Origin of the sequence: Pseudolabrys sp. Root1462 (assembly GCF_001426945.1) — a bacterium.
Taxonomy (GTDB): Bacteria; Pseudomonadota; Alphaproteobacteria; order Rhizobiales; family Xanthobacteraceae; genus Pseudolabrys.
In genome coordinates, this window is record NZ_LMFS01000001.1 from 314,220 (window position 1) to 369,961 (window position 55,742).

The window sequence follows — 55,742 nt, forward strand, 5'->3', positions numbered from 1 at the left end:
CCGACACCCAAGCGCTCGTGATGTCGAACACCGCGGTGAACGGCGAGTATTTCCATTTGACGCTCGCCGCCGCCGGGCTGGCCATGAATGCGAAGGCCGGGCAGTTCTTCAATATCGCGTGCCCGGCGACAGACAAGGATCTGCCCTATTTACGTCGGCCGATGAGCGTGTACCGCGTGGTGCCGAGCAAGGGCGAGATCGAGTTCCTGTACAAGGTCACGGGGGCCGGCACGCGCGGGCTTGCGACATTGCGCGCGGGCGACAGCACGGCGGTCCTTGGACCGCTCGGCAACGGTTTCGAGCTCAATCCGCGCTGGAAAAACATCGTCGTCGTCGGCCGCGGCGTCGGCCTTGCGACGTTGGCGCCGCTAGCGGAGATGGCCGCCGAGCGCGGGATCAAGGTGACCGCAATTCTCAGCGCGCGTTCGCGCGGGCTGGTGATGTCGGTTGAACGCTTTGCTGCATCCGGTGCTCGGGTCGAGGTCGTGACCGACGAGGACGGCTCGAGCGATCCCGACAATGTCGAACGTATGCTGCTCAGGCTGATCGAAAAGGAGGGCGCCGACGCCTTCTTCACCTGCGGATCCAACCGGCTGATGCTGCTGCTCAAGCGGGTCGGCGCGACGTTCCAGATACAAGGGCAGGTGGCCATGGAACAGCAGATGGCCTGTGGTCTGGGGATGTGTTTCTGCTGCGTGCGCAATTTCAGTGCGCCGAATGGGACTGAACAGCGGAGGGTTTGCGTCGACGGACCCGTGTTTCCGCTTTCGGAGGCGCTGTCATGGTAGATCTTCGCGTCAAGATCGGGCGAATGACGTTGCGTAACCCGGTGATGCCGGCGTCCGGCACCTTCTCGGAAGGGCTGGCGCGCGTGTTCTCGTTCGACCACCTCGGTGCTGTCGTAACCAAGACGATCACGGCGGAACGGCGCGGCGGCAATCCGACGCCCCGCGTCGCAGAAGTCGGGCAGGGCATGCTGAATTCCATCGGCATTCCGTCCAAGGGCGTCATTAATTTTATCGACCACATCATGCCGGAATACGCCGCTTGTTCGGCGCCGCTGGTGGTCAGTGTTTCGGCGCCGACAGCCGAAGCGTTCGCCGACATCGTTCGCCAACTCAACGTTCCCGGCATTGCCGCCATCGAGGCGAATATTTCTTGTCCGAATATTGAGGAGGATGGAAAGGCATTCGCGATGCGCGCGAAATCGACGGCCGTGGTGGTCGACCAGCTTCGTAAAGCGACGACGTTGCCGCTCTGGGTCAAGCTCACGCCGAACACCGGTGATGTCGGCGCCGTCGCCCAGGCCGCGCAGGACAACGGCGCCGATGCGTTGGTCGTCGCCAACACGATCCTCGCGATGTCGATCGATACCGAGACGTTCCGACCGCGCCTGGGCAGCATCATGGGCGGCTATTCGGGCCCGGCAATCAAGCCGATCGTGCTGCGCATGGTCTATCAGTGCGCGCAGGCCGTCGATATTCCGATCATCGGATGCGGCGGCATCGCCGCCACCGAGGACGCCGTGGAGTACATGCTGGCCGGCGCCGCGGCAGTGCAGGTCGGCACCGCCACCTTCGTCAAACCCAATGCCATGCTCGATGTCGTCGACGGGCTAACCCGGTTCTGCCAGCGCAAGGGCATCGCCAAGGTGAGCGACCTGACGGGCGCGGTGCTGGATCGCGGTATGACGGTCGATCAACTGGAGGCGTTGCCGTGAACGCGCCCGTGGCCGTTCGCCGTGAGACGAGCGCCGCGGAGTGGCGCGCGCTAGCCAGTAAGCTTTTCGATGAACTCGCCGCGCGAACGCGCTCGACGGCTAATGGTGAACGCGGCATCACCCGGGAGTGCTATGCGGAAGGTGAAGAAGCGGCGCTGGCTCTCGTGCGCGAGGTCGCGCAGGAGCATGGCCTGACCTCCACCGTCGATCGCGCGGCAAACCTGATCGTGTCGCTGCCTGGCGACGATCTGACGAAGCCCGCGCTCATTCTCGGTTCGCATGTGGATTCGGTGCCGCAGGGCGGCAATTTCGACGGCGGCGCCGGCGTCATCGCCGGGCTGCTGTGCCTTGTGCGGCTCGCCGGCGAACAGCGTCCGCCTGGCCGCCCGGTGCGGCTGTTGGCGCTGCGCGGCGAGGAAAGCGCCTATTACGGCCGCGCCAATATCGGATCGCGCGCGTTGTTCGGCCTGCTGACGCCGGCCGATCTCGATGCGCGCCGCCGTGGCACGGGCCGCACCTTGCGCGAAGCCTTTGCCACCACGGACGCTGATGTGAAGGCGATCGAACAGGGCGTGCCTTTGATGCCTCGCGGTTTCGCTGACGCTTATCTTGAACTGCACATTGAGCAGGGGCCGGTGATGATCGCCCGCGACCTGCCAACCGCGATCGTCACCGGCATCAGGGGCAATCTGCGCCATCGACGTCTGGTCTGCCGCGGCGAGGCCGGCCATTCGGGCACGGTGCCCCGCTGGCTGCGCAAGGACGCCGTATTCGCGGTGTCCGATCTGTTGATGCGGCTCGACGAACATTGGAATCGTTTGCTCGAGCGCGGCATCGATCTGGTGATGACGACCGGCATCTGCAACACGGACGGCGATCACCAGGCGATCAGCCGCATTCCGGGCGAGGTGTATTTCAGCTTCGAGGTGCGCAGCCAGAGCTACGACACGCTGGAAGGCGTCTATGAGCTGTTCCGTTCGGAGTGCCGGGCGGTGTCCGATCTGCGCCGCGTCAAGTTCGAGTTCGACGAACGCGTCTACGCCGAGCCGGCGAAGATGGACGAGGCGATCATTGCTCGTTTAAGCAGGCTGTCGCAGCAACTCGGCTATCCTACCGAATTGATCCCGAGCGGTGCCGGACACGACGCGGCGGTGTTCGCCAATGCCGGCATTCCGTCCGCCATGATCTTCGTCCGCAACCGCAACGGTTCGCACAACCCGGACGAGGACATGACGATCGACGATTTCATGCGTGGCGTAGAACTGATGTACGCCTACGCCTCGGCGGGCGGCGGCGCGTGACCGCCGGCCGCCCTTGCGCCCGGCCATGGCGCGTCGATAGGCGGTGATTATATGAGCGCTGGTTCGGTTCCGTCGTTACGACGGTATTCGAGGTCTGGCCGCGCGCCCGGGGCGCGCCGGGAGCTAGAAAGTCACGTTGAAAAAGCAGGGGAAATCTATCCGCCGTGTTGCGGCGATAAACTTGACTGGTCAGGGGCTTGACGCCATAAACGTTCGATCGCTGGAAAACTCAGTAGTTCCCTGCGGGCACCTCTGCCCTGCAGTGTTTTGGCGCGCGGTGTCCATCGCCGGTTCGATAAGGAGAGATCATGAGCAGTTTTTCTTCCTCGACGGCCGATAAAAAAGCTATTGCCCGTCAAACGGCAAAAATGATGCTGGAGATCAAGGCGATCCACTTCAATGCGGACTCGCCTTTTTTCTTTACCTCGGGCTGGGCAAGCCCGGTCTACGTCGATTGCCGCAAGATCATCTCCTATCCCCGGCTTCGGTCCGGCCTGATGGATTTCTCCTCTTCGGTCATCCTGTCGGAAATCGGATACGAGTCGATCGACAACATTGCCGGCGGCGAGACCGCGGGCATTCCGTTCGCGGCATGGATCGCCGACAAGCTGATGCTGCCGATGCAGTACATCCGCAAGAAGGCCAAGGGCTTCGGCCGCAACGCGCAGATTGAAGGCGATCTGCTGGAAGGCGCGCGAACCTTGCTGGTTGAGGATCTGGCGACCGACGGCCGCAGCAAGATCAACTTCTGCAACGCGTTGCGCACAGCAGGCGCCAAGGTCGATCACTGCTTCGTGCTGTTCTATTATGACATCTTCCCGGAGAGCAAAGGTCACCTCAACGACCTGAACGTGAAGCTGCATCACCTCGCGACCTGGTGGGACGTTCTCGAAGTCGCGGAAGAAAGCGGTCACTTCGACGCCGGTGTCTTGCGCGAAGTGCGCAGCTTCCTGAACAAGCCGTCCGAGTGGTCGGCGGCGCATGGCGGCATCGCCGACTTCGACTCGGCGCCGAAAACCGGCAACGCGGCGGCCTGAAGCCTCGGCAGGCAGCGACGTTCTCCGTGACTTGGAGCGCGCGTCGCCCAAAGGGCGACGCTGTCCGCATCGGAGCCGCCGCGGTGATAATGCCGGCGAGGAATTCACCGTCGTCGCTCAGTGAGCGACAATGGAGGCCGTAGAATTACAAGACGCCCTTAAAGCGGAGCGATGTCGGCGCGACCTCTCGGCTCTGCTTCATTGCCGAGGCCGGAAATCGAAGATTATCCTCGGGCGAGGGGCTGGGTTCGGTCGAGGCTTCCTGCCCCCGGGGAAGGCCAACATCGCACCCAGTATAGCGAGCCCTTACCCCTGATCTAATCGTCAGCCATCTTCGTAAGGAGTCCATGCCTTCATTCCGAGGATCTGGGACATGGCTATATACGGGCTCGCCTACCTATTCGTTTTAATCGCCTTTGTTGTATTAGATGGCATCTGGCTGTCGCAGATGGGCGTAAGGCTCTATCGGCCGATCTTGGGTGACATCCTGGCTGATAAGGTGCGACTCGCGCCGGCTGTCGTCTTCTATCTGGCTTATCCGTTGGGCATTGAGCTTTTCGCAGTCCTTCCGGCCTTGCGCGCGAGTTCGCTGTCACACGCCGTCGTCTATGGCGCTTTGTTCGGCCTGTTTGCCTATGCGACTTACGATCTGACCAATCACGCGACCCTACGCAATTGGACGTCGGTCATCACCGTAACCGATTTGGCTTGGGGAACCTTCGCAACCGGCCTAGCGGCCGCAATGGCCTTTCTCGCCAGTCGCGCAGTCATGTCGCATTTCGACATCAAACTATAATCAGGCGGGTCTCAGCCTATAGTGGCTGACGCCCCAGACATTGCCATTGTCGTAGCCGAACAGGCCTTCGGTTGCCAGGAAGAACAGGCGCCACCGGCGGTGCCACACAGCGGCATCCTTGCCGTAGACATCCGTCATGATAGTGCGGATTGCGCCGCCGTTTTCATCGAAGTTCTTCAGCCACAGCGTCGCGGTGTCGCGATAATGTGTGCCGCTCCAGCGCCAGCGTTGTTCGACAACCAAAACGTCCGCAAACTCACCGATGAAATCGTGGCTCGGCATGATGCCGCCAGTGAAGAAATTCTGGGCGATCCAGTCGGTCTTGTCGTGATGATCGAAACGATAGGGCGCGCGGCTGTGCGTGAAGACGTGCATGAAAAAACGGCCATCTTCATTTAGCCAGGCGCGCACGCGCTCAAGCAGCAGCCGCCAGTTGACCATGTGCTCGAACATTTCGACCGAGACGATGCGGTCGAAGCGCTGATCCGGGGAGAACCCGTTCATGTCGGCAGTCACTACGGTTAGATTGGCGAGGCCTTCAGCTCTTGCACTGGATTCAATGAAAGCGCGTTGCGAGAGAGAATTGGAGACGGCGACAATCCGCGATGCCGGATAGTGCCGGGCCATCCAGAGCGACAGCGAGCCCCAGCCGCAGCCCAGTTCGAGGATGGATTGGCCATCGGCAAGCTCGGCATGTGCCGCGGTTTCGGCCAGCGCGTTATCCTCGGCGGCTGCGAGGTCGTCACCGGGGCTGCTGAACAGGCAGCACGAATACTTGCGCTGTGGGCCGAGCACAAGTTCGAAGAACGCCGCCGGCACCTCGTAGTGCTGCGCGTTGGCGTCATCGACATGCTCAGCGATCGGCAACGTCGCCGTTGCTAGAGCGAAGCTGCGATTGGCCACTGCGCTCTGACGGCTCAGCTTACGATGTGTGCGGCCACACAGCGTCGCGATGCCGAGCCGCACCAGGGGATCCGGGACCGGCATCGACTCGATGAACCTGGTCGCGAGCGTGACGGCGCCCATGCTCACCTCCCTGGCGGCATTGGAAAGAAGGCGCTGGTGCGCGCCTGATAGTCGCGAAAGGCCTGACCGCGCGAGCGCAGCATGTGCTCTTCGAGCGGCGGGATGCCGGAGACGTAGACCAGAAGCCAATACATGCAGGCCGGCGCGAGCAGCGACAGCCAGCCCCATCCATATGAGCCGGTCAGGTCGATGGCGAGCAGCGGATAAGCGAGCCAGCCTAGCCATTCGAAGAAGTAGTTCGGATGCCGCGACAGCGACCACAGGCCTGCGTCGCAGACGCGGCCTTTGTTGGCCGGGTCGGCCTTGAAAGTCCGCAATTGATGATCGGAGAGGCCTTCGCCGACGATGGCGGCGGTCATCAGGAGGAGAGCTGCGATGTCCTGGGTGCGAAACGGCGAGGCAGGGTGATGCGCGGCAAGAAACACCGCCAGCGCCAGTGGGACCGTGACCCAGGCCTGTTTCTGTAGCAGCCAGAACATCTGCCGCGGCGCGTCGCTACCCCATTGCCGCGCCATTTCGACATAGCGCGGATCGTCGGTAATGCTCGAGCTGCGCTGGGCGATGTGCAGGCCGAGCCGGGCCGTCCAGAGGGCGATTATCATGGCGACGATGATCTGGCGCGATCCGAGTGCATCAAATGGCGCCAGTGCGCCCGCGACTCCCACCGCGCCAAGACCGAAGGTCCAGATCGTATCGACCCAGCCGGAATTACCGGTCCGCTGCTGGACGAGCCAGGCGACGGCCATGATCGCGGACAAAGCGACGGCGATCGCCATTAATGCGAAGAAGGCCTGCGCCACCGTCATGATTGTCGCGCTCCGCGAGGATTGCGCGCAAAGACCGTAACGTCGCTCAAGACCGGGGCGAGAAAGCGTAGCATCGGCGAGAAGGCACCGATCAGGCTGAGGTGACCAATCCGCGGATAGTGTCGTTCCGTCACGACACCGCTCAGGCTGCGGATGTGTGCAGCCAGGCGGGTGGTATTGCCGGGACTGACGAACTTATCGGCGCGGGGCGCGATCAACAAACTCGGCGGCGCGCCATGTCCGACATAGCGGATTGGCTGCGTGTCGATGCGGTCGGAGCCGCCGAAAATGTCCTGAAGGACCGGATCGACGATTGGCAGGAAATCGTAGGGTCCGGCGAGGCCGACGAGGCCGGCGATGTGGTCCACCGGATCGAGGCCGGCGCCCCTGAGCCACCTTTTGTCGAAAGCCAGCATGGCGGCGATATAGGCGCCGGCCGAATGACCCATCACTACGAGGTGCTCCGGCGCACCGTTCCAGCGTCTGGCATTGTCGCGTGCGAAGCGCACCGCCTTGGCGGCGTCCTCAAGAAAGTCCGGATAGCGTTTTTGCGGATATACGCCGTAGTCTGGGACGAATGTGACAATGCCCCGTTGTGCGAGTGATGCGCCGACAAAGCGATAGAGGTCGCGTGAGCCACTTTGCCAGCTTCCGCCGTAGAAGAATACGACGATCGGTGCCGGCGCGCTCGCCTGGATAGCCGGCGTATAGACGTCGAGCATGCCGCGCGCGCCGCTGCGATAAGGAATGTCGGCCTGAAGCTGCCAGCCTTGCTGCGTTTGCAGCGCGTTAAGGGCGTCGGCAATAGAGAAACCGCGCGCGGCCCAGCGCTGAAACAGCCCGGTGCGCGGCATCATCGATGCCGAGGCCGTATCGATGAAGGGCATGCCCAAGACATCCTCTCACAACCGAACGAAAGGATTGAGTAAAGCGCCGATGAAGCCGCTGAGCTTGAGCTGGCCTTCTAGCGCCACCAAGCAGATGCAGGCCGCCTCCTTGCCGACGGTTGGGCGATGCTCGACATTGTCGTCGGCTTCCTCGAAGTCGCCGGCTAAAAAGTCGCCGCCCTCGTGATGGTAAGAACCGCTCAAAATCGAGGTCAGCTCGGTGCCTTCGTGTGAGTGCTGCGGCAACCGGATGCCGGGCGCGCCTTTGAGAAGGAAGACGCGCAGTTTGTCCGTCTCCGGCAAAATAATCGGCCGCATCTGCACGCCCGGACCGACCCAGCGCCAGCGGCCCATTTCGTAGGGCCTGAGGCAGGCTGGCAAAGCTGGTTCGTCAGAAGCCGGTAATATCGGCGTCGCCTCCGCTTGAGCAGGGGGCTCGCGGTCGATACGCGCAAGGGTGCGCGCCAAGGCGTCCGACGACATCGGCGCCGGCAATAGATCCTCAAGCATGACGCCCGCGACCTTCTCGAGACCGCGTACGAACCCGCGACAGGCCGGACAACGTTCGACGTGACTGGCAACGACTATTTGCCGGCCGAGATCGAGTGTTCCGGACGCGTAAGCAGTAAGCGTTTCGGTAGAGGGATGATGCCGGATCGTCATGACAGGTCGCCCACGAGGTCACGTAATTTCGTCATGGCGATTCTTATGCGGGATTTCACGGTGCCCAGAGGAATTCCTAGCGTGCGCGCGATCTCGGCATGCGGCTGGTCCTCGAAGAAAGACAGTTCGATCACTTTTACCTGCTCGGGCGGCAATAGCCGCAATGCATCTCTGACGCGCTCGCCTCGCTCGGCATCCGACAGGCTTTCATCGGGCGCCATGGCTTGGTCGATCGTATCGGGCAGGTCGTCGCCGACCGGTACGTGCCGCCACTCCTTTCGGAAACGATCGGTCCGCAGATTCCGCGCGATCGTAAAAATCCAGGTGGCGGCTGTTGCGCGGGCACCGTCGAACGTGTCGGCCTTTCGCCAGACGGCCAGCAGGGCCTCCTGCGCCAGTTCGTCTGCCAGCGCCTCTCCTGCGCCCGCCCGCATCAGGTAGGCCTTGATGCGTGGGGCGAAATGATCGAACAACGCGCTGAATGCGCCGCGATCTCGGTGTTTCGCTACCGCGGCGATCAACTGTGCATAATCCAGGGCTGCCAACGGTTTACCGTCCATAGCCGCATTTGTTAGCCGCGCTGGCACCGGCCGCAAGGGTAGCGCCAGAGGTCGGAGAGACCGGGCCGAGGAGGAGGCAAGCCGAAGCGCGCGCATGCCTACCGATACGGCGGGCTTCTGAGTTTGGATCACGCCCGGGCAGTGATCCAAATCCCCTTTTAACGCGTACTTCCATAATACGCAGCCGGAGTTCCCGCAGCGGCAGAGCGAGGATGGGGAAAGTCATGTCCGGTGGGCCTCGATTGAAGATCGCCGTGATCGGAACCGGCATTTCCGGTATGTCGGCTGCCTGGCTGCTGCAGCAGCGCCATGAGGTCACCGTGTTCGAGCGGGCGCCTCGGCTCGGCGGGCATTCCAACACGATTGACGTGCCGGCGGAAGGCGGCGTCATTCCGGTCGATACCGGGTTTATTGTCTATAACCCCGTCAACTATCCTAACCTCACGGCCCTGTTTGACCACTTAGGGGTGCCAACCAAGGCCTCCGACATGTCGTTCGGCGCCTCCCTCGACGGTGGCGCTCTTGAATATTCGGGGAGAGATCTCGCCGGCCTATTTGCGCAGAAGCGCAATTGTTTGCGTCCGCGCTTCCTCTCGATGCTACGCGACCTCCTGCGCTTCTACCGCGATGCGCCGACGGCGGCCGCTACGCTGGCCGATCCCACCATTACGCTAGGCGCTTATTTGCGCGCGGGCGGTTACGGCGAGGCCTTTTGCCGCGATCATCTGCTGCCGATGGCTTCCGCGATCTGGTCGGCGCCGCCGCGCCAGATGCTCGACTATCCCGCCGCCGCGTTTATCCGATTCCATGCCAATCACGGCCTGTTGCAGATCGCCGACCGCCCGGAATGGCGGACCGTGGATGGCGGCAGCAAGGTCTATGTCGCGAAGCTCACGGAAGGCTTTTCCGATCGCCTCCGGCTCAATTGCGGCGCCGTTTCGGTGCGTCGCACCGCCGATGGCGTGGTCGTGCGTGACGGCAACAGCAATGCCGAACGCTTCGATCATGTGGTGCTGGCGGCACATGCCGATCAATCGCTGGCGCTGCTCGAGGATGCGGATGCCGCCGAGCGCAGCATCCTCGGCGCTTTCCGCTATAGCCGCAATCTGGCGGTTCTACATACCGACGCGCGCTTTATGCCGAAGCGGCGCGCGGCTTGGTCGAGCTGGAACTTCATCGGCAATCGCGACAGCGATGCCGCTGTCTGTGTGACCTACTGGATGAACCGACTGCAATCGATCCCCGGCGCCCAAGACATGTTTGTCACCCTCAATCCGCCGGAGCCACCCCATGCCGGCACGCTCCTGCATAGCGAAGTCTACGAGCACCCGATCTTCGACACCGCGGCGCTCCTCGCGCAATCAAAAGTGTGGTCGCTGCAGGGACGTGGCAATACCTGGTTTTGCGGCGCTTATTTCGGCGCCGGCTTCCACGAAGACGGGCTGCAGTCCGGTCTTGCCGTCGCTGAGGCGCTCGGCGGCGTACGGCGGCCCTGGAACGTCGCCAACGAGTCCGGCCGCATTCATCTGCCGCCGCAGAGCGCGGTGAGCGTCGCGGAGATGGCTTGATGACACCCGCTCAGCGCTTGCAATCAGCGCTCTATGTCGGCTCGGTGACGCACCGTCGGCTGTCGCCGCGCCGCCATCGCCTGCGCTATGGCGCATTCTGGATGTTGCTCGATCTCGATGAGACCGACACGCTGGACAAGCGACTTTCGCTATTCTCGCACAATCGGTTCAACTTGTTCGGCTTTCGTGATATCGATCACGGCGACGGCAAATCAGCATCGCTACGTACATACGTCGATCGCACGCTCTTTGAACACAATATCGACTGCCGCGGCGGTCGCATTGCGTTGCTCTGCATGCCTCGAATTCTCGGCTACGTTTTCAACCCGCTCAGCGTCTATTTCTGCCACCGCGCCGACGGCTCGCTCGCCGCCCTGCTGTACGAGGTGCGCAACACCTTCGGTGAGATGCACAGTTATCTTTTGCCAGTCTCGGGCGAAACACCAGTCGTGCATCAGCATTGCGCCAAAGAGTTTTACGTCTCGCCATTTCTCGATATGAACATGACCTATGAATTCCGCGTTGTACCGCCAGACGCGCGCGTTTCGGTGGTCGTCGCAGTCGACGACAAAAGCGGCCCGGTCCTGGTCGCGTCTCTCACCGGCGCAAGGCAGGTGCTAACCGATCGGGCGCTGGCTGCGATTTTCCTCAAGTTGCCGCTGCTGACATTGAAGGTAATGGCTGCGATTCATTGGGAAGCGCTGAAGATCTGGTGGAAGGGCATGAGGTATTATCCGCGTCCGCCGGCGCCGCTCCATAAGGTAACGATGGCTCCTGTCGCGGGAGGCGCGGAAGCACGATGAGTTCTTTCGATACAGTCGATCGCGGGATCGCCGCGCCGCGGCTTGGGCGCCTGATCCGCGCGCTGGTCCCGCAGCCGTGTTTCGGCTCGCTGCGGGTTGTGATGCCGGGTGGCGAACGCGTTGAATTTCGCGGTTCACTGGCCGGGCCGGAGGCAGTGGTGGTGCTGAAGCATTGGCGCGCCCTGTGGCGATTGGCGCGCGGCGGCGAAGTCGGTTTCGCCGAGGCCTTCATCGACGGCGACTGGACGACGCCTGATCTGACACGGCTCCTTGAGTGGGCCTTGCGCAACGAGAAGGTGTCGGGGGCGTATCGCGGGCACGCCGGCGCGCGGCTGATGCGTCGCCTCGCCCATGGCCTTCGCGTCAATACAAAGCGCGGCAGCCGCCGAAATATCGCCGCGCACTACGATCTCGGCAACGACTTTTACCGGCTATGGCTCGATCGTAGCATGAGCTATTCCTCCGCGGTGTTCGCGGGGCCCCATGAAACACTGGACGACGCGCAGCAGCGCAAGCTGGACCGCATCGTCGCGTTGCTCGACAATCCTGAAGGTGCGGATGTGCTCGAGATCGGCTTCGGTTGGGGCGGCGTGCTGGAACGGTTGATCGGCGCGCATCGCTGCCGGATGACCGGTTTGACGTTGTCGACCGAACAGCTCGTTTTTTCACGGGCGCGTCTTGACAGGCTTGGGCTCTCGGAATGGTCGGATTTGCGGTTGCAGGACTATCGCGATGTCGAGGGACAGTTCGATCGCATCGTGTCGATAGAAATGCTGGAAGCGGTCGGCGAACGGTACTGGCCGACGTACTTTGACAAGCTGCGCGCGTGCCTGAAGCCGGGTGGCACCTGCGTGCTGCAGGTCATTACTATCGACGAAGCGCGGTTCGACGATTACCGCTCCAACCCGGATTTCATCCAGGCCTACATCTTTCCGGGCGGCATGCTTCCGACCAAGGCGGTGGTGCACGCGGCGGCGACTGCCGCAGGTTTCACGCTCGGCGCCGAAGAATCGTTCGGTCTGTCCTATGCCAGAACGCTGCGCGAGTGGCGCGAGCGCTTCCTGGCGAAGGCGGCTGAGATCGCGGCGCTCGGCCTCGACGAACGCTTCCGGCGCATGTGGGAATACTACCTGGCTTATTGCGAAGCAGGCTTTCTATGCGGCGCAGTTGATGTCAGCCTTTATCAGCTCCGCGGTTAAGCGCAGATCTCGCAGTTCCTTGAAAAGGATCTGCATCTAGTCAACTCTTTCCGAAATTTCTCGCTCGCTGCGACGTCACCGCGAAATCGCTCGATTGAAAATGCGCCGAGCGGCGTAGGCGTCGTGCCGTCGATGATCATCTCCGACAGACACAAACCGACGCCGGGGCCGATCTGAAAGCCATGTCCGCAGAAACCGAAGGCGTGGATAAGACCGGGCGTCGTCGCGCTCGGCCCGATGATCGGGATCATGTCTGGCAAATAGGCTTCGATGCCCGACCAGACGCGGATGACGTGGGCATGCTGCAGCTTCGGAATCAACGCCGTGAGATGGCGCATTCCGGCGAGCGTCTTGAACGGCGGCACCGGCGCCTTGTTGGCGACCGGATCCGACGCGGTGCGCGGATAACCCGTGAGGATGACGTTGCCGCGCGGGATCTGCCGGGCAATGACGGTGCCGTCGATGGTCTGCACCGATGGCCGCAGGAAATAGGGAAGCGGCTCGGTGACGAATTGCGGCGGCCCGGCCGGGAAGGTCGGTGCGGTTTCGCCGAAGTCCGCCGCGATCTGCGCGCCCCAGGCGCCGGCGGAATTGACCACCTGACCGCAATCGATCGTCAGTTCTGTCTCGGTCCGGAGTTCGAATGAGCCGCCGCGGGCGACGATCTCCTGCACGCGGCAGTTCTCGATGATCGTGGCGCCGAGCGCCTTGGCGGCGCGCGCAACCGCCGGCGACACCAGGCGCGGATTGGCGGTGGCGTCGCGCGGCGAATAGGTTGCGGCCACGGCCTTGCCGCTGATCCACGGAAAGCGCTTCGCCAGGGCGGCGCCGTCGAGTCGCTCGATCGCCAGACCATTGGCCTCGGAAACCTCGGCGTAATGATGCAGCGCCTCGGTCTCCTTGTCGTCATAGGCGCAATAGAGATGGCCAGTCGGATCGAACTCGCATCGATCGCCAATGAGGTTCTCGAGATCCTCCCACAGCGCCTGTGCCCGCATCGACAGCGGATACTGCGCGGGATGCCGGCCCTGCAGGCGCAGATTGCCAAAGTTCACGCCGCTCGATTGCGCGCCGATATAGCCCTTGTCCAGCAGCGCCACCTTGCGGCCGCGCTTCGCCAGAAACAGCGCGGTCCAGGTTCCAATCAGTCCGCCGCCGACGACGGCGGCATCCACGGTCAAGCGAGTCATGGTTCGGAGCCCGCCGCGAGCGCGATGGGCTTGATCGGCGCCTGTCCGCGCAAACGGCCAGCCGCGGTGCCGGAGCAATGCGCCGCCTCGGCGACGATCTCCTGCAGCGCGGGACCGCAGACGCGACCCTGGCATCGCCCCATGCCGCAGCGGGTGATCGCCTTTACCCGGTTGATCTCGACCGGCGCGAACTCGCGGCGCATCGCGGTGCGTACGTCGCCGACCGAGACATCTTCGCAGCGGCAGAGCGTCAGATCGTCCGGCAACTGGCGGATCATGTGTCGTGGCCAAGCGAATGCGCCGGCGAGGCCGCGCTGGAAGGCGCGCAGCCGGGACACCGTGCGACGGAGGCCTTGCATTGTTGAGATCGGGACTGCGATTTGCAGATCAGTCAGCACAGCACAGGCGGCGAGCGCGCCGGATGCTTCAGCAGCATCGGCGCCGCCGATCGCGGCGCCGTCGCCGGCTAGATAGAGATTGTCGGCAGCACGGCCGTCCGCGTCTGTCACCGGCAGCCACAGATTGAACAGCGCGTCGTAAGCGAAACGCGCGCCGGCGAGGTCCGCCAGTTGCGTCTCCGGCTTCAGGCCATAGCCGAGCGCCACCGCGTCACAGGCGATCGTTCGCTCCCGTCCCGATGCTGTCGTGACGCGGACGCCTTCGACACGCGTTGCGCCTTCGATCGCGATCGACGTGACGCCGGACAGAATCGGCGTGCCGCTGGCCAGGGCCTGAGCCTGGTAGGCGATGCCGCGCATCAAGGTGCGCGGCGATTTGGCCAGCGTCGGCAGTTCGCGGATCTTGTTCTTCAGCGGCGTCGTGTCGGCGATTAACGCGATCTCGGCGCCCATCTGCCGGTATTGTTTCGCGGCGAGCGTCAGCAGCGGCGACGAACCGACGAAGGCGACGTGCCGACCGATCAGGCAGCCCTGATCCTTCAGCGCGATCTGCGCGCCGCCCAGCGTGAAGACGCCAGGGAGAGTTGCGCCCGGGAGCGGCGCCACCTTGTCCATGGCGCCGGTCGCGAGGATGAGCTTATCGAAGGTCTGTGTCGAAGGCCGGCCGTCGCTGATAAGATAGAGCATATTGCCGTCGATGGCCCAGACCAGCGTGCGCGGCCGGTAGTCGATCTTGTCGTGCAGCGCGTCGAAGTCGCGATGCAACGCTTCGTATTTTCCGTACTCGCTACCCATCAGCCGCTTGATGTCGAGCGACAGCGCGGGCGGAGGGCGTCGATAGCCTTGTCCGCCCGCCAACCGCGCCTCGTCGATGACAATCGGCCGCAGTCCGTGTTCGACCAGTGTGCAGGCGGCGCGAATGCCGGCGGGACCGGCGCCGACGATGACGACACTGCTCACGCGACGTCACCCTTTTGCCGGACCTGAGAGACGACGGCCATGCCGTCCTCGACCAGCGTCGTGCAGGCGCGCAACCGGCGGCCGTCGGCGAGTTCGACCCAGCAATCCTGGCACGCGCCCATCAGGCAGAAGCCGGCGCGCCGGCCGCCGTCGAATTCGTGCTGCCGCAGCGAACCGCGCGTCGTGAGCAACGCCGCGAGCAGGCTTTCGCCTTCCCGGGTGGCAATGACTTCACCATCGAAGCTGATACTGACCGGGCGTGACGCGTGCTGCGCAACACGGTGAAACTGGACCCGTCCGACGGTGTCTCGCATCTGGCCGCTGCGATGGTCCGGCATGATACCTCGGCTCGATTGCGATTTATCGTATAGCAATAAGATTTATCGAATTGTGCAAGCTCGCTAGAAGCCTTGTCAAGCAGGCGCGATAGCTGACTACGTCCTGGAAATCGCGTGCGCGGTCGCCATGACGAGAGACGAAAATTTCGTCACGACCTCGTCCGGCTCGTAACGCGAACGCGATGTCGCGATGTTGACCGCACCTTCTGGATATCCCTTTGGATCGAGGATCGGCGCCGCGATTGATGCGTCGCTGTGATAAAACTCTTCGAATGCCGTTGCGTAGCCCTGCAACGCCGATTGCTTCAGCTTTCGGATGAGATCGGATTTCTTTGACGTCGTCCCGGGCGCGTACGCCTTGAGTTCGCTCTTGTCGAGAACGGCGATGGCTTCCGCTTCCGGCAAGCGCGACAGGATGGCGACGCCGGGGGCCGTGCAGAACGCTGGCATACGCGTGCCTATGGTGACGTCGGTGTTGAGCATATGCCGGCTGACGAAGCGGGTGACGAACACGATTTCAGTGCCATCCAGCATGGTCAAATTGACGGTTTCCTCGGTCTCCTTACTGAGGTGGAGAAGATAAGGCATCGCCTTATCCACCAGCCGGCTCGCACGCAGGAAGTGATGACCGAGGTCGAGCGATTTCACCGTCAGCTCAAAATGTTTCGTGTCCGGATTCTTATGCAGGTAACCGAGCCTCGTCAGCGTATGCGTGAAGCGTTGGGCGGATGATACATCGAGACCCGCGGCGGCCGCGATCTGCGACAGGCCGAGCGCTTGGTGATGCCGGTCGAAGACAGACAGCACGCGAAACGCCTTCTCGACGGAGGCCACCATCAGCGGGTCCGACGCCTTGCCGTCTGCTTCGCTTGTGACGCCCTTTAATTGCGGCTTCCGCGCTGTCGCCATTCCGGCCTCCGTTATTCAACCCGCGGCCAAAGGAACTGGCCGGAGAATCTGGTTGACAACATAACTGGCATACTCGAACATTCAATAAAACTTATCGCATAGCAATAAATCGTTTTCGGAGGTTGTTTGATGGAAAGCTTCGTCCTTTCCGAGATCCGCGGCCGCGTTGGGGTCATCACGCTCAACCGTCCCGAGGTTCTCAATGCCTGGAACGCCCCGATGCGGGCCCGGCTCGTCGAGGTGTTCGATGAGATGGAAAAGGACGAGGCAGTGCGCGCCATTATCCTGACCGGCGCGGGAGATCGGGCGTTTGGCGCAGGGCAGGACCTCAACGAAACCAAGACCTTCGATCCCGATCGTGCAGAGCTTTGGATTGGAGAATGGGAGAGGCTCTACGATCGCATCCGTTCATTGTCGAAGCCGGTGATCGCGGCGCTCAATGGTGTCGCCGCCGGCTCCGCCTTCCAAGTTTCGCTCCTATGCGATTTCCGCATCGGCCATCCGGGCGTGACGATGGGCCAGCCGGAGATCAATTCAGGCATCGCCAGCACCACCGGCCCCTGGATCATGCGCGAAATTATTGGCCTCGCGCGGACGATCGATTTGACCTTGTCGGGCCGTATGATGGACGCGGAAGAGTGCCTCCGCATCGGCGTGATGAACCGCGTCGTGCCGCAAGATCAGGTGATGACGGCCTCGCTCGCCCTGGCGAGCGAGCTGGCGGACAAGCCGCCGGTCGCGATGCGGCTAAACCGCGCGCGCTTCCGCGAAGTCACCGAAGCGGGATTCCGCGATTGCCTTGCGGCTGGCATCCGCAACCAGCGCGAAGCTTACGCAACCGGCGAGCCGGCGCGAATGATGGAGGCGTTCCTGGCGAAAAGGGCGGCCCGCAAAGGCTGACCCTGAGTCGGCCCTTGGCTGATCCGTTGCCGTTGAAAGTGTGAAACCTGTCCCTGGATGGAGAAGTGAAATGCTTGACAAGAAGATCAGCAGGCGCCGCCTGCTTCAGAGCTCGAGTATCGTCGCCGCTTCCACTCTCGTCGCGCCATCCTTGATCGGGCGCGCCGCGGCTGCCGGCGTGCAATTGACGGTCGCCGATCCCGGCGGTCCGTTCGGTCCGGCATTCCGTGCGGCATTCTACGATCCGTTCGAGAAGGCAACCGGCAACAAGATCGTCAACGTCGCCCGCGAAGCCGAGCCGACCGCACAGTTCAAGGCCATGGTCGATACCAAGTCCTATACTTGGGACGTGTGCACTCTCACGCTGTCGGCGCGCGACATTCTCGCCAAGCAGGGCCTGCTGGAGCCGATCGGCTTCTCGCATGCCGACGCGCCGCAACTAATGCCGCAGGCGATCAATGAATTCTTCATGGGGACCGACGTTTACTCCACTGTTTTTGCCTACCGCACCGACAAGGTGAAAAAGGCGCCCGCGAGCTGGAAGGACTTTTTCGACGTCGAGAATTTCCCTGGCCGTCGCGCGCTGCGCAAGAATCCGATCGACACGGTTGAACAGGCGCTTCTCGCCGACGGTGTGCCGCTCGATAAGTTGTATCCGCTTGATGTCGCGCGCGCCTTCAAGGTGCTCGATAAGATCAAGCCGCACATCGCGGTCTGGTGGACGGGCGGCGCCCAATCCACTCAACTTCTGCAGAGCGGAGAAGTAGACCTGATTCCCGGCTGGAACGCCCGCTTCCAGGCGGCGATTGACGGGGGTACGCCCGCCAAGATCGTGTGGAATCAGGGCCTCTACTCGATCGAAGGTTGGAGCATTCCGAAGGGCTGCCCTAAGGCCGACGCCGCGCGCGCCTTCATCAAGTTCTGCTCGCAGGCGCAACAGCAGGCGATCTACACTGAGAAGCTCGCCTACGGGCCGACGAACCTCGATGCCTACAAGTCGATCCCGGCCGACCGCGCCGCCCATCTGCCGACGTCACCGCAGAATCTGAAGCAGATGGCGATCGCTAACGAAGACTGGTGGAGCGCGAACCGTTCGGCTGTGACCGAGAAGTTCAATAGCTGGCTGCTGGCTTGAGAGCCTCAAAGAACGTGTCTGTCGCAAACGATACGAAGATGAACGGAGCTCGTGCCGATGCCAAGCTGGTCGTAGATCAGCTTGGCAAACGCTACGGCTCCGTCACAGCGCTGGAGCCGACGACGATCAGCGTTCCGCAGGGTGAATTGCTCACCCTGCTGGGACCGTCCGGCTCCGGCAAGACCACCTTGCTGCAATTGATCTGCGGCCTGACCCCGGCCAGTAGCGGCCGAGTAATCATCGACGGCCGCGACCAGTCTGCGACGCCAGTCTATAAGCGTGATATTGGTCTCGTCTTTCAGCATTACGCATTGTTTCCGCACTTAACGGTGTACGAAAACGTGGCGTTTCCGCTGAAGATGCGCGGCCAGCCGGCCGCCGAGATTGTCAGGCGCGTCGGCGAGGCGCTCGACATGGTGCATCTAGGACACCTCGCGGAGCGCTTCCCGCGCGAACTGTCTGGCGGTCAGCAGCAGCGCGTCGCGCTGGCGCGATGCTTTGTCTATCAGCCTTCGGTCATCCTGATGGACGAACCCTTGGGTGCGCTCGACAAGAAGCTACGCGAGCACATGCAGATCGAAATCAAACGGCTGCATCGCGAAAGCGGCGCGACAATTGTCTATGTCACGCACGACCAGGAGGAAGCGCTGGCGCTATCCGATCGGATCTGCCTGATGAACCACGCCAAGGTCGAACAGGTCGGCACGCCTCGGGAAATCTACGAGAGTCCAAAAACCGCTTTCGCCGCGGATTTCATCGGCATTTCAAATATCCTGCGCGGCAAGTTCCTCAACGGTGCTCGGACGACGCTGAACACGGCGTTCGGCAATTTCACCGTACCGGCAGGCTCCGCCTGCGCTGGGGAAAGCGCCGCGCTGGTCGTGCGTCCCGAACATATGCGGCTGGGCGTGCGTGGCGACAATGCCATCAAGGGCGTCGTGACCGAAATCGTCTACGCCGGTTCGGAAACGCGGATCATCGCCAGATTGAACGAGGAGGCGCAACTCACCCTTCGGCTGCCGCAGGGCGAGGCGCCACCAAGGCTTGGACAGCAGATCGACGTCTCGTGGGAGCGCGATCTGGCTGTTTTGGTGCCATGACCACGACGCTTGACACCATGCCCGTGTCACGGATGCGCAGCCGGGCCCTGCACCCGTACTGGCTCGCGGCGCCAGGTATCGTGTTCCTGGCGATTTTTTTCGTCTATCCCGTACTCAAATTGATGGGGCTAAGCGTTGTCGGAGCCGACAACAGCTTCAGCCTGGCGGCGTTCTCGCGGATTGGTCACACGGACGTTTATCTGCGCGTCCTCGCTGTGACCTTCCGCATCTCGCTCGACACGGCGATTTATTCGCTGCTGCTGGGCTACCCGCTGGCCTACTGGTTGGCTGGCCGGCCCGATCGGCAGCGCGGAAAACTACTGATTTTCGTCACGGTCCCATTCTGGACCAGCTATCTGGTCAAGACTTTCGCTTGGATGATCATCCTCGGTCATACAGGCGTCATCAACACGGTAGGCACCCAGCTCGGCCTCTTCGGCCAGCCGCTCGAAATCCTGCATAACCGGACCGGAGTCATGATCGGCATGGTCCATGCCATGGTGCCGCTTGCAGTCATGACTATGCTGCCGGTTATGACGAGCATCGACCGACGGCTCGTCTCCGCAGCGCAGACGCTCGGCGCCACGCCGGTTCGCGCCTTCTGGCTCGTTTATTTCAAGCTGTCACTACCGGGCGTCACGGCCGCGGGCCTTCTAATCTTCATTTCGTCGCTCGGCTTCTTCATCGTTCCAGCCTTCCTGGGTGGACGGCAGGACACCATGCTCGCGCAGCTCATCATCACCCAAGTGCAGGAGATGCTGAACTGGTCCTTTGCCGGCGCACTGTCGGTACTGATGGTTGGTACCGCGCTCGTTGCCTGTCTGGTCTACGACAAGTTCTTCGGGCTCTCGACCATCTCCGGCGGCACCGTGCGGGAGAATAAAAGCTGGCTCCGGCAAGTCGGCCTTGCCATTCTCGGCGGCGTCGCCGCCGCGGTCGATATGATCGCCAAGCCATTCGGTCGGCTACTTGGTGGCAGGCACATTCTATCCATCGTCTCGTGGACAATCATTGCATTCTTGGTGCTGCCGACGCTTCTGGTGATCCCCCTAGGCTTCACCAGCTCGTCGTTTCTGGAGTTTCCGCCGCCGGGTTACTCTTGGCAATGGTTCAGCACTTACTTCAACTCTCCGGTCTGGATTTCAGCGACCGTCCGCTCCTTCGGCGTAGCAGCCGCGACTGCCGTCCTTGCCACCTGCGTCGGCGGGCTTGCCGCCTTAGCGCTTGCCTATGGTCGTGGCCGTTGGAGTGGCCCGATTTTTGCGTTCTTCCTGGCGCCGATGATCGTGCCGCGCATCGTCATCGCTGTCGGCATGTTCTATCTCTTCGCAAACCTCGGCCTGGTGGCCAGTAATATTGGCCTCGTCATCGGCCATACGGTCCTGGCCATTCCGTTCACGATGGTGACCGTCGCCGCGACCCTCAAGACCTACGACACACGGCTCGATCAGGCGGCGGCGACGCTCGGCGCCAACCGGCTCCGGACGCTGTTCGGCGTTACTATGCCGCTGATCAAAGGCGGGCTGGTCGCCGCTCTCCTGATCGCCTTCATCACCTCATTCGACGAACTAACGATTGCGATTTTCGTCAGCGGCGGCATTACCACGACGTTGCCGAAACAGATGTGGGACGACATGATCTTGCAGCTCAATCCGACCCTGGCGGCCGTCTCGGTGACCGTCTTCGTCGTGGTGACCTCGCTGCTCATCATTGCCGAACGCTTTCGTCGCTCGTCGTCACAAAATCTCTAGGAATTCTGATGGTTCTGAACAGCGACGGTTTCGTGGGTCTTTTGCGGACCCGTGCGACTGATGATCCTGACGGTGTTTACGCGCGGTTCAACGGCGAATCCGTGACCTTCTCGGCGCTCGACCGTCAGGCTTCGAGTTTCGCTCGCGAACTGCGGGCGCGCGGCGTCAGGCGCGGCGAACGCGTCGCCGTGATGATGCGCAATGGCATCGAAGCCATTGCAGTTATTTTTGGGCTGGCGAAAGCGGGCGTCGCCTGGATTCCGGTGAATGTGCAGCAGCGCGGGCAAGGGCTTGCTTACCTGCTGTCGCATCCCGAACCCCGCCTGATCGTTGTCGATCATGATCTCGCGGCGGTGGTGAAGGAAACGCTGCCGGAGGCCGATCGCGCGCCGCTCCTCATTCACGGCTCCGCGGGCGAATTATCGGGCATTCTCTCCACGGGGCATGGCTTCGGCGAGGTGACACCGAGTGCGGACGAAGTGTTCGCGATCATGTACACGTCCGGCACAACAGGGCGGCCGAAAGGCGTCATCGTTTCGCACCGGATGATTCGGCTTGCCACCGAGGCTGTGTGCCTCGTCGCAGCGGTAAAGCCGGGCGATGTGTTTTTCGTTTGGGAGCCGCTTTATCACATCGGTGGCGCTCAGCTCCTGCCTCTGCCGCTGCTGCGTGATGTCGTCCTCGCAATGGTCGATCGCTTTAGCGCCAGCCGGTTCTGGGACCAGGTGCGGCAAGAAAAGGCGACGCATATCCATTATCTCGGCGGCATCCTGCAGATGCTGCTCAAGCAGCCGCCGAAAGAGGACGACAAGGAACATCGTGTACGTATTGCCTGGGGTGGCGGCTGTCCGCTCGAGGTGTGGCGGCAGTTTCGCGACCGTTTCGGAGTAGAAATTCGGGAATGTTACGGCATGACCGAAGCCTCCAGCATCACAACATTCAACGATGAAGGTTTAGTCGGCGCGGTGGGGCGCCCGCTGCCCTGGTTCACCGTCGAGCTCATGAATTCGACAGGACGCCCGGCCGCGGCAGGCGAGCGCGGTGAGATCGTAGTCCGCACCGATCTCCCGGGGGCACTGTTCTCCGGCTACCTCAACGATCCGGAATCGACGGCGCGCGCGCTTAGGGACGGTGCGCTTTTCACTGGCGACAGCGGCTCGTTCGACGCTTCCGGTAACCTGATTTTCCACGGCCGCATTACCGATAGCGTCCGGTGCCGCGGCGAGAACGTTTCGGCCTGGGAGGTCGAGCACGTCGCTGCCGAATATGAGGCAGTGGAAGACTGCGCGATGATCGGCGTTGAAGCCGACGTCGGCGAGCAGGATATCAAGCTTTTCGTCAAGCCGAAAGCGGGATGGAAGATCGACCCTGTCGCCCTGTCGCTGTGGCTGCGCGATCGTCTCGCGTCTTATCAAAACCCGCGTTACATCGCCGTCGTGGATGAGTTCGAGCGCACGGCGAGCCAGCGCATCATGAAGCATAAGCTCTCGAAGCGGCGAGACGATTGCTTTGATCGTGCCGCTCTTGTGGAGCGTTGACCGTGACACCCATCGACATTCTGATGAGCGGAACCGGCTCATTTGCCGCCCGTATCGTCTTCGATATCGCGGCCACCGCGAAGCGGTCCGTCCGCGTGCGCATCGCCGGACGCAACCGCGCGCGGCTCGAATGGCTGACCACGGCATCCAATGCGCGCGCGAAAATCTTCGGCACGCCGGCGCGGTTCGATTGCGCGGAAGCCGATCTGCTGTCGGTCGATGCCGCAGGCGAGTTGCTTGCCGCAGCGCGACCTCGCTTGATCGTTCAGGCGGCCTCGGTGCAGACGTCGTCGGTGATTGCGCAGAAAGGAAACGCCTGGTCAGCGCTCGTGGCTGAAGGTGGCCTGAGCGCCACGGCGATTTTCCAGACGGTCATCAGCCGCAACGTCGCCAAAGCGATCAAGGCAACTGGGCAAGACGCAGCTTTGATCAACTGCTCGTTTCCCGACGTCGTCAACGGCGTGCTGGCGGCGATGGGGTACCCGATCCTCTGTGGCACCGGCAACGTCGCGATCCTGTCCAGCGTGTTTGCCGGATCGGCAGCCGTTCCGGACGGCGCGGACCTCAAGGTTCTGTCGCACTATCAGAACCTGATGGCGTATCGCCGACCGGCGAGCGAACGCAGCGGCGACACCGCCCGTGTCTGGATCGACAACCGCGAGGTCGGCGACGTCTTTGCGTGCTTCGCCGGGGTGAAACTCACGCCTGAGCCTGTCATCGACATTTCCGGCGCCAGTGGCGTCCCGTTGATGCTGGCCTATGTCGCCGGCGAACGGTGGCGCGGGCATGTGCCCGGGCCGAATGGGCTGCCCGGGGGCTATCCGGTTGCACTCGAAGCTGGTGAATTGAAGCTAGATCTGCCACCGAACCTGAGCCGCGATGCTGCGATCAGGTGGAACGAGACATTCGAGCGACGCAGCGGTTTGGTCGTCGAAGGTGACCGCGCAGTCTATACCGGCCGTCTGCAGGAGTGTATTCGCGCGCACGATCCGGCATTGGCGAATGGTTTCAAGTTGAGCGATTTCGATCGCGTTATTGAAGAAATGGCGCTGTTCCGTGACAGGCTCAGTATTCCTTAGCCGACATCGAGCTTTGCTGATTCAGGAACAACGCTTGGACCTGAGCATCCGCGCTTCAAGAGTGAAGTTATGCCTCTGATATGATACTGAATCGGGAGTAGCGCCGCGGCGGGCCGCAGAGGCGCATGTCGCCAGCGGCGGCTTCTGAGACTACGCACAATCCAGCCAGAGAACGGACACAACGTGACGCAAATCTCGACCCAAACCGAAGTTCGCAGCATCCTCGATCAGCTCGGCGTGGCGCCGGTGCAGACCCAGGGCGGCACGCTCAATGTCGTCTCGCCGGTGGATGGTGCGGTCGTCGCCTCGGTGCCTGAAACGACCGCGGCCGAAGCGGCCAAGCTGATCGCGCAAGCGCACGAAGCCTATCTCGTCTGGCGCGCCGTGCCGGCGCCGCGGCGCGGCGAGTTCGTCCGCGTGCTCGGCGAGGAGCTGCGCGCCGCCAAGCCGGCGCTCGGCCGGCTGGTCAGCCTTGAGGTCGGCAAGTCGCCGTCCGAAGGTTTGGGCGAAGTGCAGGAGATGATCGACATCTGCGATCTGGCAGTCGGTCAGTCTCGCCAGTTGTACGGCCTTGTCATCCAGTCGGAGCGCGAGGACCATCGCCTGACCGAACAGTGGCATCCGGCTGGCGTTGTCGGCGTCATCTCGGCGTTCAACTTCCCGGTTGCGGTGTGGTCGTGGAACGCGGCACTCGCCTTCATCTGCGGCGACTCCGTCGTGTGGAAGCCGTCGGAGAAGGCGCCGCTGACGGCGCTGGCGGTCGCGGCGATCATGGCGCGAGCCGCCGAAAAATTCGGCGGCGTGCCGAAGGGCCTGCTGACGATGCTGATAGGCGGCCGCGACATCGGCGAAGTGCTGGTGGACGATCCGCGCGTGCCGGTCGTCTCCGCCACTGGCTCCACGCGCATGGGCCGCATCGTCGGCGAGCGCGTAGCGCGCCGCTTCGGCCGCGCCATTCTCGAGCTCGGCGGCAACAATGCTTCGATCGTAACTCCGTCGGCCGATCTCGATCTCACTTTGCGCGCGGTCGCATTCGGCGCCATGGGCACCGCCGGTCAGCGCTGCACTACGATGCGCCGTCTGATCGTCCATGAGGGCGTCTATGACAAGCTCGTGCCGAAGCTGGCCTCGGTTTACAAGTCGATCTCAATCGGCAATCCGATCACTTCGGATGCGCTGGTCGGTCCGCTGATCGACGGCCGCGCATTCGAATCGATGCAGGCAGCGCTGGCGGCGGCGAAGAAGGCCGGCGGCGTAGTGCATGGCGGCGAGCGCGTCGACGTCAACGGGCCGAAGTCGTTCTACGTGCGGCCGGCGCTGGTTGAAATGCCGTCGCAAACCGAGACGGTGTGCGAGGAAACCTTCGCGCCGATCCTCTACGTACTGAAGTACAAGGACCTCGACGAAGCCATCGCGCTGCATAACGGTGTGCCGCAGGGCCTATCGTCTTCCATCTTCGGGACCGACATTCGCGAAATCGAAACCTTTCTGTCGGCGCGCGGCTCCGACTGCGGCATCGCCAACGTCAACATGGGCACCTCGGGCGCAGAAATCGGCGGCGCTTTCGGCGGCGAAAAGGAAACCGGCGGCGGCCGCGAGAGCGGTTCCGACGCGTGGAAAGCCTATATGCGCCGGCAGACCAGCGCGGTGAATTACGGCCGCAAGCTCCCACTCGCGCAGGGCGTCAAGTTCGACATCTGAGGCGAGGGTAGGCGCATGAACATGATGGCGACGAGCGCACCGAAGGCGGCGTTTCACATCGCGCCGCGGCTCGCCGCCATGGGTGTGTCCAAGATCTTGGCAATCACGGACAAGGCGGCCGCGCTCAAGCGAGCTGGCCGGCCAATGATCGTGCTCGGCGCTGGCGAGCCCGACTTCGAGACGCCGCAGCACATCAAGGACGCGGCGATGCGCGCCATCGCCGGCAACCAGACGCGCTACACCGTGCTCGACGGTTCGCCCGAATTGAAGGAAGCGGTGCGCCGCAAGTTTGAGCGCGAGAACGGCCTCGTTTACGCCCAAGACGAAATCACCTGCAGCGCCGGAGCGAAGCAGGTGCTGTTTAACGCCTTCATGGCGACCTTGGCCGACGGCGACGAAGTCGTGATCCCGGCGCCGTACTGGACCAGCTATAGCGATATCGTCGCCATTGCCGGCGGTGTGGCGGTGACCGTGCCGTGCGGTGCTGAATCCGGTTTCCGCTTGACGCCGGAACAGCTCGAGGCGGCGATCACGCCGAAGACGCGCTGGCTGCTGCTCAACTCGCCGTCCAACCCGACCGGCGCCGCCTATCGCCGCGAGGACCTCGCAGCTTTGGCCGACGTGCTGCGCCGCCATCCCGGTGTCTGGGTGATGTCGGACGACATGTATGAACACATCACCTATGACGATTTCGCATTCACGACCTTTGCCCAAGTCGCGCCGGACCTGAAGGACCGCACGCTGACTGTGAACGGGGTGTCCAAGGCCTACGCCATGACCGGCTGGCGGCTTGGATATGGCGGCGGGCCGGCGGCGCTGATCAAGGCGATGTCGATCGTGCAGAGCCAATCGACCTCGTGTCCGTCGTCGATCAGCCAGGCGGCGGCAATCGCCGCGCTCGACGGCCCGCAGGATATCGTCGCCGAGCGCCGGCTGGCGTTCCAGAAGCGGCGCGACCTCGTCGTGAATGGGCTCAACGCCATCCCCGGCATCCGCTGCATCCGGCCGCAGGGTGCGTTCTACGTGTTCGCGACGTGCGCGGGCAAAATCGGCACGGTGACGCCGGACGGCGGTCCGATCCAGACCGACGGCGATTTCTGCGACTATGTCATGGACGCCGATGTCGCCATGGTGCCGGGCTCCTGCTTCGGCCTCGCGCCTTATTTCCGCATTTCCTATGCGACCTCGGAGGCGGAACTGACCGAGGCGCTGCACCGCATCGCGGCGGCGTGCGCGAAGCTCAAGCGGCCCTAGGCGAGGCGGATGTCGCTCAGGCGCCGCGCGCCGAGCATGCCCATGGTCGCGCTGAGCTGCTGATGCAGCAGGTCCAGCACGCGACTGGCGCCCGGCGCGCCGCCAATGGCGACGCCGTATAGCGTGGCGCGGCCGATCATGACGCCTTTGGCGCCGAGAGCGATGAAGCGGGCAATATCGGCGCCACGGCGCACGCCGCTGTCGGCGAGAATCTCGATCTTGTCACCGACCGCGGCGACGATTGCCGGCAGCACATCGGTCGGGCCTGGGGCGCAATCGAGATTGCGGGCGCCGTGGTTCGACACCACGATGCCGTCGACGCCGTGGTCCAGCGCGGTTCGGGCATCCTCGACGGTGAGGATTCCTTTGAGGATCAGCTTGCCCTTCCAGCGGCGGCGCAGTAGCCGCACATCGTCCCAGGTGACGTCCGGCGCCAGATCGACCTCGGTGGACAGCGCTGTGCGGCCGAGCTTTGTACGGAATTCGTCCGGGTAATGCGCATAGGTTGGCACGCCGGAGGCAAGGATCGCGCGCAGCATGACGTCGAGCGTCCAGCGCGGATGCAGCACTAGGTCGATGCCGGCGCGTAGCGACGGCTTGAGCGGAATGCCGAAACCGTTGCGAATATTGTATTCCCGCACCGGGCCGACGGCGGTATCGACTGTGAGCACCAGCGCCTCGGCGCCGGCCTTTGCGGCGCGGTCGATCAGCGCCAGCGTGCGCTCGCGGCTCTTCCAGACGTAAAGCTGGAACCAGAGCCGCGCGCCGGACTCGTCGGCGATGCGTTCGATCGGTGTGATCGACTGCGTCGAAACGCAGAACGGGATGCCGGCCTGGGCCGCGGCCGTGGCGAGCGCGATCTCGCCGTCATGCCAGACCAGACCGGCGACTGCGGTCGGTGCGATAATCAATGGGCTCGGCTGCACGATGCCGAAAATCTCCGCTTCCGGCGATCGCTGGGTAATGTCGATCAGCACCGACGGCGCGAGCTTGATAGCGTCCAGCCCGGCGCGGTTGCCGGCGATCGCGACTTCGTCCTCGGTGCCGCGATCGATATATTCGAACAGGCCGAAGGGTAGTCGGCGTCTCGCGGCGCGGCGGGCATCCTCGACATTGAGGATGTGCCCAAATGCCGTCATAGCGGCAGGCTCGCGCCTTTGCCGGCGTCGCGGGCATGCTCGATGACGAGATGCGCCACAGCCAGATCGGCGATGGCAAAGCCGCGATAGCAGAACAGCGAGCGCGCCGTACCGGCCACAGGCTGGTCGACGCCGGCGATATGCACGAGATCGTTGCCAAAGCGCACCGTCGTCACAGGATCGCCGTTGATGTCATAAGGCGCTTTCGACTGCGCCAGGCTGTCCGTCACCAAAACGTCGAATGCGGGCAGGCTCTCCGGAATCCAGCTCCGCCCGGTATCGACGGCGCAGGCGAAGGCGGCCTTCTTCATGCGCCGCGCATCGAGGAAGGCCTTGAGCCCCGGCGCGCCGGGCACCATCGAAATGACGATGTCGCATTGCGCGAGAACGGCATCCGCATCACCAGTGACCGTGGCATCGAGGCCGCGCTGCGTGGCGGCCGCGGCAAGCGACTCGGCTGAACTGCGGCTGCGACTGAATGTGAACGCCTGCCTCAGCCCGGGATAGAGATCGAGAAAGGCAGCGAGGTGGGCATGAGCCTGCAGACCGGAGCCGATGAAGCCGATGCTCTTCGGGTTGGACGGCGCCATGCAGGACGCGGCGGCGGCCGACATCGCGGCGGTGCGCGTCAGCGTGACCTCGTTGCCGTCGAGTACCGCGATCGGCACGCCTGACTCGTAGTCACTGACGATGATCAGGCCGTTGATGCTGCGCGCAGTGCCGCCCGGCGGCACCGGCGCGATCGCCACCCACTTCAGCGTTGCGATGCCTTGCGTACTCGACGCCGCCGGCATCGCCTGAAAGCCATGGCCGGCACCGAGCATCAGCGCGCTCTTCGGCAGGCTCAGGTTCAAACCCGCGGCGTGGTCGCGAAACGCCTGCAGCACGATCCGCCGCGCATCACCCGGCGGAATGGCGAGGCTCTGCACATCGCGTTCGGACAGATAGAGGAGCGTTCCGCTCATCATGCGAACCGACGCGCGGAGAAGGGCGTTGCATCATAGCCGGGCTCGCGGCCGGCGATCAGGGCGGCGACCAGCTTGCCGCTGGCCGGCGCCTGGATCAGGCCGACATGTCCATGGCCGAAGGCGTGGAAGATATCCGGCGAACCGGAGGCCGCGCCGATGCAGGGCAGTCCGTCCGGAGTCGACGGTCGGTGGCCCATCCAGTAGTTGTCCGAACCGATACTCTTCTCGACCTGATCGGCCTTAGTGGCGAGGGCGGGAAATATGCGGCGCACATAATTGAGCAGAATCTTCGCGCGTCCCCAGTTCGGTGGCGCGTCGAGGGAGGCGAGCTCGACCTGGCCAGCGAGCCGCAAGCCTTGCGGCGTCCAGATCACGCCCATCTTGCCGTCGGACGGCATGAGGCCGGTCGGAATATCGAAGCCGGGATCGGGAATGACGACGTGATAGCCGCGCTCGGAGATCAACGGCACGTCGTCGCCGGCCTTGAGCGCGAGATCGCGCGAGCGCACACCGGCGGCGATCACGGCGCGGTCACAGGGCACGGGTTCGCCGTCAGTCAAGACCGCGGACAGACGGTTGCCGTTGAAGCTGAAGCCGGTCGCGCGCGCCTTTTTATGCGTCGCGCCGCGGCGCAGCGCCAACTGGAACAGCGCGCTGCAATAGGCGTTCGGATCGACGACCTGACCGCCGTCGTCGACCTGCATGCCGAGCGTATAGCTATCGTCAAGTTCGGGCACGCGCTGCCGCAGTTCGGCGGTTTCAACCTTTCGGAAACGGATGCCGAGGTTTTTGCGCAACTGCCACGCCTGGCTTTCCGCATCGATGTCGGCCTGTCCGGGATAGATGAACATCAGGCCGTTCTGGCGGATCAGTTTGGGATGTCCGGCTTCCTGCGCCAGCGCGGCATGGTCCTGCGCCGTGGTCCGGCTCAATTCGTAGCGCTGCGCGGCGCAGGCCTCGATCTGCTGCCAGGTGCGGCCGGCGAGCACGAAGCGGATGAGCCAGCCTGCGAGCGACGGCAGGTAGCGCCAGCGAATAATAAAGGGGCCGTTGGGGTCAAGCAGGAAGCCCGGGACCTGCTTCCAAAGACCGGGCGTCGACATCGGCAGCACGGAGCTTGGATTGAGCCAGGTGCCGTTGCCGTAGGAGGCCGCCTGCCGGCCGCCGGCTTCGTCCGGTTCTACGATGATGACGTCATGCCCATCGCGCTGCACTTCGAGGGCCGCGCAGAGCCCAACAATGCCGGCTCCGATAATGGCGATGGTCAGCTTGTTTTCGCTCGGCACGGTCACTGATTCTCAGCCACGGTTGTGGAAGTGGCTCAAGAATACACGAGTCGTCTCTTCTTTGGGATGGTCGATCACCTCCCGGGCCGGGCCTTCCTCGACGATGACGCCGTCGCGCATGAACAGGACGCGATCGGCGACCTCTCGGGCAAAGCCGATTTCGTGGGTGACAATGATCATTGTCATGCCATCGGCGGCGAGATCGCGAATGACGTTGAGCACTTCGCCGACCAGTTCGGGGTCGAGTGCCGAAGTCACCTCGTCGAAAAGCATCACCGCCGGCTCCATCGCCAAAGCACGGGCGATCGCCACGCGCTGCTTCTGGCCGCCGGACAGCTTGTTCGGATAGACATCGCCCTTGTCGCTGAGGCCAACCTTGTCGAGGAGCTTGCGGGCGACAGCTTCGGCCTTCGCCTTCGGCATTCGCTTCACCGATAGCGGGCCTTCCATCACATTCTGAACCACGGTCATATGCGGGAACAGGTTGAAGTGTTGGAACACCATGCCGGTGTTGGAGCGAAAGCGCGCCTGCTCGCGCGTGCTCGACAGCTTGGCATTGCCGTCGAAGGAGAAGGCATCGTCGCCGACCCGAATGCGGCCGCCTTCGGGAAGGACCAGCAGGTTGATGCACCGAAGCAGCGTCGATTTTCCAGAGCCCGATGGGCCGATAAGTGCCACGACGGAGCCCGCCTCAACCTTGAGATTGATGTCTCGCAGCACGGCGAGCGCGCCGAAGCTCTTGCGCAACGCGGAAATCTCGATTTTGCAGTTGTCCATCCGCGCCTCAGTTGCTTTGCGCCAGGCGCCGTTCGGCCATCTTGACGATAACCGTGAGCGGCAGCAGGACCACGAAATAAATGGCGGCGATGGCGGTATAGACTTCGAGGGCGCGATAGGTATCCATCGCCACGACCTGCCCTTGATACAGCAGGTCGGGCACCGCCAGCACCGACACCAGCGATGTGTTCTTGAACTGGATGATCGATTGGTTCATCAGCGGCGGGATCATCCGCTTGATGGCCTGCGGCAGCACGATGCGTCGCATCACCCGCGCCGGCGTCATGCCGAGCGCTAACCCCGCTTCGGTTTGCCCGGATTCGATCGAGACGATCCCGCCGCGAATAACTTCGGCATAGAACGAGCCGCCGTACAGCGACAGGGTGATGACAGAGGCCGACAGTGCGTCAATCTTGATGCCGGTCAGCATCGGCAGTGCGTAATAGAACCACAGCAGCAGCACCAGGAGCGGCGTCAGCCGGAACATCTCGATATAGGCCCACGACACCCAACGCAGCACCGGCGAGCGGGCGAGTTGCATCAGCCCCGCGACAAGGCCGATGAGCAGGCCCAGGATCACCACCGCGATTGTCAGGCCGATGGTCACACCGGTGCCGGCCAGAAACAGCCTGGAGTACTGCCAGATGACTTCGAAGTGCCAAGTATAACTTATCATTTATAAGCTCATTTGCGTGTCAGAAACGGCACGCCTCGCCGCGAAGGCGAGGCGAAGGCCCCCGACGAATGCCGGGAGCCTCCGCTGATCGTATCCTAGAACGTCACACCGGGCGGGATGTCGTCGAGTGACAGGCCGACATGCTCGAGACTGTTCGCCACCGCTGTCCGGATAATGCCGAGACCTTGCGAGTAGACGATCCAGGTGGTGAGGAAGTCCCGCCAGGTCTTGTCGGGCTCGCGCCGCACACCGGCGTTCGAGGTTGAGCCAAATAGTGGCTGCGGCACGACGACCTTGCCGAGCGCCGGATCCTTCTTCACCGCGCGGACGCCGCCCATCCAGAAGATGCACTGTGCGTCGACGCGCTGGCTGCGCAAGGCCAAGGTCGCTTCGTCGATCGACTTGAACTTGACGAGCTGCGCTTTAGGGCAGAGCCGGCTGGCGACCTGGTCGTGCGCCGAGCCGACGTCGACCGAAATCTTGACTTTGGGATCGTTGAGGTCGTTCCAGGTCTTCGGTTCGAAGCCGGGACGCGCGATGACGACCAGCGCGCTGTCGTAAACCTTGCCCGTGAAGTCGATCGCCATGGCCCGCTGCGGCGTCGGATTGAGACCGAACATGACATCGATCTTGTCCGATTGCAGATCCAGAATGGCATTGCCCCACGTGGTCTCGACCAGTTCGAGCTTCACGTCCATGTCGGTCGCGAGCGCCGACGAGATGTCATAGAACTGGCCGCCCCATTTGCCGGTAGCATTGTCGCGGTACCACCACGGCAGGCCGGCGGCGACGGCGCCGACACGGACTTTCTTGGCAGCGATCACGCGATCGAAGGTGTTCTGGGCGCCTTGCGCTTTCGCGGCGCCCGAAGCGAGTGTCAGAGCGGTGGCAGTGACGGCACCGGCGCCCAGCAAGCCTGCGAGATCTCGTCTTCCGATCATAAGCAACTCCCCTTGGTTGAATCGTATTGTCGTCAGATTTCATCCGGCATTCGTAGCGGCTTGATCGCCGATGGGCACCGATCCCGGCCGATGTTGTCTGGTGCCCTTGTCATGCTGCGCCTCCTTCAAGGAGGACGCCGGGATTCATGAGGCCTTTGGGGTCAAACATCTGTTTGACGCGGCCCATCAGTTCGTAGCGGAGCGGGTCGGCGAGGCGATGCAGCTCTTCGGTGAGCTTGCGGCCGACGCCATGCTCTGCGCTGAATGTTCCTGAATATTTCGCGGCGACGTCGTGGATGTCGCGTTCGATCTCGAGCGCGAAGGCTTCCGGGTCCTTCAGCGTCGCCCAGAACTCGTGCGAGAACATCAGGATATAGTGGACATTGCCGTCGCCGAGATGGCAGACGATTTCGACCACCGCCTGGGGATAGCGCGTCGCCGCGACCTTGTCGGCCTCGGCTATGAAGGCGGCCACGTCGGAGGTTCGGACCGCAACATCGAGAACGATGCCGATGCCTTCCTTTTTGTTGGCCTCGGATACCGAGTGCCGGACATGCCAGAAGTCGGCAGCCTGCTGTTCGGAGGCAGCGATTGCTGCGTCGAGCACGGCGCCGCGCTCGAGAAAACCGGTGAGCGTCGTTTCGAGAATGTCGCCCAGCGCCGTCGTCGAATCCTCGCTGCCGAGTTCGATCAGCACCGACCATCGCGGAATTTCAGGGAAAGGAAAGCGGACCCTGTCGATGTGCCGCTTCACCAGTTCGAACTGCGACGCGGAGACCAGCTCGAAAGCCTGGATGTAAGAACCGGCGCGGTCCTGAAACGCGGCGAGCAATTCGACTGCGGCGGCCGGGTTCGGCACCGAGACCCAGGCATGCGCGGCATTCGACATGCGCGGATAGAGCTTCAATGTCGCGGCGGTGATGACGCCGAGCGTACCTTCGGCGCCGACGAACAATTGCCGCATCATGTAGCCGGTGTTGTCCTTGCGCAGCCCGGTGAGGTCGGAGAGGACCCGGCCGTCGGCCAGCACAACTTCGAGGCCGGCAACAAGATCGCGCATCGGACCATAGCGCAAAACCCCGGTGCCGCCGGCGTTTGTCGAGATCAGACCGCCGATCTGCGCGCTGCCCTCACTGCCGAGATAGAGCGGGAACTGGCGATTGATCGTGGTCGCGGCTTCATGCAGTTCGTTGAGCACCACGCCGGCATCGACGGTGGCCAGCCCGGTGGCGCGGTCGATGGCGCGAATCCTGTTCATCCGGCGCGTCGAGATGACGATGCCGGGCTTGTTCGGCCGGTCGCTCTCGGGCACGGCGCCGAAGCAGAGTCCGGTGTTGCCACCGACCGGAAATATCGGCTGATTTTCTTCATTGCAAAGCGCGACGACGGCCGCGGCTTCTGCCGTGGTCGCCGGCGAGACCACCGCAATGGCCTTGCCGGTGCGACGCTGCCGCCAGTCCGACAGCCACGGCGCCATGTCGGCGGGATCGCTGATCAATCCCTTGTCTCCGACGATGCTGCGCAAGCGGTCGAGCAAGACGGCGTGTCCCAGTTAAGTGAGATTGATCGATTTGGCGTATTTGGCGGCCGATTGGAGCTTGGCCAGCGTTTCCGGCGCGGGGCCGAGCAGGGGCAGGCGCACGCCGCCGACCGGCATGCCGGCCATTTCCATGTAGGTCTTCAAGGGACCGGGGTTGGTCTCGGTGTAGATCGAGTCCACCACCGGATCGATGCGGTCCTGAACCTTGAGCGCTTCCTTGAGCTTGCCTTCTTTGGCGAGCGCGAAGATCTCAAGCCAGATCTTTGGATAGATCGTCGCCGAGGCGAGCACGCCTCCTTGGGCGCCGAGTGCGACGTGGGTCGCGAACAGTGGCTCTTCGCCGCTGAGGATGGCGATCTTGTCGCCGCAATATTTCACGGTACGGATGAAGTCCGGCATGTCATAGGATGAATACTTCATGCCGATGATCGAGCCGTCTTCCGACATCGCCTGGACCGTGTCGGCCATCGCGGCGACGGTGGTGCGGCGCGGGATTTGATAAAGCATCACCGGCAGATCGAGATTGTCGCGATACTTGCGGAAATAGGCGCGCATGCCTTCCTGGGTGCCGGGCGCGTAATAAGGCGTCACGGTCATGACGGCCGCGGCGCCGGCGGCAGCGAAATCGCGGCCGGCCTCCAGCGCGTCGGCGAAACCGGTCGACAAGACTCCGGGGATCACGGGCTTGCCGCCAGCCGCATCGACACAAGCGGCGACGATGTCGCGCCGTTCGCTGCGGGAGAAAGCGGGATACTCGCCAGTGCCGCCGATCGGGACGATGCCTGACGCGCCGGCGGCGAGCTGAAATTTGACCAGCGCCTGAAGGCCCTTGGTGTCGACCGCGCCATCCGCCGTCAGTGGCGTGACGATGGCGGTGAACAAGCCTTGGAGGTCGATCTTGGTGAGAGGCATTCCGGGAAATCCCTACACAGCGCCGACCGTTGATGCGCTCGCCAACTGACTTGAGGTCGTGACGGACGCTTTTTGGCGGCATTTTTCGTGCTTATAGCCTCATCGACTATTTTATAGCTGTCAACATCAAAATAGAAAAATTGTACTATCGGAAAAATACGAGTGATTATTATAAATGAAGCGGTGTGGCTACATATGCTACAGCTTCGCCGTGCCGCCGCCGTTCTGTGCCTAACAGGACGGGCAGGGAGATCAGGAATGCCGGAAATTTCGCTAGTCGATCAAGAGGATAGGCTGTCGCCCGGGGGGCGGCGCGGCGATGTCGGTGGCAATGACGATTCGAAAGCGCCGGTCGATATCGGCAACCGCTTACATAAGATCCGCAAGGCGCGGCGCCTGACTTTGCAGGATGCGAGCACGCTGACTGGCGTCTCGGCTTCAGCCTTCTCCAAGATCGAGCGCAATGAGCTGTCGCCGACGATCTCGACCATGCAGCGGATCGCCGAAGGCCTCGGCGTCGAACTGGTGACTCTGGTCGACGGCCAGAATGATGAGCCTGCCGGCTTCGGCGGCCGCCGCAGCATCACCCGCGCCGGCGCCGGTAGCGCGCACAACACGGGAACCTGTAACAACGTCCTGCTCTGCGCCGATCTTAAGAACAAGCGGGCGACGCCGATTCTGACGACCGTGACGGCACGCTCGACCGACGAATACGCCGCTTGGGCCAAGTCCGACGCGGAAATCTTCGTCACCGTGCTCGAAGGCACCTTGGTCGTTCACAGCCGCTTGTACGAACCACTCGAACTCAACAAGGGCGACAGCGTCTATTACGACGCAACCACCGAACACACTTGGACCTCGAAGGGTCCGAAGGATGCGGTGGTACTTTGGGTATTGGTCAATATCTGAGCGCCGTGTCTTACGGCTTCACTCAGCGGCCTTAGGGCGAAGACGGAATGCGAGCTGGCACGCCTGCGATGATGACGCCGTGGCTGGAGCCTGCGGAGTTTGGTGCGCTCGATTTGGATATCCTGAAGGAGCGATTGCCGGTAGGGCCTTGCGGCACATCGCTGCCTCTTGGCTTAAGCCAATGCCTTGCTCTTAAACGCTTGCTCGTTTGACGATGTGGAATCCCGTGTCGACGACTTTGCCTCTCGGCTTTTTGCCGGCGACACGCTTGATGATCATGTTCATCGATTCCTGCCCCATCTCGTAAGCGTGAGGTTGAAGCGTCGTTAGCCCCGGCGTGGTTTCCGAGGCGATTTCGTAATCGCCCCAGCCGGCAATGGCGAGACGGTCCGGCACTTTCCAGCCGCGTCGGCCGCATTCGAACAGGACGCCCGCGGCGACGATGTCGGTCGGGCAGAGCACAGCATCGAGCTTCGGATCGAGCTTGCAGAGTCCCTCAAGAGCTTTGGGACCGGCGCCGAAACCATCAGCTTCATCGACAAGATAGAGCAGGTCCGAACGCAGCCCTTTGGCGACAAGCCGCTCCTGAAACGCGGGCACGCGCTCCGTAAAACGATGCGAGACGGCGCCGGCGTAGCCGATGAAACCGATCCGCTCGCGGCCGGCGTCGAGCAGCAGATCGACCATCGCGCGCGTTGCCGCGACCGTGGAGTAACCGACGGCCAGATCGAAGGGATTGTCGTGGACCCACGATTCGACCACCGGTACGCCGGTTTTGCGCATTAGGTCGATGGCGACGTCTTCGTGCTGGTCGCCGACCAACGCAATGCCGGCGACGCGCAGGCCGAGGAAGGTCTGGATGGCGGCAGTCTCTTGTTCCAGCGTGTCTGCGAGCTTCAGCACCAGTTCGTAACCCTGCTCGCTCGCCGTGTCCTGCATCCCGCGTACATATTTGTAAAAGCTCGAGTTTTTGATCGAGGGAATGACCGCGCCAATGACCCGGCTCTGGCCCGAGGCGAGATTGCCCGCCGCGTGGTTGGGGATGTATCCGAGCTTTGCAGCGATCTCGCGCACCCGCTGCCGGGTCTCTTCCTGGACGCGGGCGGGGTAGCGAAATGTGTTGGACACCGTCATAGGCGAGACGCCGGCCGCGGCTGCGACCTTATGCATCGTCACTGGACCTGATTTTTCTCGTTGTTTCGACATTGCCGGTTCAACCTTTTCCGGAACGGAGGAGGCCGGAAAATCCTTGTCTTCAAGTGCCGCCGAATTCGCAATATCAGTCCCTTGACTCATACCGGGCGGTAATGGTCAGATAATTGTAGCGCTACAAATCCTGTTTGGGAACGGTTCTCTGTATGTCATCCCTCTCCGCTGCGAATTCTCGCGGGACGTCTGGTCCGACAGCGGAGGCACTGTCTCTCGAAGGCGTCCGCAAGACATTCGGGTCGACAATCGCGGTCCAGGATCTCGATCTCGAAGCCCAGGCCGGCGAATTGGTGGCGCTGCTGGGCCCGTCGGGCTGCGGCAAGACCACGACGTTGCGCATGGTCGCCGGCTTCGAGATGCCTGATGCCGGCTCGATCCGCATCGGCGAGACCGAAGTCACGCACCTGCCGTCGCACAAGCGAAATCTCGGCATGGTGTTTCAGAACTACAGCCTGTTTCCCCATCGTAATGTCGCGGAAAATATTGCATTCGGCTTGCGCATGGCGGGCGTGGGCCGCGCCGAGCGCGAGAACCGCGTTGCAGAGATGCTGGATCTTGTCCGGCTGCCCGGCCGCGGCGACATGTATCCCGCGCAATTGTCCGGCGGCCAGCAGCAGCGTGTCGCGCTGGCGCGGTCGCTCGTTGTCAATCCGAAGGTGCTGCTGCTCGACGAACCGCTTGGCGCGCTCGACAAGTCTTTGCGCGAAAGCATGCAGTTCGAAATCCGCGGGATGCAGCAAAGGCTTGGTATTACGACGCTGCTGGTGACGCACGATCAGGAAGAGGCGCTGTCGATGGCCGACAAGGTCGCGGTCATGAGCAACGGCCGTATCCTGCAGATCGGCCAGCCCAATGACATCTACGACCGCCCGACCAGCCGCTTCGTTGCTGAGTTTCTTGGTACCTCGAACATTTTCGAGGGCAAGGCGTCGGCGGATGGCAAGCAACTGATCTTGTCGGGCCGCGGCGGCGACATTGCGGTGCCGCTTGAAAGGCAGGTCCAGCCAAGCGGTTCGCTGATGCTGTCGGTGCGACCCGAGCGCATGCGGCTCGGGCCCGACCAGGGCAGCGGCGTGAACTTCGAAGCGCGCATCATCGGCGCAGTATTCCGCGGCAACTACGCCGCCTATCAACTCGACGTGCCGGCACTCGGCCGCGAACTGTTCGTCTATCGGCAGGCCGATGGCCCGCTCGGCGCGGTCTCGTTCCGCCTCGGTGATGTTCTGAAACTAGGCTGGGCGCCCGAAGACGCGGTCCCGGTCAGCCCATAAGCGAATTGAAAGTGGCGATGATGCAGAAGCATGGTTCGCGTATCGGGATCGACGTCGGTGGGACCTTCACCGATTTCGTTTTGGCCGACCCGCGCAACGACAGCCTTATCTATTACAAGGAGCCGTCGACGCCCGACGAGCCGTCTCGCGCCCTGATCGACGGTCTCAAGTCGTTGCTCGAAAAGGCCGGCATTTCGGCTGGCGAAGTCGCGACAATCATGCACGGCACGACGATTGGCCTGAACGCCATCATTCAGCGGCGCGGCGCGTCGATCGGCTTGGTCGTGACCAAGGGTTATCGCGATATCCTTGAAATTGCGCGCAGCCGCATGCCGTCGTCGTTCGATTTTCATGCCAGCAAGGAGCAGCCGCTCGTCGCGCGCTATCGCATCGTTGAGATCGATGCGCGGCTTTCGGCCTCGGGCAGTGTTACGCGCACGGCTGACGGAGCCGAGCTCGATCGCGTTGCGGACGAACTCAAGGCCCTCAATGTTGATGCCGTGGCCTTGATGCTGATCAACGGTTATACCAAGCCATCGGTTGAACTCGATCTCGCGGAACGGCTGGCGCGCAAGACCGGTCTTGCGGTGACGTCGGCGGCGGCGATCTGGCCGGAGATCCGCGAATACGAGCGTACGCTCGTCGCCTGTCTCAATGCCTACATCCAGCCGCTGATGCACGGCTATTTTGCTGGTCTGAAAAAGGGCCTCGAGCGTGACGGCGTCCATGCGCCAATTCTGATCACGGCGTCGAACGGCGGGTCGCTGAGCCTTGCCTCGGCGGCCGACCGCCCAGTCGAAACCATTCTGTCCGGTCCGGCATCCGGCGTGATGGCGGCGGCACGACTTGCGAGCGCGGCGGGCGTCACCTCGATTATCACCTTCGATATGGGCGGCACGTCGTCTGATATCGCTGTCGTCAATGACGGCGCCGCGGCGCTGGCCACACGCACTGACATCGGCGGCTTGCCGCTCGTGCTGCCGGTGATCGATGTGTCGGCAATCGGGGCCGGCGGCGGCTCGATCATCTGGGTGGACGATCACGGTGTGATGAAAGTCGGGCCGCGTAGCGCCGGCGCCGTGCCAGGCCCGGTGTCCTATGGTCGCGGCGGCACCGAACCGGCCGTAACCGACTGCTACCTGGCGCTTGGCTATATCGATCCCAACGGCTTCCTCGGCGGCCGCATGCCGCTCGACAAAGACGCCGCTGAAGCCGCGCTCGCCGAGATCGGCGCGCGCATCGGCCTCGACGGACAGGAGGCGGCGGCGCGCGCCGCCGAAGGCGCACTCGCGGTCACGACCGCAGGCATGGCGACTGAACTCTACAAGACGCTGGCCGCGCGCGGTCTCGATCCGGCGACCTTCGCGCTGCTGCCATTCGGTGGGGCGGGGCCGACGCATGCCAACCTGCTGGCAGAGGAGGTCGGCATTGGGCGTATCGTCATTCCGCCGGCAGCCGGCACGTTCTGCGCGCTAGGCGCCGCGGCCGCCGATCTGCGGCGCGACTTCGTGCGCAGCTTGCGCCGGCCGCTGACCGCCGAAAGTGCGCAGGTGCTTCAAGAGGTGTTCGCGGAGCTTGCCGCTGAAGGTAACGCCTGGCTCGATCGCGAAGGCGAACAGGCCGAGCGTCGCCGAATAGAGCGCGCCGTCGATATGCGTTACGCCGGGCAGGCCTATGAACTGCGGGTCGCGTTGAGCCAAGGGTGCAAGGCCGCGGCGGCTGTCGCCGAAGCCTTCCACGTTGAGCATGAGCGCATCTACGGTTTCCGTGATGCGGGCACCGAGATCGAGCTCGGCACCGCGCGTCTCGCCATGGTCGGCGAAACGGCGAAGCTGTCCCAGCAGACGATCGCGGCCTCGAGCGGCAAGCCGACGCCGAAGGGCGAGCGACGCCTGTTCCGCAAGGGTGTGTGGCTGACCGCTGCCGTCTATGAACGCGCGCGCCTCGGCGCAGGCGACACGATCAAGGGACCGGCAATCATCGAACAGGACGACACGACCACCATCGTGCTGCCGGGCTGGTCGGCGCGCACTGACGCTGCGAACAACCTGCATCTGGAAAGACATCAATCGTGAAGCTCGACTCGGTCACACTCGCCATTCTCGGCAACAAGCTGGCCGCGGTCAGCGAAGAAATGTGCCTGACGCTGCAGCGGACCGGCCGCACGCTTTACGTCAAGGAAACCGCGGACTTTGCCTGTGCGCTCGCCGGACTCGACGGCCGCTTCTTCGCCTATCCGCGTTCGATCGGCGTGTCGGGTTTTGTCGGCCTCGAGTGCCTGCCGACGATCGAAGCCGTCGGCTCTCTGGAGCCGGGCGACGTGATCCTCACCAACGATCCTTATCGCTCGGTCGGCCTCTCAACGCATCTGCCCGACCTGCACATGATTGAGCCGTATTTCCATGAGGGCAGGATCATCGCTTACGGCTGGTGCTTCGTACACTGCTCCGATGTCGGTGGCCGCGTGCCTTCGAGCATTTCGCCCGTCAACACCGAGATCTTCCAGGAAGGCCTGCGCATTCCGCCGGTGAAGCTGATGAAGCGTGGCGAGATGACGCCGGAGGTGCGTCTGTTTCTTGACGCCAACAGCCGTACGCCGGACGCCAATATGGGCGACATCCGCGCCATGCTCGCGGCCTTGACGGCGGGACGCCGCCGTCTCGAACAGACTATCAGCCAACATGGCGCCGAAGCCGTTGCTGCCTCGGCCAAGGATCTCATCGCCTATGCCGCACAGAAGGCGCACGCCGTGCTGAAGCGCGTACCGGAAGGCACCTACAGCTTTTCCGATTACCTCGATGACGATGCGGCGACGCGGTTGCCCGTGCGTGTGGCCCTGGCGGCGACATTCAAGGACGGCACGGTGCATCTCGATTTCACCGGTACCGATCCGCAGGTCGCGACAGCGATGAACATTCCCTCGCTCGGTCGTCCGCATGCCTGGTTGACGCTGCGCATCCTGGCGCTGGTGAACACGCTCGACCCGACGACTCCCCTCAACGCCGGCTTGCTCGATCCGGTGCGCATCACGGCGCCAGAGGGCAGCTTGGTCAATCCCCAGGAGCCGGCGGCGACCGGTGTACGCCATGCCGCGGCTATCCGCGTCAACGACGTACTCAACGGCGCACTCGGCAAGGCGCTGCCGGATGTTATGCCGGCGGCGTCATCCGGTACTGTCATTCCGGTGGTCATGGCCGAGCCGAACGGGCACGGCGGGCGGCGCGTGCAGGTCGTCGAGCCAATGATTGGCGGCACCGGCGCGCGCTTCGGTCGCGACGGCGTCGATGGCCGCGATAGCGGCATTTCCAATCTCGCCAACAATCCGGTCGAGACTGTCGAAGCCGAGATGGGGGTTGAGATCACGACCTACGCGCTGCGTCCGGACTCCGGCGGCGCCGGCCAATGGCGCGGCGGCTGCGGCATGGAATTGACGTTTCGCATCCTGACGGACGACACCAATGTGCTGGGCCGCGGCATGGAGCGGCTGCTGTTCCGGCCTTGGGGCGCCAATGGCGGCAAGCCGGGCGCGCTCGCCGAGCTGATCATCAACCGTGGCCAGCCGACGGAGCGCCGGCTTGGCAAGATCGATGTGCTCACGGTGAACGCCGGCGACACGGTCACCTTCCTCACGCCCGGCGCCGGCGGCTGGGGCGATCCGGCGCGCCGCGACGTTGAGGCAGTATTGCGTGATGTCACCAACGGGTTTGTCACGATGGCAGGCGCGGCGGCCAATTATGGCGTGGTGATCAAGGACGGCGCCATCGATGCGAAGGCCACCGAACAGCGGCGCACGGGACTTGCCCCGAGTAACGAAGCCAACAGCCAGGGCCCGGAGCGCGAGCGCTGGGACGCCGTGTTCGGCGCCTCGACAATGGACCGGATCAATCGTTCGCTGGTCGCCTTGCCCGGCGCGGTGCGCCAGCGCCGGCGCACGGAAATGTTCCAGTCGGTTCTCTCTTGTTTGCCGGATGACTTCCCGCGCAGCGGCGCGGGCGATGCGGCCATGCAAATGGCTAGAGACAGGCTGGCGGCCGCGGCCGACAGCTTTTGAGTAAGCCTTACAGATGATGTCGCGACGAACCCTCTTTCCAGTTCAAGGAGAAATCCGATGACGATTATGAAGAGACGAACCTTCCTGGGTGCCGGCGCTGCGCTGGGCGCCGGGCTGATGACCGGCACGCTGCCGCGCTTCGCCAGCGCCAAGGCTGGCAACGAGATCACGGTTACCGCCTTCGGCGGCGTCTGGGAAACGGCGGTGCGCCAGTGCTTCTGCGACCCGTTCGAAGCCAAGACCAAGGCGAAGGCGAACATCGCGCTCGGTGGCCCGCCGCAGTGGCTGGCGCAAGTGCAGGCTTCGCCGAACGATCCGCCGATCGACATGCTGATCATGACGCCGGACCTGGCGCTGATCGCGGCCAATGCCGGCTTGGTCGATGACTTCACGGTCGACAAGCTGCCGAACCTCGCCAAGATCCCGAAAGAGCTGACCGATTCGGTGAAGGGCAAGGGCACGCTGCTCGACTACGGCGTCGGCGGCATCACCTTCAACAAGAGCAAGGTCAAGAACCCGCCGAAGTCATTCGCCGAATTCGTCGATCGCGTCTCCAAGGGCGAGTTCGTGGCGTCGGTGCCGTCGATCGCCTACGCCGTGACGCCGATCATGCTGATCTGGGCGATGGCCAAGGCGCTGGGCGGCGGCGTCAACGACGTCGATCCGTTCTTTAAGGCCATGGCCAAGATGAAGAAGAACCTGGTGTTCTGGGGCGGGCCGAACGACTTCTTCAATCATCTGTCGTCAGGCGAGGCCGAACTCGGCATCTATTTCGACGGCCGCACCTGGAATCACTTCGACAGCGGCGCGACCTGGATCGACTTCATCAACCCGTCGGAGGGCGGCTCGCTCAACGGCGTCGCCATCCAGAAGCCGAAGAACGCCAATCCGCTGGCTTGGCCGTATCTCAACGAGATGCTGGACGCCAAGAACCAGGAGAAGTTCGCTGAGATCCTCAGCTACGGCGTGACCAACGTCGATGTGGTTTACAGCGAGAAACTGAAGCCGCGCATCACGCCGTGGCAGAAGACCGTGTTCCCGCCCTACGAAGAGATCGCCAAGGTGCGGAACGACTGGGTGGACCGCTGGAATCGCGAAATCGGCCGCTGAGGCCGACGCGGCCGCCCGGATCGACCGGGCGGCCGTACTTTAACGAGGCGAGTGGATGACGATCGAATTCACAGCTCCCAAAGCAAAACCGGCCGCGCTGCTCAGGCCCTGGGCGCTCGTCGTGCCAGCGGTCCTGTTTCTGCTGGTCTTCTTCGTCGTGCCACTGGTCGAGAACGGTTTGCGCAGCGTCGTCAACGATGCCGGCGGCTTCACGCTGTCGCGTTATGGGCAGTTGCTGACGGACAGCTTCTATTTGCGGGTCACGGCGGAAACGGTTCTGCTTTCGGCCGGCGTCACCCTGATCTCGATCGTGATCGGCTACCCGGTGGCGTATTTTCTGGTGCGGCGCTCCGGTCGCTGGGCGGGCCTCATTATCTTCCTGCTGATCGCGCCGCTGCTGACCTCGATCATCATGCGCACCTTCGGCTGGCAGGTGCTGTTCGCGCGTCGCGGTCTCGTCAATAACGTCTTGGTCGATCAGCTCGGTTTGATCGACGCGCCATTGCGCTTCTCCAATTCGCCGGAGATCGCTGTTGCCGCGCTGGTCCACGTGTTGGTGCCGTTCATGGTGTTGTCGATCGCGACCGTGCTGCAATCGATCGACCTGCGGCTGGAGGAATCGGCGAAGATCCTCGGCGCCGGGCGTTTTCGCACCTTCTGGGAAGTGACGCTGCCGCTGTCGCTCGACGGCGTCGGCACCGGCGCCATCCTCGTGTTCATGATCGCCAATGGCAGCTTCGTCACCCTGGTCTTGCTGGGCGGCGGCCTGCAGACCCTGCCCCTAATGATCTACCAGCAGTTCAACACCACGCGCGATTTCGGCATGGCCAGCGCCATGAGCACTATCCTGCTGGTCATCGCGGTCGTTTGTCTGTTCCTGCAACTGCGTCTCGTTCGTCGGCGAGGGAGCTGAGCCATGGCGAGTAGGGGTGTGGCGGGCAGGGGAATTGACTGGGTCAATGTCGTGCTCGGCGCGTTCGTTGTGCTGTTCTTCATCTTCATGCTGGCTCCGATCCTGGTCGTCGTCGTCGTGTCGTTCACGTCGGCCGGCTATGTCACGTTCCCGGTGCCGGGCTGGTCGCTGAAGTGGTTCGGGCACATTTTCGCCTATCAGCCGTTCGTCGACGCGCTCATCGTCAGCATCGAGGTGGCGATCGGCGCGACAGTGCTGTCCTGTCTGCTCGGCGTTCCGGCCTGCCTTTATCTTGCGCGGTCGCGGGCGGCATGGGCCAGCGCGGTCATGACCTTTCTGCTGTCGCCACTGTCGATGCCGATGATTGTCATCGGCTTTGCCTCGCTGTTCTTCCTATCGTGGCTCGGCATCGGCGTGTCGTTCAACGCGCTTCTGATCACCCACACCATCGTCTGCCTGCCTTACGTGATCCGCACCTCGGCCGGTGTCTATGCCGGCCTGCCGCCCGCCTATGAGGAGGCGGCCGCGATCCTCGGCGCCAACCCGCTGAAGGTGTTCTGGCACGTGACCCTGCCGCTGATCCGCCCGGGCATCATGGCGGGCTCCCTGTTTTCTTTCCTGACGTCGTTCGACAACCTGCCGATCAGCTATTTCTTCGGCAGCGCCCGCACCAACACGCTGCCGGTCGTGATGTTGAGCTACATGGAAAATCAGTTCGATCCGAGCATAGCCGCACTGAGCACGCTGCAGCTCGTCATGGCTGTGGCCGCGCTCATCGTCGTCGATCGCATCTACGGCATCGACAAGATGACGGTGGCGGCATGAGTTTGGCGCTGCCGCTCGATCACGTGGTGGTGCTGGTCCGTGACCTGTCGGCGGCCGGTGCCGCTTTCGAGGCCGCAGGATTTGCCGTCACACGGGAAACGCGGCACAGCGCCGAAATGGGCACCGCTAATCGCTGCATCATGCTCAATGGCAGCTATGTCGAGCTCATGGGTATCGTCGCCGAGACGCCGGCCAATACGACGTGGCGTGAACTGCTGGCCTCAGGCGCAGGCGTGCGCGGGATTGCCTTCCGCAGCGACGATGTCGACGCTGCGGCTGCGGCCTTGGCCGAGCAGGGCATCAAGGTTGGCCCTGTGCGCAATTTCTCGCGGACGACCGGCGATGGCGAACTCAAGTTCTCGGTGGTGCGTATCGATTCGGCTGAAACGCCGGGCATGCAGTGTCTGGTTTGCCAACACCATACGCCGGATCTGCTGTGGCGGCCGGATGCAATGCGCCACACCAACGGCGCGTCGCGGCTGACGACGGTGACGTTCCCGGAAGCGGGCAGCCTGTCGAAGCTTGTCGGCGATGCGGGGATTGCGATCTTTGCTGGAGCAGCGCGCCTGGCCTTCGCCGGGAAGGCGTCTGCCTATCACGACCTTGATGCCGTGTGCGGCATCGAAGTCGAGGTGGTCGCGTCATGAATTCGTGGCCGTCGGATGCACCGTCACCGCTGTGGATGGCGCTGTGCCGGGAAACGTTCAGCGCATCACCTTTGACCGAAGCCGTCGAGGCGGATGTTGCAGTTGTTGGTGGCGGCTATGCGGGCCTCGCGGCGGCGATCGAATTGCGCCGGCGCGGCCACAACGTCGTGCTGCTCGAGGCGGCGAAAGTCGGCTACGGCGCATCGGGCCGGGCCAACGGACAGGTCATTGGCGCTCTGACGCGTCATGGCCCGGCTGCGATCCGCAAGGTCTGGCCTGGCGAGCGCGGCGAGCGTTTCATCAATCTCGTCCGTGGCTCGGTCGATGTGCTCTATGAGCTTATCGACCGCTACGAGATCGATTGCGATGCGCGCCGCACCGGCTGGCTCCAGCCGGCGCATTCGCCCGGCCGCGCCCGGCGTGTCGCCGACCTTGCCGCGCAATGGGCTGAGGCCGGCGCACCAACAGCGGCTGTCGCAGCAACGGATATGCAGGCGCGGCTCGGCACCGGCGGTTATTACGGCGGCTGGGAACACCGTGGCAGCGGCCACATCAATCCCTACGCTTTCGCCGTCGGCCTTGCGCGCGGCGCGGCGAGTGAAGGTGTTCGGCTCTACGAGGGCAGCCCAGCGCTCGAACTGACGCGCGGCAGTAATGGCTGGGTGGTTACCACGCCCCGCGGAAAGGTAACGGCGGCAAAGGTCGCTCTGACAACGGCGGCCCACAGCGGCAATCTCTGGCCGGAGCTTCGTCGTTCAGTTGTCCCTGTGACATCTTATCAGGCTGCGACAGTACCGCTGGGCTATGCGGCCCACAAAATCCTCCCGAACGATGAAGCGGCGTCCGATACGCGCATGGACCTGCGCTATTTCCGCAAGGACCGCGAGGGCCGGCTGGTGTCAGGCGCTGCGCTGGCGCTTCAATGGGCGGCAGCACGCCGGCTCCCGGCCCTGGTCGAGCGGCGGCTACGCGCGGCGTTTCCGTTCTTGCCACCGAACTTGATGACGCAATTCTGGGGCGGCCGCATTGCGATGACGCTCGACCGCCTGCCGCATCTGCATCGCCGTCCCGACGGCCTGTGTGCCTGGATAGGCTGCAATGGGCGCGGCCTGGCGCTGGCCTGCGCCATGGCGCCGGTGCTGGCCGATGCGCTCGAAGGGGTGCCTGACAAACAGCTCGCGGTGCAGCCGACCGAGCCGGAGCCGATCCCTTTTCATTTCGTCGTGTCGCGTTTCGCGCGGCTCATTCTGCCCTGGTACCGCTTCAAAGACAGCCGGGAGGTCTGATGCCCAAGCCTCGGACGCCGCGCGGAGAGGAGAAGCAATGACATTTTCACTGTCCGCGCTCGATCGTGCGAGTGGCATGTTCGGAATCGCGGTTGCGAGCTCGAGCATAGCTGTCGGCAATCGCTGCGCGTGGGCGCGTGCCGGCGTCGGCACCATCGCGACGCAGCACCGCACCGATATCCGCAGCGGCCCGTTCGGACTCGATCTGCTGGCGCGAGGCCTCTCGGCGCGTGAGACAGTCAACGCCCTCATTGCAGCCAACGATCATCCCGGCTTGCGCCAGTTCGCCGCCGTGGATCGCGACGGGCGCACCGCATACTTCAACGGTCCGAATATCGAGTCCATCGCCACCGCCTATGAGGGCGATGCCTGCGTTTCGGTCGGCAATTTCCTGGCCCATCCGGACGTCACCGCCGCAATGGTCCGCGGCTACGAACGGTCCGGCGCCGGGCTCTTCGCCGAGCGTCTTCTTGATGCTCTCGATGCCGGTGTGGAAGCCGGCGGCGAAACCCAGCCGGCCATGGCTGCAGCGTTGCTGATCGTCGACCGGCATGCCTGGCCTCTGGTCGATCTGCGGGTCGATTTCGAGCCGAGCCCGGCGGCCAGGCTGCGCGGCTTATGGAGCGCATACAAGCCGATTGTCGACCGCTTCGTCGTCCAGGTGCTTCAACCGGCGGAACTGAAACCTTTGATCAACTCAGCCCTTCAGGTTTGATCATGATGCTGAACCCCGGCGTGGAAGACAGGCACTGGATCGATCGCGCTGTCGCGCTGATCGAGGCCGACCAAAGGCGCTCGGCCGACACGCATCTTTTGAAGCTCGAGCTCGGCTTCCGCGGCATCGACATCTATCTCAAGGATGAATCGACGCATCCGACAGGCAGCCTGAAGCATCGGCTGGCGCGGTCACTGTTTCTCTACGCGCTGTGCAACTCCAAGATCAGCGAGAACATGCCGGTGGTCGAGGCCTCGTCGGGGTCGACCGCCGTTTCGGAAGCGTATTTTGCGCGCATGATCGGCGTTCCTTTTTTCGCCGTGGTGCCGAAGGCGACATCCTGCGACAAGATAGCCGCTATCGAGCACTATGGCGGGCGCTGCCATTTTGTTGAGCAGGGCGTTTCAATCTATGACGAAGCCGCACGTCTCGCCGCCGAAATTGGCGGCCACTACATCGATCAGTTCACTTACGCAGAACGGGCGACCGACTGGCGCGGTAACAACAATATCGCCGAATCCATCTTCGAACAGCTCGCCGAAGAAGAGCATCCGATTCCGAGCTGGATCGTGATGAGCGCCGGCACCGGCGGTACGACAGCGACGATCGGCCGGTATCTTCGCTACAAGCGGCTGCCGACCCGGCTGCTCGGCGTCGATCCCGAATTTTCGGCGTTCTTCGACAGCTACAGGAACCACGATTCGTCGATCACCTGCGACCGCGCCTCACGAATCGAGGGAATCGGGCGGCCGCGCGTCGAGCCGTCGTTCATCCCGGAGGTGATCGACGAGATGGTTCGTGTACCCGACGATGCCGCCGTTGGCGCCATGCGGGCGCTATCGAATCACCTCGGCCGCCGCGTTGGTGCTTCGACCGGCTGCAACTTCTTCGCGTTGTGCTGGAAGGCGGCGCACATGATCCGCCGCGGGGAGCGCGGGTCGCTGGTGTCGTTGATTTGCGATTCCGGCGAGCGCTACACGCAAACCTACTACGCTCAACAATGGCTCGATGCCTGCGGTATCGATTGCCTCGCCGCCGGAACGCAGGTCGAAGACTTTCTGCGCGCTGGTTCGTTTGATTGCGACCTCGAGGTCGCCTGATCCGCAGACGACGGAATTGAAATCACCATGACGATGGATCTTATTGCTTCCCTGGCCGGTCTTGCGGCCGATAGCCCGTTACGTGCGCTTCTTGCGCGGCGCGAAGACATCATGGACCTCACCGAAAAGAGTCGTCAGGCGGTGCTGACGCCCGCGGACCCCGGCGGCCTGTCTCATACCGTTCGAGCGCTTATCGCGGTGCGGGCGGCCGAGCGCCTCGGCGATCCTGTCCTACGGGACCACTACTTCGATCAGTTCTCGCATGGCGAAGGCGCCTATGATCTGGCGGATTTGGTCGATCCGGCAAGACGCCCGGATGATCCATGGCTCGGCGCCGTGTTCGACCATGCCGACCGGCTGACGCGCCAGCCGCGGACCGCGCGGCAGTCGGATATCGAGACCTTGCAGCGCGCCGGTGTGAGCGATGCCGATATCGTGCGGCTTGCGGAACTAGCGGCGTTTCTCGGCTACCAGGCCCGCCTTATTTCCGGCCTGCGCCTGATGGAGGCCGCGCAATGAAGCCGGCTGTCCACCACTACACGACGGATGTTCTCGACTGGCGGCCATTCGTGACGCCGGTGAAGCTCGAAGAGGCGACGCCCGCGCAGCGCGAGGCACTGAAAATAACGCCGGCGAACAAGAAGATATCGGACTACGTCCTGGTTCTGGCGCACGATCCGGAATCGCTGCTGCACCGATCGCCGTTGTTCAACGCGATCATGTATGGCCGCGACGGTCTCGACCGCGGCGGCCGCGAACTGGGCGCGATCGGATCGTCAATCGTCAATCGCTGCGTGTACTGCATCGCCGTGCATGCGCGGCACTACAATCAGGCGACGAAGACGACGGCAGTCGTCGAAGAAATCTTTGCAAAGGAACTCGATGCGACGCTGCCGGACAGGGAGCAGTCGATCTTCGATTTTTCGTCGAAACTGTCGGCTTTCCCGCCGGCCGCGTCGGCGGACGACGTTGCGAGGTTGAGGGACAAGGGCCTTACTCCGCTGGAAACCCTCGACCTCATCCTTTCGGCGGCGATCTTTGGCTGGGCCAACCGCCTCATGCACACGCTTGGCGAGCCGATTCCGGCGGGCTAAGCGGTCTCAGGGATTATTCGGCGAGTTCCAGAGGCGTATAGACACGCTCGGCGGCGTCGTAGACCGCAACCTGAATTACCGGATAGCGTTCCTTGAGACTGCGACCCGCGGTCACTGCTTCTTCGGAGCTGTCGTATCGGGTCTTCAGTTTGCCGTCGATTTGCAAGACAAAGCCGTCGCTCGGCATCACGTTTGCACGCAGATTGACCGGCTTCTTGGTTTCATCCGTCTTCACGTCGTGGCTTTTTGCCGGTTGGGCGATTGCGATTTTAGCCATGGGGTTTTCCTTATTGTTGTGAGGTTAGAGCCGAGGGCTTTTGCCCCGCGGCTCACAAATCAGGCGGCCACCATCTCATCGACTTTCGCCGCGGCCGATTTGAAGGTCGCGTGTGTGATGGAGACGGCGGTGCCGGCCGAGCCGCTGTCGATTTCCACGACAGCGTCGAGTTGTCTGGTGAGCGCCTTGACAAGGCTGGTGCCGAGCCCGGGCTTGGTGTCGCTGGCAACGACGTCCGGCTTGCCGGTGCCGTTGTCGGCAACCGTCAGTCGCCAGTCCGTTCCCGAGACCTTATACGAAACGACGATCGTCGCATTCGGCTTCTCTTCGTGGAATGCATGCTTCAAGGCATTCATGACCAGTTCGGTGACGATCAGACCCATGCTGACGGCATCGCGCGAAACTGCGGTGCCGGCATCGGCTTCGACAGTCAGCAAAATCGGCCGGGAACTGGCAATCATGGACTGGCCCAGCGTCTCGCACAGCTTGGTCAGATAACTGCCGATGTCGATGGGCTTGCCGCCGCCGGTGTCGCGCAAGTGCTGCTGCACCGCAGCCATTGACATAACCCGCTGATGCGCGTCTTCCAGTTGGAGCCGCGTCTCTTCCGACTGGACGGCCCGCGCCTTGAGCAAAAGGATGCTGGCGATGATTTGCAGGCTGTTGGCGACGCGATGCGACATCTCCTCCAGCAGCATGTCCTTCTCCACGAGAAGTTCCTGTACCTGCAGCTCGATCGCGCGACGGCTTGTAATGTCCTCGAAGGCGAGCAGTACCGTCGTGTGCTTGCCCTTTTCGTAGAAGACCTTGCGGGCGTTGAGCAGCATGACGCGGTGCCCGATCGTCGGGAATTCCCGCTCCACTTCAAATCCCTCGACAGCCTCATGAGTCGTTGAAATCATTTCCAGCAATTCGCGAAGCTCAGGAATGTCCCATTGGCCGCCGTCGACTTCATACAAAAGACAGCCGCGTACATCGGCGTGGTAGAGCTTGAAAGTTTTGTAAAAGGACCGGCTCGCGGCAATAACGCGCAGATCGTGGTCGAGTACCATGAGAGGATCGCGAACGGTGTCGACGATGGCTTGCGCGAGTGTCAGTCCGTCCTCGAGATCGACAAACAGAGCCTCGTTCGACTGGGTCGAACTGGACATGCGAACCTTTCATCCCATCAAGCGCGGGGAAGGTATTACGAATTTTAGTTAAAGGGGCAAAAACGCCCGGCGACGCGTGCTACGCGTCGAATGAATATGAACGTGCGCGCTTATTGGCCGAATGTCCAGGTAATTGCGATGTCAATGGAGAGGACGTTGCGGTTCATCGTAAAGGATTTGCCATTGGCGGACTGGGGCCGCCGAAGCGCGCAGGCGAGCCGTAGGAGCAAGTTCGTCCCGCCTGACAGCTATCGCAATCCGGCCTGATCATTCCTATCTATAGGTAGAGCCAGAAAACACGCAAGAATGAGCACCGTCGCGCGGGGTCCCGCTCGGCGCATATCGCGCAGGGAACCTCCGATGTTCAAAGCAGAAAAATTTCGCGCGAAGGCTGCGGAGAGCGCCGAATCCCTCAAACGTACTGCCGTTCCCAGCGAAATACGTGAGCTCCAACGATCGAAGAAGAGCTTCAATGCGCTGGCGGACAATGAGGAATGGCTCGAGAACAATTACGACAAGATGCTTCATTCGACCGATAACCGCGGGCAGTACGACGCCAGCGGATTGCCCGTTGCGCCCGAACCGGTCGCGGAAACCGAAGAGAAGATCCTTCGATGTCTCGGCGCCGCTGTCATCATGCAGTGGAAAGCGATACCGACGAGACTGCAGCGCGAACTCTTCGATACCGCCGGGTCAATGGGAGACCTGCTGAACTCAGTCGAGCTCAGAGGTCAAATCGCCCGTTTTCTGCATAAGAAAAAGGATCGCGAGGGTCCTCTGGACCGGAATTCAATACCACCCAAGACGGAAGGAACGCCGCATGCATAAATTTCAAATCGGACAGACTGTCGAGCTCGACGTCGGGGTCCTTCGATCGTCAGCTCCGGGCGCCTACGAAATTCGCCAGCTTATTCCTGCGTCGGACCGGGATCCGGAAGATCCTTGTTATCGCATCAAGAGCATCGCCGAAGCGCACGAGCGGTCCGCCCGTCAAAGTGAGCTGACCCTTTCAGGGCGCGCGTTCGCTTAGACCATCAGTATCTCTCGGGCCGCTTGGTCCACGCTGCAAGTCGCGCTCGTGATTGCGCAAAGCACCGGGTCACGGCCTTAAGGAAGGCTGACAATCACGATTGTAACGGGAGTGAGCCCCGAGAAGCCCAGTTTCCGGGCTGTGGCGGGCATGAGGTCAATGATGCGGCCCCGGACAAAGGGCCCTCGATCGTTGATCCGAACGATCACGGATTTCCCGTTTGCCCGGTTTGTCACTCGAACCATCGTTCCGAACGCTATGGATCGGTGCGCGGCGGACGCCCCGCCCGGACGTGCTTTCTCACCACTCGCAGTCAGACCGCCGGCATAGGTGGATGCAATTCCCGATTCGGATGTGGCTCCTCCAATCAGTCCTGTCATCAATAAACGAAGTGTGACAAGCGGCAGCGCTAATAGCGTCTCATGCGGTGCTAGAAGTTCGAGGCGGGTCAGCGGGCGGGTCGTCTCATGCCTGACGATCGCGGCGACCTGGTCCCGTTGGTCCAGCGATGCGGATTGGCTTTCGGCCGATGCCGTTTGGGCAGTCGTTGCAGAGAGGAATTGGAGAACGGCGGCGCTTATGAAAAGCATTCGCATGAGATGTCCTCACGCGCGTGCCTCGCTCCCAAATAAAGCAGCGCTGTATAGGTTCATTTTAGCGAGTATTGTAGCTTAGGAAGCGGATACCCTTGTTAGGTCTCGGTGAATGCCGATGCTTTGATCTTTATCAAGGTCCTCTGGCCATTGTTCGTGCGCCCCGATGCCTTTCTGACATGATTTGGGGCCGCGAAATGCTCGCTGCCAGGGCGGACATTTCGCCATGATTTTCGAGGTTTGCCGGTATCATCGCCTTCTTTGCGCCTTGGGTGCCATGAGCCTATCGCCTGCCTGGAAATTGCGATAATCTATGAAGCCTTGGTCATCCAGGGTGTCGCAAAAACGGGAGTTAAGCGTGCCAACAGGTACCGTTAAATGGTTCAATCCCACTAAAGGATACGGCTTCGTACAGCCCCAGTCTGGCGGAAAAGATGTGTTCGTTCACATCTCGGCCGTCGAACGCGCAGGCTTGAGCACCCTCAATGAGGGCGCGGTGATCGAATATGAGGTGGTCACCAATAAAGGCAAGGAATCGGCTGAAAACATCAAGGTGAAATAGCGAAGCGTCCGTTCCAGGCCCGGTCTCGTTCGCGGGGTCATGGAACGGCGGTCTTCTGCCATTTCTCGAGAGAGTTCCTGCTGTTCTCTGTTGGCAGGGACTTGCGCGTGAAACCGGTCCGAGCATGACCGCGCCCGCGAGCAGTAGATCTGCGCTGCTCAAGGGCTACTGACGCGAAGCCATCATCGAGGGGCCGTACGTAGCCGGCTTGCCGCCCGGGCGCGCTCCTCGATGGCCTGCCACGCGCCTTCCCTGATCGCGGCTGCTGGGGCGATCCATGAGCCGCCGACCGTAATGACATTCCGGTGCGCCAGCCATTCGGCCGCATTGGCTTCGCCGATGCCTCCGGTCGGACAGAAACCGACGGATGGGAAGGGGCCGGTGAGCGCATTCAAGGCCGCGAGACCGCCGGCCGGCACTGCCGGAAAGAACTTTACGGTGTCGAAGCCCGCGGTCACGCACGCGGTGAGCTCGGACGCCGTCTGGATGCCCGGAGTATAGGGCAGAGCCCCAGTGGCGGCGGCGCGCAATAAATCCGGCGTATAGCCAGGGCTGATGGCGAAGGCGGCACCGATCTCGGCGGAACGCGCGAGATCGGCCGGAGTCAGCACGGTGCCGATTCCAACAACCGCATCCGGCACCTCGGCGATGATTGCCGCGGCCGCATCGACGGCTGCGTCGGTGCGCAGCGTGATCTCGATGGTGCGGAGGCCGCCGCGCACCAGCGCGCGTGCCAGCGGCACGGCGTCGGCGGCTCGCTCGATGGTTATGACGGGCACGACGGGCGCCAGCGCCAGCAGCTCCCTGGCACGCTTGGACGAGGCGTTTGTGGTCATGCGTTCTTCTCCGGCAACAGATTGAACAAGACACAGTCGGCGGTGTGGCTGTTCAGCGCGAACGCAATGTTGGTCAGCACCGCGACGCGCACCAGCGCCTTGACGTCGACGTCGTGCGGATGGGCCGACAATGGATCAATGAAGAAGATCAGCGCGTCCACTTTACTTTCGACGATCCGCGCGCCGATCTGCTGATCGCCGCCCAGCGGTCCGCTGAGCAGGCGTTCGACCTTGAGCGAGGGGCAGCGCCGGGTGAGTTGCAGGCCGGTGTTGCCGGTGGCGACGAGCTCGCAGCGCGCCAACCGCGCCTCGTGGGCATGCGCCCAGTTCGCCATTTCATCTTTCTTCGCGTCGTGAGCGATGAGGGCGATGCGGAGCCTGTCAGCCATGCCGGCGGCGCTCCTGCAAATGGGCCCGCACGCGCTCAGCCGTCGGGATCGGCGTGACCGCGCCATAGCCCTCGGTCGAGAGCGCGGCCGCTGCGGCCGCGTAGTGCCCGGCGGCTTCGATGGCGTCGCCGGTGACGATGCGGGCAATGAAGGCGCCGGCAAAGGTGTCCCCTGCGCCGGTCGCATCGACGGCGCGGCACGGATACGGCGCAATGCGCACGCGCCGGCTGGCGTCGGCGACCAGCGCGCCGTCGGCGCCGAGCTTCAGCGCCACGATCCCGGCGCCGGCCTTCAGGCAGCGATCGACGATGTCGTCGGCCGCGCGCAGATCGGACAGTTGCACGACGTCGTCATAGCTGGGCAGGCAGATGTCGGCGAGCGCGATGAAATCCCAGATCACGGCGCGGGCGCGCCCGAGCGGCCACAGCTTGCGCCGCAGATTAGTGTCGAACGACACCTTGACGCCCTTGGCGCGCGCATGCTCGGCGGCCTGGTAGCAGGCGTCGCAGGCCGATGTGGAGATGCCGAGCGAAATGCCGGACAGGTGCAGCACTTTCGCCTTGGCGATGGCATCGCGCGGCAGGTCGCCGGCCGAATAGCGGCTCGCGGCCGAACCGGTGCGACAGAAGTCGAACTGATGGCCCTTGTCGCTGTGGCTGACGAAGTAGACGCCGGTCGGCGCGTCCGGCGTGGTCAGCACGTAACGATCATCGACGCCTTCGGCCTTCCACATCGCGCGCAGCAGTGCGCCGTTGGAGTCGGCGCCGACGGCGGAGATATAGCCGGCGCGCGCGCCCTGGCGAGCCGCGGCGACGGCGAAGTTCGAGGTGTCGCCGCCACAGCCGCGCAGAAAGGTGGAACCGTCGCCCTCGCGGGTCTGATTGAACTCCACCATGGGCTCGCCCATGGACAGGAT

56 protein-coding genes (2 of these 56 cut by a window edge) are annotated in these 55,742 nt (G+C 63.0%); 32 read left to right on the plus strand and 24 right to left on the minus strand.

Annotated elements, in window-relative coordinates; genetic code table 11:
- The 5 genes from ASD45_RS01400 to ASD45_RS01420 form a co-directional block, all read left to right on the plus strand.
- Positions 1 to 788: the 3' portion of a dihydroorotate dehydrogenase electron transfer subunit gene (locus tag ASD45_RS01400; protein ID WP_082540580.1), read on the plus strand. The gene continues 76 nt to the left of window position 1, outside the view; 788 of the gene's 864 nt are visible here — the last part of the coding sequence; its start codon lies off the left edge, out of view; the stop codon is at positions 786 to 788.
- The gene (locus tag ASD45_RS01405) at positions 782 to 1,720 is read left to right on the plus strand and encodes a dihydroorotate dehydrogenase (RefSeq protein ID WP_056909844.1); all 939 of its coding nucleotides are present in this window, start codon (positions 782 to 784) and stop codon (positions 1,718 to 1,720) included. Before ASD45_RS01400 ends, ASD45_RS01405 begins: the two co-directional genes overlap by 7 nt.
- The gene (locus ASD45_RS01410; RefSeq protein ID WP_082540581.1) at positions 1,717 to 3,021 is read left to right on the plus strand and encodes a hydantoinase/carbamoylase family amidase; all 1,305 of its coding nucleotides are present in this window, start codon (positions 1,717 to 1,719) and stop codon (positions 3,019 to 3,021) included. The genes ASD45_RS01405 and ASD45_RS01410 overlap by 4 nt, the downstream gene beginning before the upstream one ends.
- Before the next feature lie 308 nt (positions 3,022 to 3,329).
- Positions 3,330 to 4,058, plus strand: a complete 729-nt coding sequence (locus ASD45_RS01415; protein ID WP_056909845.1) for an orotate phosphoribosyltransferase — start codon at positions 3,330 to 3,332, stop codon at positions 4,056 to 4,058.
- Positions 4,059 to 4,431: 373 nt separating this feature from the next.
- A complete protein-coding gene (locus tag ASD45_RS01420; protein ID WP_056909846.1) occupies positions 4,432 to 4,854 on the plus strand; it encodes a DUF2177 family protein in 423 nt (140 codons plus the stop codon).
- On the opposite strand, the gene ASD45_RS01425 is transcribed toward ASD45_RS01420, so the two are convergent.
- The 5 genes from ASD45_RS01425 to ASD45_RS01445 are packed head-to-tail and all read right to left on the minus strand — an operon-like array spanning position 4,855 to position 8,796.
- Positions 4,855 to 5,880, minus strand: a complete 1,026-nt coding sequence (locus ASD45_RS01425; protein ID WP_056909847.1) for a cyclopropane-fatty-acyl-phospholipid synthase family protein — start codon at positions 5,878 to 5,880, stop codon at positions 4,855 to 4,857. It abuts the gene before it with no gap.
- Positions 5,881 to 5,882: 2 nt separating this feature from the next.
- Positions 5,883 to 6,686 carry a DUF1295 domain-containing protein gene (locus ASD45_RS01430; RefSeq protein WP_056909848.1) on the minus strand — a complete coding sequence of 268 codons (804 nt, stop codon included), beginning with the start codon at positions 6,684 to 6,686 and terminating at the stop codon, positions 5,883 to 5,885.
- Entirely contained in the window at positions 6,683 to 7,573 is an 891-nt protein-coding gene (locus ASD45_RS01435; RefSeq protein ID WP_156380668.1) for an alpha/beta hydrolase, read from the minus strand. The genes ASD45_RS01430 and ASD45_RS01435 overlap by 4 nt, the downstream gene beginning before the upstream one ends.
- Positions 7,574 to 7,588: 15 nt before the next feature.
- Positions 7,589 to 8,236: a ChrR family anti-sigma-E factor gene (locus ASD45_RS01440; RefSeq protein ID WP_056909849.1), complete on the minus strand. Its 648-nt coding sequence runs from the start codon at positions 8,234 to 8,236 to the stop codon at positions 7,589 to 7,591.
- A complete protein-coding gene (locus ASD45_RS01445; RefSeq protein WP_056909850.1) occupies positions 8,233 to 8,796 on the minus strand; it encodes a sigma-70 family RNA polymerase sigma factor in 564 nt (187 codons plus the stop codon). The genes ASD45_RS01440 and ASD45_RS01445 overlap by 4 nt, the downstream gene beginning before the upstream one ends.
- Positions 8,797 to 9,020: 224 nt before the next feature.
- Here ASD45_RS01445 and ASD45_RS01450 point away from each other — a divergent pair, with 224 nt between their 5' ends.
- The 3 genes from ASD45_RS01450 to ASD45_RS01460 all read left to right on the plus strand — a co-directional run bounded on the left by ASD45_RS01450 (position 9,021) and on the right by ASD45_RS01460 (position 12,366).
- On the plus strand, positions 9,021 to 10,364 hold the full coding sequence (locus ASD45_RS01450) for an FAD-dependent oxidoreductase (RefSeq protein WP_244485155.1): 1,344 nt from the start codon (positions 9,021 to 9,023) through the stop codon (positions 10,362 to 10,364).
- The gene (locus ASD45_RS01455; protein ID WP_056909852.1) at positions 10,364 to 11,167 is read left to right on the plus strand and encodes a DUF1365 family protein; all 804 of its coding nucleotides are present in this window, start codon (positions 10,364 to 10,366) and stop codon (positions 11,165 to 11,167) included. Before ASD45_RS01450 ends, ASD45_RS01455 begins: the two co-directional genes overlap by 1 nt.
- 191 nt (positions 11,168 to 11,358) lie before the next feature.
- Positions 11,359 to 12,366, plus strand: a complete 1,008-nt coding sequence (locus ASD45_RS01460; protein WP_244485157.1) for a cyclopropane-fatty-acyl-phospholipid synthase family protein — start codon at positions 11,359 to 11,361, stop codon at positions 12,364 to 12,366.
- On the opposite strand, the gene ASD45_RS01465 is transcribed toward ASD45_RS01460, so the two are convergent.
- The 4 genes from ASD45_RS01465 to ASD45_RS01480 form a co-directional block, all read right to left on the minus strand.
- Positions 12,363 to 13,556, minus strand: coding sequence for an FAD-dependent oxidoreductase (locus ASD45_RS01465; protein WP_056909854.1), 1,194 nt, complete (start codon positions 13,554 to 13,556; stop codon positions 12,363 to 12,365). The genes ASD45_RS01460 and ASD45_RS01465 overlap by 4 nt on opposite strands.
- Positions 13,553 to 14,914: an FAD/NAD(P)-binding oxidoreductase gene (locus tag ASD45_RS01470; protein ID WP_056909855.1), complete on the minus strand. Its 1,362-nt coding sequence runs from the start codon at positions 14,912 to 14,914 to the stop codon at positions 13,553 to 13,555. Before ASD45_RS01470 ends, ASD45_RS01465 begins: the two co-directional genes overlap by 4 nt.
- Positions 14,911 to 15,252, minus strand: a complete 342-nt coding sequence (locus ASD45_RS01475; protein ID WP_244485159.1) for a (2Fe-2S)-binding protein — start codon at positions 15,250 to 15,252, stop codon at positions 14,911 to 14,913. Before ASD45_RS01475 ends, ASD45_RS01470 begins: the two co-directional genes overlap by 4 nt.
- A 96-nt stretch (positions 15,253 to 15,348) precedes the next feature.
- Positions 15,349 to 16,089, minus strand: a complete 741-nt coding sequence (locus tag ASD45_RS01480; RefSeq protein WP_156380904.1) for an IclR family transcriptional regulator — start codon at positions 16,087 to 16,089, stop codon at positions 15,349 to 15,351.
- 201 nt (positions 16,090 to 16,290) lie between these two features.
- On the opposite strand from ASD45_RS01480, the gene ASD45_RS01485 reads away from it, so the two are divergent.
- From ASD45_RS01485 to ASD45_RS01520, 8 genes are all read left to right on the plus strand, one after another.
- Positions 16,291 to 17,061: an enoyl-CoA hydratase/isomerase family protein gene (locus tag ASD45_RS01485; RefSeq protein WP_056909857.1), complete on the plus strand. Its 771-nt coding sequence runs from the start codon at positions 16,291 to 16,293 to the stop codon at positions 17,059 to 17,061.
- A 70-nt stretch (positions 17,062 to 17,131) separates the two neighbouring features.
- On the plus strand, positions 17,132 to 18,196 hold the full coding sequence (locus tag ASD45_RS01490; protein WP_056909858.1) for an ABC transporter substrate-binding protein: 1,065 nt from the start codon (positions 17,132 to 17,134) through the stop codon (positions 18,194 to 18,196).
- 38 nt (positions 18,197 to 18,234) lie between these two features.
- Positions 18,235 to 19,296: an ABC transporter ATP-binding protein gene (locus ASD45_RS01495; RefSeq protein WP_056909859.1), complete on the plus strand. Its 1,062-nt coding sequence runs from the start codon at positions 18,235 to 18,237 to the stop codon at positions 19,294 to 19,296.
- Positions 19,293 to 21,047: an ABC transporter permease subunit gene (locus ASD45_RS01500; RefSeq protein WP_056909860.1), complete on the plus strand. Its 1,755-nt coding sequence runs from the start codon at positions 19,293 to 19,295 to the stop codon at positions 21,045 to 21,047. The genes ASD45_RS01495 and ASD45_RS01500 overlap by 4 nt, the downstream gene beginning before the upstream one ends.
- 8 nt (positions 21,048 to 21,055) lie before the next feature.
- Positions 21,056 to 22,585, plus strand: coding sequence for an AMP-binding protein (locus ASD45_RS01505; RefSeq protein WP_056909861.1), 1,530 nt, complete (start codon positions 21,056 to 21,058; stop codon positions 22,583 to 22,585).
- Positions 22,586 to 22,587: 2 nt separating this feature from the next.
- Positions 22,588 to 23,664 (plus strand): hypothetical protein, encoded by a 1,077-nt coding sequence (locus ASD45_RS01510; RefSeq protein WP_244485161.1) that lies wholly within the window; start codon positions 22,588 to 22,590, stop codon positions 23,662 to 23,664.
- A 183-nt stretch (positions 23,665 to 23,847) separates the two neighbouring features.
- A complete protein-coding gene (locus ASD45_RS01515; protein ID WP_056909862.1) occupies positions 23,848 to 25,365 on the plus strand; it encodes an aldehyde dehydrogenase family protein in 1,518 nt (505 codons plus the stop codon).
- A 15-nt stretch (positions 25,366 to 25,380) separates the two neighbouring features.
- A complete protein-coding gene (locus ASD45_RS01520; RefSeq protein ID WP_056909863.1) occupies positions 25,381 to 26,619 on the plus strand; it encodes a pyridoxal phosphate-dependent aminotransferase in 1,239 nt (412 codons plus the stop codon).
- On the opposite strand, the gene ASD45_RS01525 is transcribed toward ASD45_RS01520, so the two are convergent.
- From ASD45_RS01525 to dapA, 8 genes are all read right to left on the minus strand, one after another.
- Complete coding sequence (locus ASD45_RS01525) at positions 26,616 to 27,758, minus strand: alpha-hydroxy acid oxidase (RefSeq protein WP_056909864.1); 1,143 nt, start codon at positions 27,756 to 27,758, stop codon at positions 26,616 to 26,618. The two genes, ASD45_RS01520 and ASD45_RS01525, sit on opposite strands and share 4 nt — an antisense overlap.
- The gene (locus ASD45_RS01530) at positions 27,755 to 28,723 is read right to left on the minus strand and encodes an ornithine cyclodeaminase family protein (RefSeq protein ID WP_162249381.1); all 969 of its coding nucleotides are present in this window, start codon (positions 28,721 to 28,723) and stop codon (positions 27,755 to 27,757) included. The genes ASD45_RS01525 and ASD45_RS01530 overlap by 4 nt, the downstream gene beginning before the upstream one ends.
- Positions 28,723 to 30,018: an FAD-binding oxidoreductase gene (locus ASD45_RS01535; RefSeq protein ID WP_244485163.1), complete on the minus strand. Its 1,296-nt coding sequence runs from the start codon at positions 30,016 to 30,018 to the stop codon at positions 28,723 to 28,725. The genes ASD45_RS01530 and ASD45_RS01535 overlap by 1 nt, the downstream gene beginning before the upstream one ends.
- A 6-nt stretch (positions 30,019 to 30,024) precedes the next feature.
- A complete protein-coding gene (locus tag ASD45_RS01540; protein ID WP_056909866.1) occupies positions 30,025 to 30,789 on the minus strand; it encodes an amino acid ABC transporter ATP-binding protein in 765 nt (254 codons plus the stop codon).
- A gap of 7 nt (positions 30,790 to 30,796) precedes the next feature.
- The gene (locus ASD45_RS01545) at positions 30,797 to 31,465 is read right to left on the minus strand and encodes an amino acid ABC transporter permease (protein ID WP_056909867.1); all 669 of its coding nucleotides are present in this window, start codon (positions 31,463 to 31,465) and stop codon (positions 30,797 to 30,799) included.
- Between the two features lie 95 nt (positions 31,466 to 31,560).
- Positions 31,561 to 32,406, minus strand: a complete 846-nt coding sequence (locus ASD45_RS01550; RefSeq protein WP_056909868.1) for a transporter substrate-binding domain-containing protein — start codon at positions 32,404 to 32,406, stop codon at positions 31,561 to 31,563.
- A gap of 109 nt (positions 32,407 to 32,515) precedes the next feature.
- The gene (locus ASD45_RS01555; RefSeq protein WP_056909869.1) at positions 32,516 to 33,943 is read right to left on the minus strand and encodes an FAD-binding oxidoreductase; all 1,428 of its coding nucleotides are present in this window, start codon (positions 33,941 to 33,943) and stop codon (positions 32,516 to 32,518) included.
- A gap of 15 nt (positions 33,944 to 33,958) precedes the next feature.
- Positions 33,959 to 34,858 carry a 4-hydroxy-tetrahydrodipicolinate synthase gene (gene dapA / locus ASD45_RS01560; RefSeq protein WP_056909870.1) on the minus strand — a complete coding sequence of 300 codons (900 nt, stop codon included), beginning with the start codon at positions 34,856 to 34,858 and terminating at the stop codon, positions 33,959 to 33,961.
- Between the two features lie 258 nt (positions 34,859 to 35,116).
- On the opposite strand from dapA, the gene ASD45_RS01565 reads away from it, so the two are divergent.
- Positions 35,117 to 35,767, plus strand: a complete 651-nt coding sequence (locus ASD45_RS01565; RefSeq protein ID WP_056909871.1) for an XRE family transcriptional regulator — start codon at positions 35,117 to 35,119, stop codon at positions 35,765 to 35,767.
- 192 nt (positions 35,768 to 35,959) lie between these two features.
- On the opposite strand, the gene ASD45_RS01570 is transcribed toward ASD45_RS01565, so the two are convergent.
- Positions 35,960 to 36,937 (minus strand): LacI family DNA-binding transcriptional regulator, encoded by a 978-nt coding sequence (locus ASD45_RS01570; protein WP_056909872.1) that lies wholly within the window; start codon positions 36,935 to 36,937, stop codon positions 35,960 to 35,962.
- A 188-nt stretch (positions 36,938 to 37,125) separates the two neighbouring features.
- On the opposite strand from ASD45_RS01570, the gene ASD45_RS01575 reads away from it, so the two are divergent.
- The 12 genes from ASD45_RS01575 to ASD45_RS01630 are packed head-to-tail and all read left to right on the plus strand — an operon-like array spanning position 37,126 to position 49,988.
- The gene (locus ASD45_RS01575; protein WP_056909873.1) at positions 37,126 to 38,247 is read left to right on the plus strand and encodes an ABC transporter ATP-binding protein; all 1,122 of its coding nucleotides are present in this window, start codon (positions 37,126 to 37,128) and stop codon (positions 38,245 to 38,247) included.
- Positions 38,248 to 38,264: 17 nt separating this feature from the next.
- Complete coding sequence (locus ASD45_RS01580) at positions 38,265 to 40,322, plus strand: hydantoinase/oxoprolinase family protein (RefSeq protein ID WP_244485164.1); 2,058 nt, start codon at positions 38,265 to 38,267, stop codon at positions 40,320 to 40,322.
- The gene (locus tag ASD45_RS01585; protein WP_056909874.1) at positions 40,319 to 42,298 is read left to right on the plus strand and encodes a hydantoinase B/oxoprolinase family protein; all 1,980 of its coding nucleotides are present in this window, start codon (positions 40,319 to 40,321) and stop codon (positions 42,296 to 42,298) included. The genes ASD45_RS01580 and ASD45_RS01585 overlap by 4 nt, the downstream gene beginning before the upstream one ends.
- 57 nt (positions 42,299 to 42,355) lie before the next feature.
- Positions 42,356 to 43,408 carry an extracellular solute-binding protein gene (locus ASD45_RS01590; protein ID WP_082540582.1) on the plus strand — a complete coding sequence of 351 codons (1,053 nt, stop codon included), beginning with the start codon at positions 42,356 to 42,358 and terminating at the stop codon, positions 43,406 to 43,408.
- Between the two features lie 55 nt (positions 43,409 to 43,463).
- Positions 43,464 to 44,321 carry an ABC transporter permease gene (locus tag ASD45_RS01595; protein WP_056909875.1) on the plus strand — a complete coding sequence of 286 codons (858 nt, stop codon included), beginning with the start codon at positions 43,464 to 43,466 and terminating at the stop codon, positions 44,319 to 44,321.
- 3 nt (positions 44,322 to 44,324) lie between these two features.
- Entirely contained in the window at positions 44,325 to 45,146 is an 822-nt protein-coding gene (locus ASD45_RS01600; RefSeq protein WP_056909876.1) for an ABC transporter permease, read from the plus strand.
- Positions 45,143 to 45,793: a VOC family protein gene (locus ASD45_RS01605; RefSeq protein ID WP_056909877.1), complete on the plus strand. Its 651-nt coding sequence runs from the start codon at positions 45,143 to 45,145 to the stop codon at positions 45,791 to 45,793. The genes ASD45_RS01600 and ASD45_RS01605 overlap by 4 nt, the downstream gene beginning before the upstream one ends.
- Positions 45,790 to 47,079 (plus strand): FAD-binding oxidoreductase, encoded by a 1,290-nt coding sequence (locus ASD45_RS01610; RefSeq protein ID WP_056909878.1) that lies wholly within the window; start codon positions 45,790 to 45,792, stop codon positions 47,077 to 47,079. Before ASD45_RS01605 ends, ASD45_RS01610 begins: the two co-directional genes overlap by 4 nt.
- Before the next feature lie 37 nt (positions 47,080 to 47,116).
- A complete protein-coding gene (locus tag ASD45_RS01615) occupies positions 47,117 to 47,794 on the plus strand; it encodes a DUF1028 domain-containing protein (RefSeq protein ID WP_082540583.1) in 678 nt (225 codons plus the stop codon).
- A 2-nt stretch (positions 47,795 to 47,796) separates the two neighbouring features.
- Positions 47,797 to 48,894, plus strand: a complete 1,098-nt coding sequence (locus ASD45_RS01620) for a PLP-dependent cysteine synthase family protein (RefSeq protein ID WP_056909880.1) — start codon at positions 47,797 to 47,799, stop codon at positions 48,892 to 48,894.
- 27 nt (positions 48,895 to 48,921) lie between these two features.
- Complete coding sequence (locus ASD45_RS01625; protein ID WP_082540584.1) at positions 48,922 to 49,413, plus strand: hypothetical protein; 492 nt, start codon at positions 48,922 to 48,924, stop codon at positions 49,411 to 49,413.
- Complete coding sequence (locus ASD45_RS01630) at positions 49,410 to 49,988, plus strand: peroxidase-related enzyme (RefSeq protein WP_056909881.1); 579 nt, start codon at positions 49,410 to 49,412, stop codon at positions 49,986 to 49,988. Before ASD45_RS01625 ends, ASD45_RS01630 begins: the two co-directional genes overlap by 4 nt.
- A 13-nt stretch (positions 49,989 to 50,001) precedes the next feature.
- Here ASD45_RS01630 and ASD45_RS01635 read toward each other — a convergent pair whose 3' ends face one another.
- Both ASD45_RS01635 and ASD45_RS01640 read right to left on the minus strand, forming a co-directional pair.
- Positions 50,002 to 50,265 carry a hypothetical protein gene (locus ASD45_RS01635; RefSeq protein ID WP_056909882.1) on the minus strand — a complete coding sequence of 88 codons (264 nt, stop codon included), beginning with the start codon at positions 50,263 to 50,265 and terminating at the stop codon, positions 50,002 to 50,004.
- Between the two features lie 59 nt (positions 50,266 to 50,324).
- Positions 50,325 to 51,416: a histidine kinase dimerization/phosphoacceptor domain -containing protein gene (locus ASD45_RS01640; protein ID WP_056909883.1), complete on the minus strand. Its 1,092-nt coding sequence runs from the start codon at positions 51,414 to 51,416 to the stop codon at positions 50,325 to 50,327.
- A gap of 360 nt (positions 51,417 to 51,776) precedes the next feature.
- On the opposite strand from ASD45_RS01640, the gene ASD45_RS01645 reads away from it, so the two are divergent.
- Positions 51,777 to 52,244, plus strand: coding sequence for a hypothetical protein (locus ASD45_RS01645; RefSeq protein WP_200949619.1), 468 nt, complete (start codon positions 51,777 to 51,779; stop codon positions 52,242 to 52,244).
- A complete protein-coding gene (locus ASD45_RS23265) occupies positions 52,237 to 52,446 on the plus strand; it encodes a hypothetical protein (RefSeq protein ID WP_156380669.1) in 210 nt (69 codons plus the stop codon). The genes ASD45_RS01645 and ASD45_RS23265 overlap by 8 nt, the downstream gene beginning before the upstream one ends.
- Before the next feature lie 77 nt (positions 52,447 to 52,523).
- Here ASD45_RS23265 and ASD45_RS23945 read toward each other — a convergent pair whose 3' ends face one another.
- Positions 52,524 to 53,042: a septal ring lytic transglycosylase RlpA family protein gene (locus ASD45_RS23945; protein WP_156380670.1), complete on the minus strand. Its 519-nt coding sequence runs from the start codon at positions 53,040 to 53,042 to the stop codon at positions 52,524 to 52,526.
- A gap of 355 nt (positions 53,043 to 53,397) precedes the next feature.
- Here ASD45_RS23945 and ASD45_RS01655 point away from each other — a divergent pair, with 355 nt between their 5' ends.
- Positions 53,398 to 53,601, plus strand: a complete 204-nt coding sequence (locus ASD45_RS01655) for a cold-shock protein (RefSeq protein ID WP_156380671.1) — start codon at positions 53,398 to 53,400, stop codon at positions 53,599 to 53,601.
- Positions 53,602 to 53,783: 182 nt separating this feature from the next.
- Here ASD45_RS01655 and eda read toward each other — a convergent pair whose 3' ends face one another.
- The 3 genes in view from eda to ASD45_RS01670 are tightly spaced (each overlapping or abutting the next) and all read right to left on the minus strand, a layout consistent with a single transcriptional unit that may run on beyond the window.
- Positions 53,784 to 54,437 carry a bifunctional 4-hydroxy-2-oxoglutarate aldolase/2-dehydro-3-deoxy-phosphogluconate aldolase gene (gene eda / locus ASD45_RS01660; RefSeq protein WP_056909885.1) on the minus strand — a complete coding sequence of 218 codons (654 nt, stop codon included), beginning with the start codon at positions 54,435 to 54,437 and terminating at the stop codon, positions 53,784 to 53,786.
- Positions 54,434 to 54,826 carry a methylglyoxal synthase gene (locus tag ASD45_RS01665; RefSeq protein WP_056909886.1) on the minus strand — a complete coding sequence of 131 codons (393 nt, stop codon included), beginning with the start codon at positions 54,824 to 54,826 and terminating at the stop codon, positions 54,434 to 54,436. Before ASD45_RS01665 ends, eda begins: the two co-directional genes overlap by 4 nt.
- Positions 54,819 to 55,742 carry the 3' portion of a sugar kinase gene (locus ASD45_RS01670; RefSeq protein ID WP_056909887.1) on the minus strand. 18 nt of this gene lie beyond the right edge of the window, so only the last 924 of its 942 coding nucleotides appear in the window; its start codon lies off the right edge, out of view — the gene reads right to left on this strand; its stop codon occupies positions 54,819 to 54,821. Before ASD45_RS01670 ends, ASD45_RS01665 begins: the two co-directional genes overlap by 8 nt.

Excerpts from the sequence above, each read along its gene's own strand:
- ASD45_RS01500 (WP_056909860.1), top strand. The coding sequence starts at position 19,293 with ATGACCACGACGCTTGACACCATGCCCGTGTCACGGATGCGCAGCCGG.
- ASD45_RS01530 (WP_162249381.1), bottom strand. The coding sequence starts at position 28,723 with ATGAGCGGAACGCTCCTCTATCTGTCCGAACGCGATGTGCAGAGCCTC.
- ASD45_RS01445 (WP_056909850.1), bottom strand. The coding sequence starts at position 8,796 with ATGGACGGTAAACCGTTGGCAGCCCTGGATTATGCACAGTTGATCGCC.
- ASD45_RS01525 (WP_056909864.1), bottom strand. The coding sequence starts at position 27,758 with ATGACGGCATTTGGGCACATCCTCAATGTCGAGGATGCCCGCCGCGCC.
- ASD45_RS01665 (WP_056909886.1), bottom strand. The coding sequence starts at position 54,826 with ATGGCTGACAGGCTCCGCATCGCCCTCATCGCTCACGACGCGAAGAAA.
- ASD45_RS01475 (WP_244485159.1), bottom strand. The coding sequence starts at position 15,252 with ATGCCGGACCATCGCAGCGGCCAGATGCGAGACACCGTCGGACGGGTC.
- dapA (WP_056909870.1), bottom strand. The coding sequence starts at position 34,858 with ATGCCTCTCACCAAGATCGACCTCCAAGGCTTGTTCACCGCCATCGTC.
- ASD45_RS01595 (WP_056909875.1), top strand. The coding sequence starts at position 43,464 with ATGACGATCGAATTCACAGCTCCCAAAGCAAAACCGGCCGCGCTGCTC.
- ASD45_RS01435 (WP_156380668.1), bottom strand. The coding sequence starts at position 7,573 with ATGCCCTTCATCGATACGGCCTCGGCATCGATGATGCCGCGCACCGGG.
- ASD45_RS01645 (WP_200949619.1), top strand. The coding sequence starts at position 51,777 with ATGTTCAAAGCAGAAAAATTTCGCGCGAAGGCTGCGGAGAGCGCCGAA.
- ASD45_RS01630 (WP_056909881.1), top strand. The coding sequence starts at position 49,410 with ATGAAGCCGGCTGTCCACCACTACACGACGGATGTTCTCGACTGGCGG.
- ASD45_RS01440 (WP_056909849.1), bottom strand. The coding sequence starts at position 8,236 with ATGACGATCCGGCATCATCCCTCTACCGAAACGCTTACTGCTTACGCG.
- ASD45_RS01485 (WP_056909857.1), top strand. The coding sequence starts at position 16,291 with ATGGAAAGCTTCGTCCTTTCCGAGATCCGCGGCCGCGTTGGGGTCATC.
- ASD45_RS01620 (WP_056909880.1), top strand. The coding sequence starts at position 47,797 with ATGATGCTGAACCCCGGCGTGGAAGACAGGCACTGGATCGATCGCGCT.
- ASD45_RS01600 (WP_056909876.1), top strand. The coding sequence starts at position 44,325 with ATGGCGAGTAGGGGTGTGGCGGGCAGGGGAATTGACTGGGTCAATGTC.
- ASD45_RS01565 (WP_056909871.1), top strand. The coding sequence starts at position 35,117 with ATGCCGGAAATTTCGCTAGTCGATCAAGAGGATAGGCTGTCGCCCGGG.
- ASD45_RS01640 (WP_056909883.1), bottom strand. The coding sequence starts at position 51,416 with ATGTCCAGTTCGACCCAGTCGAACGAGGCTCTGTTTGTCGATCTCGAG.
- ASD45_RS01495 (WP_056909859.1), top strand. The coding sequence starts at position 18,235 with ATGAACGGAGCTCGTGCCGATGCCAAGCTGGTCGTAGATCAGCTTGGC.
- ASD45_RS01405 (WP_056909844.1), top strand. The coding sequence starts at position 782 with ATGGTAGATCTTCGCGTCAAGATCGGGCGAATGACGTTGCGTAACCCG.
- ASD45_RS01550 (WP_056909868.1), bottom strand. The coding sequence starts at position 32,406 with ATGATCGGAAGACGAGATCTCGCAGGCTTGCTGGGCGCCGGTGCCGTC.
- ASD45_RS01570 (WP_056909872.1), bottom strand. The coding sequence starts at position 36,937 with ATGCATAAGGTCGCAGCCGCGGCCGGCGTCTCGCCTATGACGGTGTCC.
- ASD45_RS01415 (WP_056909845.1), top strand. The coding sequence starts at position 3,330 with ATGAGCAGTTTTTCTTCCTCGACGGCCGATAAAAAAGCTATTGCCCGT.
- ASD45_RS01465 (WP_056909854.1), bottom strand. The coding sequence starts at position 13,556 with ATGACTCGCTTGACCGTGGATGCCGCCGTCGTCGGCGGCGGACTGATT.
- ASD45_RS01505 (WP_056909861.1), top strand. The coding sequence starts at position 21,056 with ATGGTTCTGAACAGCGACGGTTTCGTGGGTCTTTTGCGGACCCGTGCG.
- ASD45_RS01635 (WP_056909882.1), bottom strand. The coding sequence starts at position 50,265 with ATGGCTAAAATCGCAATCGCCCAACCGGCAAAAAGCCACGACGTGAAG.
- ASD45_RS01480 (WP_156380904.1), bottom strand. The coding sequence starts at position 16,089 with ATGGTGGCCTCCGTCGAGAAGGCGTTTCGCGTGCTGTCTGTCTTCGAC.
- ASD45_RS01590 (WP_082540582.1), top strand. The coding sequence starts at position 42,356 with ATGACGATTATGAAGAGACGAACCTTCCTGGGTGCCGGCGCTGCGCTG.
- ASD45_RS01425 (WP_056909847.1), bottom strand. The coding sequence starts at position 5,880 with ATGGGCGCCGTCACGCTCGCGACCAGGTTCATCGAGTCGATGCCGGTC.
- ASD45_RS01625 (WP_082540584.1), top strand. The coding sequence starts at position 48,922 with ATGACGATGGATCTTATTGCTTCCCTGGCCGGTCTTGCGGCCGATAGC.
- ASD45_RS01490 (WP_056909858.1), top strand. The coding sequence starts at position 17,132 with ATGCTTGACAAGAAGATCAGCAGGCGCCGCCTGCTTCAGAGCTCGAGT.
- ASD45_RS01540 (WP_056909866.1), bottom strand. The coding sequence starts at position 30,789 with ATGGACAACTGCAAAATCGAGATTTCCGCGTTGCGCAAGAGCTTCGGC.
- eda (WP_056909885.1), bottom strand. The coding sequence starts at position 54,437 with ATGACCACAAACGCCTCGTCCAAGCGTGCCAGGGAGCTGCTGGCGCTG.
- ASD45_RS01545 (WP_056909867.1), bottom strand. The coding sequence starts at position 31,465 with ATGATAAGTTATACTTGGCACTTCGAAGTCATCTGGCAGTACTCCAGG.
- ASD45_RS01610 (WP_056909878.1), top strand. The coding sequence starts at position 45,790 with ATGAATTCGTGGCCGTCGGATGCACCGTCACCGCTGTGGATGGCGCTG.
- ASD45_RS01520 (WP_056909863.1), top strand. The coding sequence starts at position 25,381 with ATGAACATGATGGCGACGAGCGCACCGAAGGCGGCGTTTCACATCGCG.
- ASD45_RS01615 (WP_082540583.1), top strand. The coding sequence starts at position 47,117 with ATGACATTTTCACTGTCCGCGCTCGATCGTGCGAGTGGCATGTTCGGA.
- ASD45_RS23945 (WP_156380670.1), bottom strand. The coding sequence starts at position 53,042 with ATGCGAATGCTTTTCATAAGCGCCGCCGTTCTCCAATTCCTCTCTGCA.
- ASD45_RS01420 (WP_056909846.1), top strand. The coding sequence starts at position 4,432 with ATGGCTATATACGGGCTCGCCTACCTATTCGTTTTAATCGCCTTTGTT.
- ASD45_RS01455 (WP_056909852.1), top strand. The coding sequence starts at position 10,364 with ATGACACCCGCTCAGCGCTTGCAATCAGCGCTCTATGTCGGCTCGGTG.
- ASD45_RS01580 (WP_244485164.1), top strand. The coding sequence starts at position 38,265 with ATGATGCAGAAGCATGGTTCGCGTATCGGGATCGACGTCGGTGGGACC.
- ASD45_RS01575 (WP_056909873.1), top strand. The coding sequence starts at position 37,126 with ATGTCATCCCTCTCCGCTGCGAATTCTCGCGGGACGTCTGGTCCGACA.
- ASD45_RS01430 (WP_056909848.1), bottom strand. The coding sequence starts at position 6,686 with ATGACGGTGGCGCAGGCCTTCTTCGCATTAATGGCGATCGCCGTCGCT.
- ASD45_RS01450 (WP_244485155.1), top strand. The coding sequence starts at position 9,021 with ATGTCCGGTGGGCCTCGATTGAAGATCGCCGTGATCGGAACCGGCATT.
- ASD45_RS01605 (WP_056909877.1), top strand. The coding sequence starts at position 45,143 with ATGAGTTTGGCGCTGCCGCTCGATCACGTGGTGGTGCTGGTCCGTGAC.
- ASD45_RS23265 (WP_156380669.1), top strand. The coding sequence starts at position 52,237 with ATGCATAAATTTCAAATCGGACAGACTGTCGAGCTCGACGTCGGGGTC.